The 56,676-nt window shown below is 65.2% G+C and carries 50 protein-coding genes and 1 other RNA gene (2 of these 51 only partly in view); 37 read left to right on the top strand and 14 right to left on the bottom strand.

The features are described from left to right. The 10 genes from CXZ10_RS12595 to CXZ10_RS12640 all read left to right on the top strand — a co-directional run. Nucleotides 1-105: the final stretch of an RT0821/Lpp0805 family surface protein gene (locus CXZ10_RS12595; RefSeq protein WP_101289690.1), read on the top strand. The gene continues 357 nt to the left of window position 1, outside the view; the window shows 105 of its 462 coding nt (coding positions 358-462); the start codon falls outside the window, past its left edge; it ends in the stop codon at nt 103-105. Between the two features lie 155 nt (nt 106-260). Next, entirely contained in the window at nt 261-1,658 is a 1,398-nt protein-coding gene (locus CXZ10_RS12600; protein WP_101289691.1) for a hypothetical protein, read from the top strand. A 128-nt stretch (nt 1,659-1,786) separates the two neighbouring features. Then, a complete protein-coding gene (gene ccmI / locus CXZ10_RS12605; protein ID WP_101289692.1) occupies nt 1,787-2,905 on the top strand; it encodes a c-type cytochrome biogenesis protein CcmI in 1,119 nt (372 codons plus the stop codon). Between the two features lie 8 nt (nt 2,906-2,913). Continuing rightward, nucleotides 2,914-3,384 carry a cytochrome c maturation protein CcmE gene (gene ccmE, locus CXZ10_RS12610; protein WP_101289801.1) on the top strand — a complete coding sequence of 157 codons (471 nt, stop codon included), beginning with the start codon at nt 2,914-2,916 and terminating at the stop codon, nt 3,382-3,384. An 11-nt stretch (nt 3,385-3,395) separates the two neighbouring features. Then, entirely contained in the window at nt 3,396-5,372 is a 1,977-nt protein-coding gene (locus CXZ10_RS12615) for a heme lyase CcmF/NrfE family subunit (protein WP_101289693.1), read from the top strand. A 14-nt stretch (nt 5,373-5,386) separates the two neighbouring features. Beyond that, nucleotides 5,387-5,866: a cytochrome c-type biogenesis protein gene (locus CXZ10_RS12620; RefSeq protein ID WP_101289694.1), complete on the top strand. Its 480-nt coding sequence runs from the start codon at nt 5,387-5,389 to the stop codon at nt 5,864-5,866. Between the two features lie 141 nt (nt 5,867-6,007). Beyond that, complete coding sequence (locus tag CXZ10_RS12625; protein ID WP_101289695.1) at nt 6,008-7,528, top strand: Do family serine endopeptidase; 1,521 nt, start codon at nt 6,008-6,010, stop codon at nt 7,526-7,528. A gap of 122 nt (nt 7,529-7,650) precedes the next feature. Continuing rightward, nucleotides 7,651-8,370: a response regulator transcription factor gene (locus CXZ10_RS12630; protein ID WP_101289696.1), complete on the top strand. Its 720-nt coding sequence runs from the start codon at nt 7,651-7,653 to the stop codon at nt 8,368-8,370. Next, on the top strand, nt 8,349-9,776 hold the full coding sequence (locus CXZ10_RS12635; RefSeq protein ID WP_101289697.1) for a HAMP domain-containing sensor histidine kinase: 1,428 nt from the start codon (nt 8,349-8,351) through the stop codon (nt 9,774-9,776). Before CXZ10_RS12630 ends, CXZ10_RS12635 begins: the two co-directional genes overlap by 22 nt. Before the next feature lie 39 nt (nt 9,777-9,815). After that, nucleotides 9,816-12,767: a bifunctional [glutamine synthetase] adenylyltransferase/[glutamine synthetase]-adenylyl-L-tyrosine phosphorylase gene (locus CXZ10_RS12640; RefSeq protein WP_101289698.1), complete on the top strand. Its 2,952-nt coding sequence runs from the start codon at nt 9,816-9,818 to the stop codon at nt 12,765-12,767. A gap of 105 nt (nt 12,768-12,872) precedes the next feature. Here the strand turns inward: CXZ10_RS12640 and CXZ10_RS12645 are convergent, their stop codons facing one another. Beyond that, nucleotides 12,873-15,314: a sensor histidine kinase gene (locus CXZ10_RS12645; RefSeq protein WP_101289699.1), complete on the bottom strand. Its 2,442-nt coding sequence runs from the start codon at nt 15,312-15,314 to the stop codon at nt 12,873-12,875. A 273-nt stretch (nt 15,315-15,587) separates the two neighbouring features. Beyond that, nucleotides 15,588-18,233, bottom strand: a complete 2,646-nt coding sequence (gene pepN / locus CXZ10_RS12650) for an aminopeptidase N (RefSeq protein ID WP_101289700.1) — start codon at nt 18,231-18,233, stop codon at nt 15,588-15,590. Between the two features lie 436 nt (nt 18,234-18,669). Between pepN and CXZ10_RS12655 the strand changes: the two genes are divergently transcribed. The 4 genes from CXZ10_RS12655 to CXZ10_RS12670 all read left to right on the top strand — a co-directional run bounded on the left by CXZ10_RS12655 (nt 18,670) and on the right by CXZ10_RS12670 (nt 25,088). Continuing rightward, nucleotides 18,670-20,898: an anthranilate synthase component I gene (locus CXZ10_RS12655; RefSeq protein WP_101289701.1), complete on the top strand. Its 2,229-nt coding sequence runs from the start codon at nt 18,670-18,672 to the stop codon at nt 20,896-20,898. An 854-nt stretch (nt 20,899-21,752) separates the two neighbouring features. Further along, nucleotides 21,753-23,087 carry an NAD(P)-dependent oxidoreductase gene (locus tag CXZ10_RS12660; RefSeq protein WP_101289702.1) on the top strand — a complete coding sequence of 445 codons (1,335 nt, stop codon included), beginning with the start codon at nt 21,753-21,755 and terminating at the stop codon, nt 23,085-23,087. A gap of 16 nt (nt 23,088-23,103) precedes the next feature. Next, nucleotides 23,104-24,411, top strand: coding sequence for an NAD-dependent dihydropyrimidine dehydrogenase subunit PreA (preA, locus tag CXZ10_RS12665; protein ID WP_101289703.1), 1,308 nt, complete (start codon nt 23,104-23,106; stop codon nt 24,409-24,411). A 122-nt stretch (nt 24,412-24,533) separates the two neighbouring features. Then, complete coding sequence (locus CXZ10_RS12670) at nt 24,534-25,088, top strand: class I SAM-dependent methyltransferase (RefSeq protein ID WP_101289704.1); 555 nt, start codon at nt 24,534-24,536, stop codon at nt 25,086-25,088. A gap of 15 nt (nt 25,089-25,103) precedes the next feature. Here CXZ10_RS12670 and CXZ10_RS12675 read toward each other — a convergent pair whose 3' ends face one another. From CXZ10_RS12675 to CXZ10_RS12690, 4 genes are all read right to left on the bottom strand, one after another. Continuing rightward, a complete protein-coding gene (locus CXZ10_RS12675; RefSeq protein WP_101289705.1) occupies nt 25,104-25,775 on the bottom strand; it encodes a TetR family transcriptional regulator C-terminal domain-containing protein in 672 nt (223 codons plus the stop codon). Between the two features lie 101 nt (nt 25,776-25,876). Further along, nucleotides 25,877-26,191: a HigA family addiction module antitoxin gene (locus CXZ10_RS12680; RefSeq protein WP_101289706.1), complete on the bottom strand. Its 315-nt coding sequence runs from the start codon at nt 26,189-26,191 to the stop codon at nt 25,877-25,879. Next, on the bottom strand, nt 26,163-26,447 hold the full coding sequence (locus tag CXZ10_RS12685) for a type II toxin-antitoxin system RelE/ParE family toxin (RefSeq protein WP_101289707.1): 285 nt from the start codon (nt 26,445-26,447) through the stop codon (nt 26,163-26,165). The genes CXZ10_RS12680 and CXZ10_RS12685 overlap by 29 nt, the downstream gene beginning before the upstream one ends. Before the next feature lie 48 nt (nt 26,448-26,495). Next, entirely contained in the window at nt 26,496-27,044 is a 549-nt protein-coding gene (locus CXZ10_RS12690; RefSeq protein ID WP_101289708.1) for a cupin domain-containing protein, read from the bottom strand. A gap of 188 nt (nt 27,045-27,232) precedes the next feature. Here CXZ10_RS12690 and aptA point away from each other — a divergent pair, with 188 nt between their 5' ends. The 11 genes from aptA to CXZ10_RS12745 all read left to right on the top strand — a co-directional run bounded on the left by aptA (nt 27,233) and on the right by CXZ10_RS12745 (nt 37,251). Beyond that, nucleotides 27,233-28,552 (top strand): omega-aminotransferase AptA, encoded by a 1,320-nt coding sequence (gene aptA, locus CXZ10_RS12695; RefSeq protein ID WP_101289709.1) that lies wholly within the window; start codon nt 27,233-27,235, stop codon nt 28,550-28,552. A 141-nt stretch (nt 28,553-28,693) separates the two neighbouring features. After that, on the top strand, nt 28,694-29,074 hold the full coding sequence (locus CXZ10_RS12700; protein WP_101289710.1) for a VOC family protein: 381 nt from the start codon (nt 28,694-28,696) through the stop codon (nt 29,072-29,074). Nucleotides 29,075-29,241: 167 nt separating this feature from the next. Beyond that, nucleotides 29,242-29,472, top strand: a complete 231-nt coding sequence (locus CXZ10_RS12705; protein WP_101289711.1) for a hypothetical protein — start codon at nt 29,242-29,244, stop codon at nt 29,470-29,472. Between the two features lie 256 nt (nt 29,473-29,728). Beyond that, nucleotides 29,729-30,979, top strand: coding sequence for a Zn-dependent hydrolase (locus tag CXZ10_RS12710; protein WP_101289712.1), 1,251 nt, complete (start codon nt 29,729-29,731; stop codon nt 30,977-30,979). Beyond that, on the top strand, nt 30,979-31,467 hold the full coding sequence (locus CXZ10_RS12715) for a GNAT family N-acetyltransferase (protein ID WP_180335975.1): 489 nt from the start codon (nt 30,979-30,981) through the stop codon (nt 31,465-31,467). The genes CXZ10_RS12710 and CXZ10_RS12715 overlap by 1 nt, the downstream gene beginning before the upstream one ends. Nucleotides 31,468-31,470: 3 nt before the next feature. Further along, on the top strand, nt 31,471-32,925 hold the full coding sequence (gene hydA, locus CXZ10_RS12720; protein ID WP_101289714.1) for a dihydropyrimidinase: 1,455 nt from the start codon (nt 31,471-31,473) through the stop codon (nt 32,923-32,925). 282 nt (nt 32,926-33,207) lie between these two features. Further along, on the top strand, nt 33,208-34,008 hold the full coding sequence (locus tag CXZ10_RS12725; RefSeq protein ID WP_210199917.1) for an ABC transporter ATP-binding protein: 801 nt from the start codon (nt 33,208-33,210) through the stop codon (nt 34,006-34,008). Beyond that, complete coding sequence (locus tag CXZ10_RS12730) at nt 33,998-34,456, top strand: GNAT family N-acetyltransferase (protein WP_101289716.1); 459 nt, start codon at nt 33,998-34,000, stop codon at nt 34,454-34,456. Before CXZ10_RS12725 ends, CXZ10_RS12730 begins: the two co-directional genes overlap by 11 nt. After that, entirely contained in the window at nt 34,453-35,352 is a 900-nt protein-coding gene (locus tag CXZ10_RS12735) for an ABC transporter permease (protein WP_101289802.1), read from the top strand. The genes CXZ10_RS12730 and CXZ10_RS12735 overlap by 4 nt, the downstream gene beginning before the upstream one ends. Continuing rightward, on the top strand, nt 35,352-36,221 hold the full coding sequence (locus CXZ10_RS12740; RefSeq protein WP_101289717.1) for an ABC transporter permease: 870 nt from the start codon (nt 35,352-35,354) through the stop codon (nt 36,219-36,221). The genes CXZ10_RS12735 and CXZ10_RS12740 overlap by 1 nt, the downstream gene beginning before the upstream one ends. Nucleotides 36,222-36,267: 46 nt before the next feature. Next, nucleotides 36,268-37,251, top strand: coding sequence for an ABC transporter substrate-binding protein (locus tag CXZ10_RS12745; RefSeq protein WP_101289718.1), 984 nt, complete (start codon nt 36,268-36,270; stop codon nt 37,249-37,251). Nucleotides 37,252-37,369: 118 nt separating this feature from the next. Here CXZ10_RS12745 and CXZ10_RS12750 read toward each other — a convergent pair whose 3' ends face one another. From CXZ10_RS12750 to CXZ10_RS12765, 4 genes are all read right to left on the bottom strand, one after another. Then, a complete protein-coding gene (locus CXZ10_RS12750) occupies nt 37,370-37,693 on the bottom strand; it encodes an ArsR/SmtB family transcription factor (protein WP_101289719.1) in 324 nt (107 codons plus the stop codon). 489 nt (nt 37,694-38,182) lie between these two features. Then, the gene (locus CXZ10_RS12755) at nt 38,183-38,698 is read right to left on the bottom strand and encodes a transglutaminase-like cysteine peptidase (protein ID WP_180335976.1); all 516 of its coding nucleotides are present in this window, start codon (nt 38,696-38,698) and stop codon (nt 38,183-38,185) included. 636 nt (nt 38,699-39,334) lie between these two features. After that, nucleotides 39,335-39,952 carry a PilZ domain-containing protein gene (locus CXZ10_RS12760; protein WP_101289721.1) on the bottom strand — a complete coding sequence of 206 codons (618 nt, stop codon included), beginning with the start codon at nt 39,950-39,952 and terminating at the stop codon, nt 39,335-39,337. A 97-nt stretch (nt 39,953-40,049) separates the two neighbouring features. After that, nucleotides 40,050-40,715, bottom strand: a complete 666-nt coding sequence (locus tag CXZ10_RS12765; RefSeq protein WP_101289722.1) for a PAS domain-containing protein — start codon at nt 40,713-40,715, stop codon at nt 40,050-40,052. A gap of 482 nt (nt 40,716-41,197) precedes the next feature. Between CXZ10_RS12765 and CXZ10_RS12770 the strand changes: the two genes are divergently transcribed. Then, complete coding sequence (locus CXZ10_RS12770; protein ID WP_101289723.1) at nt 41,198-41,929, top strand: rhomboid family intramembrane serine protease; 732 nt, start codon at nt 41,198-41,200, stop codon at nt 41,927-41,929. A 242-nt stretch (nt 41,930-42,171) separates the two neighbouring features. Then, a complete protein-coding gene (locus CXZ10_RS12775; RefSeq protein WP_101289724.1) occupies nt 42,172-42,606 on the top strand; it encodes a CBS domain-containing protein in 435 nt (144 codons plus the stop codon). Nucleotides 42,607-43,103: 497 nt separating this feature from the next. On the opposite strand, the gene CXZ10_RS12780 is transcribed toward CXZ10_RS12775, so the two are convergent. Further along, complete coding sequence (locus tag CXZ10_RS12780; protein ID WP_101289725.1) at nt 43,104-43,370, bottom strand: hypothetical protein; 267 nt, start codon at nt 43,368-43,370, stop codon at nt 43,104-43,106. Between the two features lie 271 nt (nt 43,371-43,641). On the opposite strand from CXZ10_RS12780, the gene radA reads away from it, so the two are divergent. From radA to rnpB, 7 genes are all read left to right on the top strand, one after another. Then, nucleotides 43,642-45,060, top strand: coding sequence for a DNA repair protein RadA (radA, locus tag CXZ10_RS12785; RefSeq protein ID WP_101289726.1), 1,419 nt, complete (start codon nt 43,642-43,644; stop codon nt 45,058-45,060). Between the two features lie 119 nt (nt 45,061-45,179). Further along, the gene (locus CXZ10_RS12790) at nt 45,180-45,884 is read left to right on the top strand and encodes a CvpA family protein (protein WP_101289727.1); all 705 of its coding nucleotides are present in this window, start codon (nt 45,180-45,182) and stop codon (nt 45,882-45,884) included. Nucleotides 45,885-46,159: 275 nt separating this feature from the next. Beyond that, nucleotides 46,160-47,629 (top strand): amidophosphoribosyltransferase, encoded by a 1,470-nt coding sequence (gene purF / locus CXZ10_RS12795; RefSeq protein ID WP_101289728.1) that lies wholly within the window; start codon nt 46,160-46,162, stop codon nt 47,627-47,629. 18 nt (nt 47,630-47,647) lie between these two features. Next, the gene (locus tag CXZ10_RS12800; RefSeq protein ID WP_101289729.1) at nt 47,648-48,379 is read left to right on the top strand and encodes an SDR family NAD(P)-dependent oxidoreductase; all 732 of its coding nucleotides are present in this window, start codon (nt 47,648-47,650) and stop codon (nt 48,377-48,379) included. Next, nucleotides 48,376-49,131, top strand: coding sequence for a peptidoglycan recognition protein family protein (locus CXZ10_RS12805; protein ID WP_101289730.1), 756 nt, complete (start codon nt 48,376-48,378; stop codon nt 49,129-49,131). Before CXZ10_RS12800 ends, CXZ10_RS12805 begins: the two co-directional genes overlap by 4 nt. 149 nt (nt 49,132-49,280) lie before the next feature. Beyond that, nucleotides 49,281-49,877 carry a lytic transglycosylase domain-containing protein gene (locus CXZ10_RS12810; RefSeq protein WP_101289731.1) on the top strand — a complete coding sequence of 199 codons (597 nt, stop codon included), beginning with the start codon at nt 49,281-49,283 and terminating at the stop codon, nt 49,875-49,877. A 250-nt stretch (nt 49,878-50,127) separates the two neighbouring features. Continuing rightward, nucleotides 50,128-50,508: RNase P RNA component class A (rnpB, locus tag CXZ10_RS12815), an RNA gene on the top strand. A gap of 16 nt (nt 50,509-50,524) precedes the next feature. Here rnpB and CXZ10_RS12820 read toward each other — a convergent pair. After that, on the bottom strand, nt 50,525-51,442 hold the full coding sequence (locus tag CXZ10_RS12820; RefSeq protein WP_101289803.1) for a uracil-DNA glycosylase: 918 nt from the start codon (nt 51,440-51,442) through the stop codon (nt 50,525-50,527). Between the two features lie 214 nt (nt 51,443-51,656). On the opposite strand from CXZ10_RS12820, the gene CXZ10_RS12825 reads away from it, so the two are divergent. Genes CXZ10_RS12825 through CXZ10_RS12835 form a run of 3 tightly spaced genes read left to right on the top strand, consistent with a single transcriptional unit; the run spans nt 51,657 to nt 54,597 of the window. After that, entirely contained in the window at nt 51,657-53,330 is a 1,674-nt protein-coding gene (locus tag CXZ10_RS12825; protein WP_101289732.1) for an electron transfer flavoprotein-ubiquinone oxidoreductase, read from the top strand. Between the two features lie 33 nt (nt 53,331-53,363). Continuing rightward, a complete protein-coding gene (locus CXZ10_RS12830; protein ID WP_101289733.1) occupies nt 53,364-54,047 on the top strand; it encodes a LuxR C-terminal-related transcriptional regulator in 684 nt (227 codons plus the stop codon). 1 nt (nt 54,048) lies between these two features. Continuing rightward, nucleotides 54,049-54,597 carry an NUDIX domain-containing protein gene (locus CXZ10_RS12835; protein ID WP_244617284.1) on the top strand — a complete coding sequence of 183 codons (549 nt, stop codon included), beginning with the start codon at nt 54,049-54,051 and terminating at the stop codon, nt 54,595-54,597. Between the two features lie 7 nt (nt 54,598-54,604). Here the strand turns inward: CXZ10_RS12835 and CXZ10_RS12840 are convergent, their stop codons facing one another. Both CXZ10_RS12840 and glyS read right to left on the bottom strand, forming a co-directional pair. Further along, entirely contained in the window at nt 54,605-55,255 is a 651-nt protein-coding gene (locus CXZ10_RS12840; RefSeq protein WP_101289734.1) for an HD domain-containing protein, read from the bottom strand. 202 nt (nt 55,256-55,457) lie between these two features. After that, a protein-coding gene (gene glyS / locus CXZ10_RS12845) for a glycine--tRNA ligase subunit beta (RefSeq protein WP_101289735.1) crosses the window boundary here: on the bottom strand, nt 55,458-56,676 show its 3' portion. The gene runs 821 nt beyond the window's last position; the window shows 1,219 of its 2,040 coding nt (coding positions 822-2,040); its start codon lies beyond the right edge, outside the window; it ends in the stop codon at nt 55,458-55,460.

Consider the following 56,676-nt stretch of genomic DNA (forward strand, 5'->3'; position numbering starts at 1 on the left):
ACCTGCCGCCCCTACACCAACACGGTGTTCATCGACGGACAGCAGCAGGTTGCCCGTGGCACTGCCTGCCGCAATCCGGACGGCAGCTGGCAGGTGGTCGGCTGACCACGGCCCAGGCTTCCGGGTCATAATCTTGGAAAGGCCGGCTCTCACAGGAGCCGGCCTTTTCGCATTTCTCGGTCCCCGCGTCCCTTCGTTACCAGTCGTCAACCATCTTGCGGCAGGATCGTTTGGTAAAGAAGCGGTTTACGGGATTCGATATGGACGGACGGGCGGCGGTGACCGACAAGGCCGAGGTGTTCCTGCGGGGGCTGTCGCCGCGGGCGCGCGGCATGCTGGTCCGTCGGCTGGAAAGCGATCGGTCGGTTCCCGTTGAAATCGAGGCCCGCCGTCGTCTCATTCTGGAGGCGGCCCGTGCCATCGCTGAAAGCCGCGGCGCCGCCCGGCAATCGGCGACCGGTAACGTGCCCGACATGCGCAAACTGGTGTTCGCCGCCTTCGAGCCCTACGTCATCGAGGAGAGGCTGGTGTTCCCGGCCCGCGGCTTCGTCACTGCCGCGACCCTGTCGCACATCTGGTCCTACGCCGCCAACGAGCTTCAGATTCCGGACATCGTCGCCTGGAGCGATCCCGCGACCGCGCCATCCTTGCCGAATGAGGCGGCGTGTCGCGAGGAGGCCGTGAGGCTGGAGGCGAAACTCTTCGAGGCGCTGGCGCGTCATATCGAGGCGATCGCCGACGAGCCGAAACAGCAGCAGCGTCTGATGTCGCGCATCGGCGGCGAGGTGGCCCGCCGCGAGCTGGACGACATGATCGCGGTGCGCGAGCGCCTAGACGATTTGCCGACGCTGAGCGCCGCCATCGTGCATCTCCTTGAAACCGGCCCGGCCGACATGGCGCTTCTCGAACAGATCGCCACCTACCTCACCAAATACCCCGAAACTGCTGGCTGGGTAGCTGGCGGCGTGTTTCGTCGGCAGTCGTCGGTGGTCCCTTTGCTTGTCGTCGCCAAGTTGCTGGCCGGCGGCGAAACGGCCCGGCGCGTCCGGTCCACGCCGGCGGCGGCAGCCTTCGTCGATCTGGGTTTGGCGGCGGCCGACCGCTCGGCCTCGCGGTTCCAGGCCATCCTGCGCGGCAGCCGCAACGCCGCCGATGCGGTGGCCCAGATCGGCCTGTTCCGATCGATCCTCACCGATCTCACCGGCGGCCTCGACATCGATAGCGACGGCGGCTGGCAACCGCGGATGGTCGCCATCAAGCGGCGCTTCTCGGAACTGCTGTTCGTCGAGTTCGACAAGCTGCTGCCGGCCATGCGCCGCGCCTTCCGTGTGCAGGAGGCCCCTTACCCGGGGGCGGCCGACGGAGCCGAGGCGGCATTCCTGTGCGCGCTCTTCGCGGCGGCCGGCAAGTCCCGCGACATCCTGGCAATCAACGGGCTTATCGGGCGCCTGACGCCGCTGGTCGATCAGGCGATCGAACTCTACGCCCTTGATTTGCCGACCAAGTTGCGAAGTCTTCAGGGCGAGGCGCGGACGGCGGCGCTGTCGGCGGTCGACCATCTCATCAAGGCCGCCGGCTTCCTTTACGGCGAGGACTATGCCTCTCACCTCCGCCGCAGCAAGGAACAGCAGCTCAAGGCATCGCGATCCGCCGCCTGAGCGCAGCCGGCTTTTCTGGAATCCTTCTCAAATTCGCCCAGAAGTCCATTGAGAAACAGTCGGCATTGCCCTATTCGGCTTGGGCATCGGAGCGTCGGCCGTGGCGGCGGCTCGGGAAAGAGCAACGGATGGTTTTCTGGGTCCTGCTGGCACTGTTGACGGCGGCGGTCGTGCTGGTCGTCATCGCTCCCATGACGCGCCCGGCTGGCGCGCTCTCGGCGCCCGCCGGCGAGGAGACGCGCGTCTATCGCGATCAGCTCGGCGAACTCGAGCGCGATCGCGATCGCGGTCTGATCGGCGGCGAGGAGGCGGAGGCTGCCCGCGCCGAGATCGCCCGCCGCCTGCTGGCCGCAGCGCGCACGGAGGCGACAGGCGGGGAACCTCGACCGGGCAGCAACCGGCTTGTCGCGCTGACGACCGTCCTTGCCATTCCAGCCATCGCCCTGCCGCTCTATCTCGTCCTCGGCCAGCCGGAGATGTCCGATGCGCCGCTCGCCGAGCGCATGGCGGCGGCGCCCGCCGCCGGCGATATTGGCGATCTGGTGGGGCGCGTCGAAAAGCACCTTGCTGCCAACCCCGGCGACCTCTCCGGCTGGCGGATCATCGCGCCGGTCTACGCCCGTCTCGGTCGGCTGGATGATGCGGTGAAGGCATGGGGCAAGCTGGTGGCTGCCGGCGAAGCGGACGCCGGCACGCTGGAAAACTATGGCGTCGGTCTCGTCGATACCAATAGCGGCATCGTCTCGCCCGAAGCGCAGTCGATCCTGGCGCGCGCCGTCGCCGCCGACCCGGACCGCGCCCGCGCCCGCTTTTACTATGTGGAAGGCCTGCGCCAGGCCGGCGCCTTCGATGAGGCATTGCAGCAGGCGGACGAACTGATCCGCCGCTCACCGGCCGATGCGCCCTGGCTCGGGACGGTGCGTGGCAAGCGCGGCGAAATCCTGGCCGCGCTCAACAAGCCGGCCGACACGCCGGAGCCGCCGACCCTGCCTGCTGCCGGAACGGGGATCGACCAGACGGCGATCGAGGGCATGGTCGATGGCCTTGCCGCCAAGCTCGCCGCCAATCCGGACGATCGCGACGGCTGGATCCGCCTGATGCGGTCGAACATGGTGTTGGGGCGCACTGACAAGGCGAGCGCCGCGCTCGCCGACGCCCGGAAAGCCTTCGCGGGCAATGCCGAGGCGCTGGCAGCCCTCGACGCCGCAGCGGCAGACCTCGGCATCGCCAAGCAGGAAGGACAGTGACGATGGCCATGACGCGCAGGACGCGACGCCTCATCCTGATCGGCACGGTGGGGGCGGTTCTCGCCGTGGCCGTCGGCCTCGTTCTCTTTGCGCTGTCGGGCGAGATCACCCTTTACAAGACGCCCACCGAGATCATCGAGCAGCCTCGTGCGGAGGGCCGACGGCTTCGCATCGGCGGTCTCGTCGAAGTCGGCAGCGTGGTCCGCAAGGATGGTGGGCAAGTGGAGTTCAAGGTGACCGACACCGCGAATGCCGTGCCCGTCACCTATCGAGGGCTGCTGCCGGACCTGTTCCAGGAAGGGCAGGGCGTGGTCGCCGAGGGAAAGCTCGATGAGAGCGGCCTGTTCCAGGCCGACACGGTGCTGGCCAAGCATGACGAGCGCTACATGCCGAAGGAAGTGGTGGACGCGCTGAAGGCTCAGGGCGTCTGGGAGGAAGGCCAGCCGGGCGGGCCGACTCCGCCGGCGGCGAAGAATTAGGCGAGGATGGCATGATCGTCGAATTTGGCCATTTCGCCCTGATCCTGGCGCTGGCGGTTGCCGTAGGCCAGTCGATCCTGCCGATCGCCGGCTTCTTCCGCCGCGATCCGGCTCTGATGGCCGTGGCGCCGCGGGCGTCGATGATGCAGCTCCTGCTGGTCGCGCTCGCCTTTGCCGCGCTCACCTACGCCTATCTCGTCTCCGACTTCTCGCTTCTCAACGTCGTCGAGAACTCCCATTCGGAAAAGCCGCTGATCTTCAAGATTTCCGGCGTCTGGGGCAATCACGAGGGGTCGATGCTGCTCTGGGCATTGATCCTGGCGCTGTTCGGCGCGGCGGTGGCGGCCTTCGGCGGCAATCTGCCGCAAACGCTCAAGGCCAATGTGCTCGCCGTGCAGGGCTGGATCAGCACCGCCTTCCTCGCCTTCATCCTGACGACGTCCAACCCCTTCCTGCGCCTCGCCGAGCCGCCGATGGAGGGCAGGGACCTCAACCCCGTCCTTCAGGATGTCGGCCTCGCCATCCATCCGCCGCTCCTCTATCTCGGTTACGTCGGCTTCTCCATCGCCTTCGCCTTCGCCATCGCCGCGCTGATCGAGGGGCGGATCGACGCCGCCTGGGCACGCTGGGTGCGGCCCTGGGTGCTAGGCGCCTGGATCTTCCTCACCGCCGGCATCGCCATGGGGTCCTACTGGGCCTATTACGAGCTCGGCTGGGGCGGCTTCTGGTTCTGGGACCCGGTCGAGAATGCGTCGCTGATGCCCTGGCTGGTCGGAACGGCACTGCTGCACTCGGCTGTGGTGATGGAAAAGCGGGAAGCGCTGAAGGTCTGGACGGTGCTGCTCGCCATCCTCGCCTTCTCGCTGTCGCTGCTCGGCACCTTCCTCGTTCGGTCCGGCGTGCTGACCTCGGTGCATGCCTTCGCCACCGACCCGGCCCGCGGCGTGTTCATCCTGGCCATCCTCTGCCTGTTCATCGGTGGCGGCCTCGGTCTCTTCGCCTTCCGCGCCGGCACGCTCCGGCAGGGTGGGCTGTTCGCGCCGGTGAGCCGCGAGGGGGCGCTCGTCCTCAACAACGTGTTCCTGACCGTGGCGGCGGGCGTGGTGCTGTTCGGAACGCTTGTGCCGTTGATCGTATCAGCCTTCGGCGGGGCCATCTCGGTCGGCGCGCCCTATTTCAACACGGTGTTCGGCCCGCTGTTCGGCGCGACGCTGCTGGTGGTGCCTCTCGGGCCGCTGCTTGCCTGGAAGCGCGGCGATCTGCTCGGTGCGCTCGAACGCCTGTGGGCGGTGTTCGCCCTCGCCGCGCTGGTCGCCGTCCTCGTTGCCTGGATGAAGGGCGAAACGCACATCACCGCTCTCTTCGGCCTTGGCGTTGCCGTCTGGGTACTGGTCGGGGCCTTCGCCGAGTTGGTGACGCGCGCCCGCTTTCGCGAGGTTGGGCTGTCGGTCGGTCTCAGGCGCCTTGCCGGCCTGCCGCGTTCGGCCTTCGGCACGGCGCTCGCCCATGCCGGCCTCGGCGTGACCTTGCTCGGCATCGTCGCCACCTCGGCTTTCCAAAGCGAGGCCATTCTGGAGATGAAGCCGGGCGACACCGCCACCGTCGGCGCCTATTCGGTGACCTTTGACGGCATCCGCAACAGCTCCGGCCCCAACTATTCCGAAAGCGTTGCCACCATGACGGTCCGGGAGGGTGGAGTGGTGCGCTTCGTCGTCGAGCCGTCGCGGCGCTTCTATGCCGCCCGGCAGATGCCGACCACCGAAGCCGGCATCCGGACCCACGGCCTGTCGCAGTTCTATGTCACGCTGGGCGGCGAAGGCCGCGACAGCGGTTCGGTGGTGGTGCGCATGTGGGACAAGCCGCTGGTGACGCTGATCTGGCTCGGTGCGCTCGTCATGATGGCCGGTGGTACTCTGTCGCTGGCCGACCGCCGCCTGCGCGTCGGCGCGCCGAAGCCGGCCCGCCGGGCGACGGTACCGGCCGAATGACGGAGGGAATCCCGATGCGCCGCCTTCTTTCCGCTCTCGCCGTTCTCCTCGCGCTCGCCGCTCCGGCCGCCGCCGTCGACCCGTCCGAACGTTTGCCCGATCCGGCCCAGGAAGAGCGGGCTCGCGCGATTTCCGAAGAGCTCCGTTGCCTCGTCTGCCAAAACCAGTCGATCGACGCCTCCGATGCCCAGCTCGCCAAGGATCTCCGGATCATCGTTCGCGAGCGCATCGCCGCCGGCGACAGCGACAATGAGGTTCGCGACTTTCTGGTTGCCCGCTACGGCGAGTTCGTGCTGCTGAGGCCGCGCGCCCACGGCATCGGCCTTCTTCTCTGGGCGCTGCCGCCGGCGCTGCTGCTGATCGCCGGGACGGGGCTGTTCATCGCCTTCCGTCGGCGCCCGCCCGCCGCCGCGACCGCGGACAGCCTCTCCGCTGACGAGGAGGCGGCGCTGAAAGCGCTGTCGCGCGAAGAGGATGAGTCGCCAAACCTTTGAAATAAGGCAACTTTTCGGCGGCCTTTCTTACAAAAGTTTAATGCGCCAGCAATCTTCAGGTTAGGCTCGGGATGGCTATATGACGCCATAGAAACCGGATCGACAGCCGGTTCCCGAAATCACTTCCCTGGAGTTTCCCCCATGCTCAGGACCTCGGACAAGCCGACCAAATCCCGCGTCAAGGCATTGCTGCTGGGCTCGGTCTTCGCATTGGCCATCGGCGGCATCGTCGCCGGCGAGACGGCCCTCATCTTCGACAACACGGCTCAGGCGCAGAACCTCTCCCAGCCGCAGACCCAGGCGGTCTTCTCCTTCGCCGACATGGTGCAGCGCGTGCAGCCCGCCGTCGTCTCCATCCGGGTGAAGACGGACGAGACCGTCGGCCAAGGTGATCGGGATAACGACGGCCTGCCGCCCGGCCTGACGCCGGACAGCCCGTTCTACGACTTCTTCAAGCGCTTCGGCATGCCCGACATGCCGGGCAACCGTGGCCGCGGCCCGCAGCACCGCTATGGTCTTGCCCAGGGCTCCGGCTTCTTCATTTCGGCCGATGGCTATGTCGTCACCAACAATCACGTGGTGGAAAACGCCACCGATGTGAAGGTGGTGACCGATGACGGTACCGAACACGCCGCCAAGGTGATCGGCACCGATCCCAAGACCGATCTCGCGCTGGTCAAGGTCACCGATGGCAAGGATTTCCCCCACGTCTCCTTCGCCGCCAATGAATCGCGCGTTGGCGACTGGGTGGTCGCCGTGGGCAACCCCTTCGGCCTCGGCGGCACCGTGACGGCGGGCATCATCTCGGCGCGCGGTCGCGACATCGGCGCCGGCCCCTACGACGACTTCCTGCAGATCGACGCGCCCATCAACAAGGGCAACTCCGGCGGCCCGGCCTTCAACGCCGGCGGCGAGGTGATCGGCGTCAATACGGCCATCTATTCGCCGTCGGGCGGTTCGGTCGGCATCGGTTTCGCCATTCCGGCCCGCACGGCGCAGCAGGTCGTTGCCTCGCTGATGGATCACGGCAAGGTGGTTCGCGGCTGGCTCGGCGTTCAGATCCAGCCGGTGACCGAGGAGATCGCCAGTTCCATCGGCCTCGACAAGGCGAGGGGCGCCATGGTGACCGAGCCGCAGGCCGACTCGCCGGCCACCAAGGCCGGCATCAAGGCGGGCGACACCATCCTCTCCGTCAACGGTCAGGAGATCGAGGACGCCAAGGATCTCGCTCGCAAGATCGCGGCCTTCCCGCCGAAGACGGTGGTCGATGTCACGCTGTGGCGCGACGGCAAGGAAGAGACCGTCAAGGTCGACCTCGGCGAGTTGCCGAACGAGCAGGTGGCCTCGTCGCAGCAGGAGGGCAGCGGCTCGGAAGACCGCACCTCGCTCGATGACTACGGGCTGACGCTCGCGCCGGCCGATGCCGTTGGTGCCGGCGACAGCGGTGCCGTCATCACCGATCTCGATCCGAGCGGCAAGGCGTCGGAGCGCGGCCTGCGCGAGGGTGACGTCATCCTGCAGGCGGGCGGCCAGACCGTCGACGGTCCGCGCGACGTGTCCCAGGCCATTTCCGGCGCTGAGAAGGCCGGCAAGAAGGCCATCCTCTTGCGCGTGAAATCCGGAGACAGCGTTCGCTTCCTTGCTCTCCCCTTGGGAAAGTGAGGCGCTGATCTCCAACCCGTGCCGGCGGGCGGGCTCGGCGCCCGCCGGTATTCTTTTTCCTTGCGTCGGCCGATGCCGGCGCTAAACAACTGTCGACGACCACCTTTGCGGAGCAGGGCGACATGCGCATTCTGGTGATCGAGGACGACGGGGAAGCAGCGGCCTACCTCATCAAGGCTCTCGACGAGGTCGGCCATGTCGCCGAGCACGCCGCCGACGGCGAGGCCGGGGCCTTCATGGCCGAAGAGGGCGGTTTCGATGTGCTGATCGTCGACCGCATGCTGCCCAAGCGCGACGGCCTGTCGATCATCGAGGACATGCGCCGGCGAGGCGACCACACCCCGGTTCTCGTATTGTCCGCTCTGGGGCAGGTCGACGATCGAGTGCGCGGCCTCAAGGCCGGCGGCGACGACTATCTCACCAAGCCCTATGCCTTCACCGAACTGCTCGCCCGCGTCGAGGCGCTGGCCCGCCGCAATCGGCCGGCCGAGGTCGAGACCACCTATCGGGTGGGCGATCTGGTGCTGGACCGCCTGTCGCATAGCGTGACCCGCGCCGACACCGATATCCCCTTGCAGCCGCGCGAATTCCGCCTGCTTGAGTATCTGATGCGCAATGCCGGCCAGGTGGTCACCCGCACCATGCTGCTGGAAAATGTCTGGGATTATCATTTCGATCCGCAGACCAACGTCATCGACGTCCATGTTTCCCGCCTGCGCGGCAAGATCGACAAGGGCTTCGACAGGCCGCTGCTTCATACCGTGCGCGGTGCTGGCTACATGATCCGCGAGGCCGGCCCGGACAGGGGTGGGGAGGTCGCATGGGTGCGCTCGGGCGGCTGATCAGGACAACGGCCTTCAAGCTGTCGCTCGTCTATCTCGTCGTCTTCTCCGGCCTGACGCTGTTCCTGACCGCCTACATCGCCAACAACACGGCCAAGCTGCTCGATTCCCAGATCAGCGATACCATCGACAGCGAGATCAACTCGCTGTCCGATCAATATGAGCGTGGCGGCCTCCAGCGGCTCGTCAGCGCTGTCGATCTGCGCAGCCGCCGTCCGGGCGCCAGCCTCTATCTGGTTGCCGACTCCTCCGGCCGCACCGTGGTCGGCAATGTCGCCGATCCGCCGCTGTCCATCCTGGGTGCATCGGACGGCGAGACCGCCGCCGTCACCTACCAGCGGCTCGATGGCGATACCAGCCGCCGCTATGAGGCGATCGTACGGGTGTTTGCCCTGCCGGGCGGGTTCAAGCTGCTGGTCGGCCGCGACGTCAGCGAGATCAGCCAGCTTCGCTCGCTGATCTTCGAGGCGTCCCGCTACGCCATCATCGTCATGGTGGTGACAGGTTTCGTCTCCTGGTTCTTCTTCGGGCGCTCGGTCTTGAAACGCGTTGAGAACATGGCCGAAACCTCCCGCAGGCTGATGTCCGGCGATCTCACGCACCGCCTCGCCATCAAGGGCTCGAACGACGAGTTCGACAATCTGGCCCTGAGCCTCAACGAGATGCTCGATCGCATCGAGGCGTTGATGACCGGGTTGCAGGAGGTGTCCGACAACATCGCTCATGACCTCAAGACCCCGCTCAACCGCCTGCGCGCCCGCCTTGAGGAGACGCTGCGGCGTGGCGGGGACGTGGCGGACTATCGCGACGCCATCACCTCGGCCATGGAGGAGGCGGACAACCTCATCCGCATCTTTGACGCCCTGCTCAAGATCGCCCGCATGGAGGCGGGCTCCTCCGGCGACAGCTTCGAGCCGCTCGATGCCGCCGGCATTCTCGACGAGATTGTCGAGCTCTACGAACCGGTGGTGGAGGACGCCGGCGGTCGGCTGACGCTCGACACCGTGCGGCCGCTGCCCCTAAAGGGTAACCGCACGCTCCTGAGCCAAGCCTTGTCCAACCTGATCGACAATGCGATCAAGTATGGCCGGTCCGAAAGCAGCGACGGGCCGATGATCGCGCTGACCGGAACCATCGACGGCGACGAGCTTTGCCTGACGGTAACGGACGACGGCCCCGGCATTCCCGAGGCCGACCGGCAGAAGGCACTGTCGCGTTTCGGCCGGCTCGATGCCGCCCGCAGTCGGCAAGGGTCGGGTCTCGGACTGTCGTTGGTCGCGGCAGTGGCTCACCTGCATGGTGGCCGCGTGACGCTGGGCGACGCCGGGCCGGGCCTCAGGGCCAGCCTCCGCCTGCCGAAGAGTTGGACGCCGCGCCGGGAAACCCCGGTTCACGCGGCGATGTGAAGCAAGAGGACGAGTTGGGCCATGGGGAGCGGAGAAGGCATGACCGGGAGGCCCGAAGGAGCCGCACTCAAGGATCGCATAATCCTCGTTCCTCCCCTCGGCCCGGATGTCGCGATCGCCGGTTCGCTGCTTGACGATTGTCTGGGTGGACCCGGCGGCGAAGCGCTGGCTGCGCTTTTTGCGACCGCGCCGATCGCCCGCGATCTTGTGCTGGCCGTCGCCTCCAACAGCGCCCACCTGCGCGAGGCGGCTTTGCGGGATGGCGAAAGGCTGCATCGGGTGCTTTCCAGCGATCCCGCAGCGCTGGTGGACGGACTGATCGCGTCCCTTTCAGACCCGGTTGCCGACGAGCCGGCCCTGCGCCGGCGACTGCGCCGCGTCAAGGCCGAGGCGGCGCTGGCAATCGCTCTCGCCGATATCGCCGGCCTCTGGGACGTTATGGAGGTGACCGGCGCGTTGACCCGGCTCGCCGACGCCAGCCTGTCCGCCGCCATACGCTTCCTGCTGCTCGAAGCCGATGCGGCCGGCAAGGTGAGCCTGCCCGATCGTTCCGATCCGGAGCGCGGTTCGGGCTGGATCGTGCTGGCGATGGGCAAGCAGGGCGCCTTCGAGCTCAACTATTCCTCGGACATCGACCTCATCGTCTTCTTCGATCCCACCGTGGTGCCGGTCGCCGACAAGGACGACCTGACGACGCTGTTCGTCCGCCTGACGCGCCGCCTCGTCGCCATCCTGCAGGAACGCACGGCGGACGGTTATGTGTTCCGCACGGATCTGCGCCTCCGGCCGGATGCCGGTGCGACGCCGGTTGCCATGTCGACCACCGCTGCGTTGATCTATTACGAAAGCGCCGGCCAGAACTGGGAGCGCGCGGCCATGATCAAGGCCCGCCCGGCGGCCGGAGACATTGCCGCCGGCGAGCGCTTCCTGGCCGATCTCAGGCCCTACGTCTGGCGCAAGTACCTCGATTACGCCGCCATTCGCGACATCCATTCGATCAAGCGCCAAATCCACGCCCACAAGGGCCACGGTGAGATTGCCGTTGCCGGCCACAACGTCAAGCTGGGGCGCGGCGGCATTCGCGAGATCGAGTTCTTCGTCCAGACGCAGCAGCTCATCGCCGGTGGCCGCAATCTCGACCTGCGCGGCCGGCAGACGCTCGCCATGCTGGACGCGCTGGTGGCGCAGGGCTGGCTCGACGAACCGGCACGCGACCTTCTGGCGGACGCCTATCGCTTCCTTCGCCGGGTCGAGCACCGCGTGCAGATGCTGAACGACGAGCAGACCCATACCCTGCCCGACGACGCCGAGGGGCTCGCTCGCGTCGCCCACCTGATGGGCTACGCCGATTCCGAGGCCTTCGCGACGATGCTGACGGAGTGGCTGACGGCCGTCAGCGATCAATATTCCGAGTTGTTCGAGGAAGAGGCCGACCTCTCCTCGCAGCATGGCAACATGGTGTTTACCGGCAACGACATCGACCCCGGCACGCTCGACACCTTCACCCGGCTCGGTTTCGCTCGCCCGGAAGACGCCATCCGAATCGTCGCCTCCTGGCATTTCGGCCGCTACCCGGCCATGCGGTCGTCGCGCGCCCGCGAACTCCTCACCGAGATCACGCCGCGCCTCATCGTCGCCTTCTCGGAAACCGAGGCGCCGGATGCCGCGCTGATCGCCTTCGATCATTTCCTTGCCCGGCTGCCGGCCGGCGTCCAGCTTTTCTCGCTCTTGTCCTCGAACCAGTCGCTGGTGACGCTGCTTGCCATGGTGATGGGCAACTCGCCCTATCTGGCCGAGACGGTTGCCCGGCGGCCGCATGTGGTGGATGCGCTGCTCGAACCGCAGTTCTTCGGCAACCTGCCGGGCCGGGCAGAGCTGACGCGCAGGCTCGATGCCTTCTTCGGCGAGGCGCGCGGCTACGAAGACGTGCTCGACCGTGCCCGCATCTTCGCCCAGGAACAGAAGTTCCTGATCGGCGTCCGCGTCATCACCGGCACGGCTGCCGCCCGCCAGCTCGGCCAGAGCTTCTCCCGCCTCGCCGACCTCCTGCTCGAGCGCGTGCTGTCAGCAACGGCAGCCGAACTCGAGCACCAGCACGGCTCGATCCCGGGCGGGCGGGTGGCGCTCGTCGCCATGGGCAAGCTCGGCAGCGAGGAGCTGACCGCCGCCTCCGACCTCGACCTCATTCTGCTCTATGACCACGACCGCGACGCGGTCCAGAGCGATGGCCGTCGGCCGATTTCGCCCAACCAGTATTACGCCCGGCTGACGCAGCGTCTGGTGACGGCGATCACCGCGCCGACCGCCGAGGGCACACTCTACGACGTCGATTTCCGCCTCCGTCCCTCGGGCAACGCCGGCCCGCTCGCCACCCGCATTGATGCCTTCGAGCGCTATCAGCGCGAAGAGGCCTGGACGTGGGAGCACATGGCGCTCACCCGCGCCCGCGTCGTCGCGTCGACCGGCGGCTTTGGTGAGGAGGTGGAGCGCGTCATCGTCGAAACGCTGTCCCGGCAGCGCGATCCTCTGAAGATACTGGGCGATGCCGCCGACATGCGCGCCCGGCTCGAGCAGGAGAAGGGCTCGACCGACATCTGGAACCTCAAGCGCGTGCCCGGTGGTCTCGTCGATCTTGAGTTCATCGCCCAGACGTTGCGCCTCGTCAACGATTGGCGGGAGCCTGCCGTTCGCCTGCGCAATACCGAGGCGATCCTGCTGTCGGCAGCAACCCACGGCCTTTTGTCGCCTGCTCATCGCGACGTGCTGCTGCCGGCCATCCGTCTGTTTGGTGACCTGACGCAGGCCCAGCGGCTGACGCTGCCGGTAAAGGCGTCGGTGTCGGAAGCGCCGCGCGGCGTTCACGACGTGCTCTGCCGCGTGGCGTCGGCGCCGTCGCTGGCCCAGCTCGAAGCGGAGCTGCGCGAGCGGCAGGCGGCGGTGCGTGACGCCTTTGTCGAGATCGTCGGGCCGGTCGTGAGGCGAACTGAGTAGACGGTCGTGCAGTTCCAGCAAAAGTGGGAACCGGTTTTGCGTCCGGAACTGCATCTCAACAGAGAGACAGAGCTTTTTTGGTGACCGTGATTTCACCGAAAAGCTTTAGTGGACGGTTCTCCGCGGCTCGGTGAACACATCGGGCGCGGCAACGACGCGCGGATAGGCGACGGCCGAGCCGGCCTGCGAGGTCGCCACCGCGGCGGTGCCGTCGCTTGCCGTCGGCGCGGCGATGCGCGGCATCGAGATGGTGACCGTCGTTCCCGACCCTTCTACCGACTCGATCGTCATGCGGCCGCCGTGCAGCGCCACCAGCGACTGGGCGATGGCAAGCCCGAGCCCCGAGCCGGGGTGCTTGCGCGTCAGCTGGTTCTCCACCTGCACGAAGGGTTTGGCGATCTGATCGAGCGAGGCGGCGGGAATGCCGATGCCGGTGTCGCTCACCGAGAACAGAACGTTGTCGCCCACCTGCCGCGTTCTGACCGTCACGGTGCCGGCGGCCGGCGTGAACTTCAGCGCGTTGGAGAGAAGGTTGAGCGCCACCTGTTTGACGGCGCGACGATCGGCCACCATCGGCTCGACCGCCTCGAAATCGGTGGCAAGGACGATCTGCCGCGTCTCGGCCTGCGACGACATGATGCGCACGCACTCGCCGAGTACCTCGTCGACCACCACGGACTCCAGCGTGAGGTTGACCCGGCCGGCTTCGATCTTCGACATGTCCAGAATGTCGGAAATGACGTTGAGCAGGTAGATGCCGCTGTCGTGGATGTCGCGGCAGTAATCGGTGTACTTCTCTGACCCGAGATCGCCGAACATGCCGGACATCATGATGTCGGAGAAGCCGATGATGGCGTTGAGCGGCGTCCGGAGCTCATGGCTCATCGAGGCAAGGAACTCGGACTTGGCCCGGTTGGCCGCCTCGGCGCGGGCCTTTTCCTCTGCGTATTTCTCGGCGAGTTCGACCAACTGGGTGGTCTGAAGCTGCATCTTGTGACGATGCTGGCGAAGGTCGGCGACGGTCGCCATAAGCTGCCGTTCGCTTTCGAGGAGGTTCTCCTCGTGGCGCTTCAGCTGGGTGATGTCGGTACCGACCGACACGAAGCCGCCGTCCTTGGTGCGGCGCTCGTTGATCTGCAGCCAGCGCCCGTCGTCGAGCCGCGCCTCGTAGGAGCGCTCGCCGCCGGACATTGAATAGCGCAAGCCCTCGCTCGACACCTTCGGCTGTCGGGCCGCCGCCATTACCTCGGCATAGGGCGTGCCCGGTCGGGCGACGCTGTCCGGCAACTGATGCAGGCTCTGGTATTTCGAGTTGCACATCACCAGCCGGTTTTCCGAGTCCCAGATGACGAAGGCTTCGGAAATGGTGTCGATGCCGTCACGCAGGCGGATGGCCGCCGTGGCGTTCTCCTGGGCAAGGGTCTTCTGCTCGGTGACGTCGACGGTGATGCCGATGAGGTGCGGCGAGCCGTCCCGATCGCGAACCACCTCGGCGCGCATCCGGAGCCACACCCATTCGCCGCCGGCGTGGCGAATGCGGAACTCCAGGTCGACGGACGGCTGGCCGGTTTCAAGGACTTCCTTGGCCAGTTCGTAGAGGTCGACATCGTCGGGGTGGATCAGCGCCTGCAGGTCGTTGAAGCCCATCAGGTCGGAGTTGGGTTCCATGCCCAGGATCACATACATCGACGGCGACCAGAACAGCCGGCCGCGGGCGAGGTCCCAGTCCCAGAGGCCGCATCGGCCGCGCCGGAGCGCCGTGTCGACGCGGGCCTGGGTGGCGTTGTAGATGCGGTCGGCTTCGCGCGCCCGGCTCATCTGGGCGAAGAAGGCGTAGACCACGGCGATCAGGATCAGCGACGTACCGACGAACAGCACCGCCGTCATGGTCACATCATGCCGCCAGCCGACATAGACCTGGGCGAGCGGCTGGTAGACGGCGACAGTGCCGCGCTCGCCGGCAAGGTTGCGCACCGTGGCGAGCGCTTCGGTGCCGTTGGAAAGCGTGACATCCAGAACGCCCGCCCGCTTGCCGAACACCAGCATCGGCTGGTCGGCGCCGAACAGGTCGGCCACGGAGCCGCCGCCGATAAACGCCCCTTCCGGCGCCGTTGCCCGGATGGTTCCGCTCGCATCGGCGAACAGGATGACGCGGCCGTCGCTGGTCGCCGAAGGGGGCAGGCTGTCGCGCAATGCGGCCCGCATGATGCCGGAGAAGCCGCCGTCGGTCTTCTCAAGCGACGGATGGGCTGAAAGGTCGGCGTCAAGCGCCTCGGCCAGGAGCGCCACCATGTCGGAGGCGGCGCGATAGGTGTCGGTTCGCTGCTGGAGAAGGTTGGAGACGTGGAAGATGCCGCCGACCAACAGGAAGGCCGAAATCAGAACGGGGATCGAACGACGGAACAGCGGTTCGGCCTGGAGGAGACGGAGATAGGAGGGGCGGACCAGCAGGCCGGCGTGCCCCTTCAGGATGCTTTCCGTTTCGGCGTCGCCAAAAAAGCGCGCTCTCCACGTTCCCGACCCTCGACTGAGGTCGTTGCCCGCCATGTCGTTGCCCCGCCGCCGCATGTTGTTGGGGAACGCGAAACACCCCCGAATCAGGGCCAGTTTGAATCATCGGGAATCGCTCTGTCCATAGGTTAAAGAGCGTTGAATCTTCTTTTTGAATCGCCGCCGGCGAATGGCGGAATCTGTGACATTCCTGCCGATTCCGACGGACGGGATTCGGCAGGAACCACAGGGACTTCCTGGGATCGCCACCTCTTCCCGGCCCTTATCCACAGAAAAGCGCAAGGAGGAAATGGTGGCGCATCCGGCCGGTCAGGCCAGCGTCCGCTCCAGGATGTCGGCGACGTCGCGCGACAGCTGCGGCTTGCCCTGGATCGATCGCAGCGCCGTCTCCGCCTGGGCCCGCCGCTTCGGTTCGTAGGACCGCCATGAGCGGAAGGTAACGAGCAGCCGGGCCGCCAGTTGCGGGTTGGCCGCATCGAGCCGAGAGATGATGTCGGCCACGAAGCCGAAGCCCTTGCCGTCGGCCCGACCGAACTGGGTGGGGTTCGATGTGGCGAAGGCACCGACCAGCGCCCTGACGCGGTTCGGGTTACCGAAGGAGAAAGCGGGATGCTGCGTCAGCGTCATGACCTTGTCGAGCGTGCCGGGAAGCGGTGCCGACGCCTGTGCCGACAGCCACTTGTCGACCACCAGCGGCACGTTGCCGAAGCGCTCGAAGAAGGCGGCCAGCGCAGCCTCGGCGCCCGCATCGCCGCGATGGACCAGGATGGTCAGCGCGGCCATGCGGTCGGTCATGTTGATGGCCGTCTCGAAGCGGCGACGCACCAGCGCCATTGCCTCGGCCGAACCGGTGATCGACAGGAGATCGAGGGCGGTGTTGGCAAGCGATCGCCTGCCGGAGCCAGCAGCATCCGGCACGTAGGGTTGGTCAGCGGCGGCATTGTCGGCCTCGACGATGGCCCGGAGCCGCGCCTCCAGCCGGCCGGCGATGGTGCGCCGATAGGCCAGGTGGGCGGTGGCCACCGCGTCGGGATCGACATTTTCGGCCACTTCGCGGGCGACGTCGTTCTCGCTGGGCACGGCAATGAGCAGCGCCTTGAAGGCAGCGTCGAGGGCAGGATCGTCTAGCAGCTTGCCGAGCGCATCGATCGGCGCCGTCTCGAAGCTGGGCGCCTGACCGGCCCGCACCTGCTGCGTCGCCTTGACCAGTGCGGTCATCGCCAGCGTCGTTCCGGCCTGCCAGCGGTTGAAGCTGTCGGCGTCGTTGGCGAGCAGGAAGATGAGATCGGCCGACGACAGCGACTGCCGCACCTTCACCGGCGCCGAGAAGCGACGGAACAGCGAGGGGACCGGCCGCGAGGGCAGGCCCTCGAAGGTGACGGTGTGCGATGGCGCGGTCAGGATCAGCGTGTCGCCATTCACCTCGGCGCCGGCGATGCCGGACGGCCGCATGTCCTTGCCATCCGGGCCGACGAGGCCGAAGCGCACGGGGATGACGCGCGGCTTCTTGGTCTGCTGGCCGGGCGTTGCCGGGGTTTCCTGCGTGAGCGTCAATGTGTAGCGCCGCGCCGCCTCGTCCCAGCTTTCGTCGATGGTGACGGTGGGCGTGCCGGCTTCGCGGTACCAGACCATGAAGGGTTCAAGGTCGCGGCCGGAGGCTTCGGCAAAGCAGGCGATGAACTGCTCGATGGTGGCGGCCTCGCCGTCATGGCGGGTGAAATAGAGGTCCATGCCGCGCGCAAACGCATCGTCGCCGATCAGCGTCTTCAGCATGCGGATCACCTCGGCGCCCTTCTCGTAAACGGTCGCCGTGTAGAAGTTATTGATTTCCTTGTACTGTTCCGGCCGTACAGGATGGGCGAGCGGGCCGCCGTCCTCGGGGAACTGCTGGCTCCTCAGGAGGCGCGCGTCGGAAATGCGCTTCACCGCCCGCGAGCGCATGTCGGAGGAGAACTCCTGATCGCGGAAGACGGTGAGACCTTCCTTGAGGCAAAGCTGGAACCAGTCGCGGCAGGTGATGCGGTCGCCGGTCCAGTTGTGGAAATACTCGTGGGCGATCACCGCCTCGATGCCGGCATAGTCGGCATCGGTGGCGATCTCCGGATCGGCCAGCACGTACTTGTCGTTGAAGACGTTGAGGCCCTTGTTCTCCATGGCCCCCATGTTGAAGTCGGAGACGGCCACCACGTTGAACACGTCGAGGTCATACTCGCGGCCGAACACCTCTTCGTCCCACTTCATCGACCGCTTGAGCGAGTCCATGGCATAGACGGCCTTCGGCGCGTTGCCCTTTTCGACGTAGATGGCGAGCTTCACCTTGCGGCCGCCCATCGTCGTGAACTCGTCTTCGAGGGCGTCGAGGTCGCCGGCCACCAGCGCGAAGAGATAGCTCGGCTTCGGCCAGGGATCGTGCCAGACGGCGAAATGGCGGCCGTCGCCGAGGTCGCCCGACGACACGGGATTGCCGTTGGACAGAAGGATCGGCGCCTCGATCTTCGGCGCGACGATCTTCACGGTGAACACCGAGAGCACGTCCGGCCGGTCATAATAATAGGTGATGCGGCGGAAGCCCTCCGCCTCGCACTGGGTGCACCACGTGCCGGACGAGCGATAGAGGCCCATCAGCTTGGTGTTGGCCGCCGGATCGAGGCGGGTGGTCATTTCTAGGCGGAAGCTGCCGGCGGGCGGCGCCTTGACGGTCAGCCGGTCGGCGCTCGCCTCATACTCGTCTTCGCGCAGCTCGCGACCGTCGACCGCGATGCGGACGAGCGTCAACTCGTCGCCGTTGAGAACGAGAGGTTCCCCGGCGGTGCCAGCGCGCGGCGAAAGGACAAGCGTTGCCGCGACCAGCGTCCTCTCCGGCGTCAGATCGAACTCGAGGTCGACCTTGTCGATGGCATAGGGTGTGGGCCGGTAGTCGGCGAGACGGATGACGGGGGCGGAATCCTGGGACACGGGCGCAACCTATTGTCAAAGCATGCGGCGCGAAGCGCCAAAATCGGGTGGTCCGGCGCGGCCGGCGATGCAAGGGTTGTAAGGTCGAACGGGGGAAATGCAAACTCCTCTTTGCGAATGTGTCGCGATGTAGGGCCGTTCTTGAAGCCGCGAGGCGGTTCGAGCGGAGATCGAAGCCTGGGGTCGGAAGCCCACCGGCATTTCAGGCCAAGAAAGCGGCGGCTTTACAACCGGGCGTGCTTCGCCTATGGGTGGGGCATGAACGGTTTTGTCGCACTGAACGCTTCGTGGTGGTGGCGCTTCTCTTGAAGAGAGCGGCCGACGCGGTGTGTCCAGACGGGACGAAATGAGCGAGGGCTGCTCCGGGAGACCGGGACGGCCCTTTTTGTTTAGGTGTCCGAGACGGTCTCTCCGAGTGGCGACAGGGGAGATTGCGATGGTCAAGAACAAAGCCGAGGCCGGTTCGTCCGGCAACAGAGAATCCTTCATCACCGCCGGCGGGGTGGAAGTGGCGCGTAGCGCCAGACCCGACCACTACAAGACGGCGATCTCAGGCTATTTCGACAAGCTCGATACGCGGCGCGGCGCCGTGCTGTCGTCCAACTACGAGTTTCCCGGCCGCTACTCGCGCTGGGACATCGCCTTTGTCGACCCGCCGGTGGCGATCACCGCCCGCGGCCGCAAGATGACCATCGAGGCCCTCAACGCGCGCGGCCGGATTCTTCTCCCCGCCTTCGCCGCCGCCGTGCGCGGCCCCGACCTCGTCTCTCTCACCGCCGACGACGCGCTGATTTCCCTCGAAGTGACCACTCCCAAGGATGGTTTTGCCGAAGAGGATCGCTCGCGCCAGCCCTCGGTATTCTCGGTTCTCCGCCGCATCATCGCAAAGTTTGCCACGCCCGAGGACGACAAGCTCGGCCTCTGGGGCTCCTTCGGCTATGACCTCGCCTTCCAGTTCGACAGCGTCGACTTCAAGCTGCCGCGCCCGAACGACCAGCGCGACCTCGTCCTCTACTTCCCCGACGAGATTGCCGTCGTCGACCATCACCGCGCCGCCGCGACGATCTATTCCTATGACTTCGTCGTCGAGGGACGGCTGACGGTCGGCCTGCCGCGCGACGGCGAGCACCAACCCTTCCGAGAAAGCGACCGCAATCCCGGCCGTGGCGACCACCAGCCGGGCGAATATGCCGCTTCGGTGGGCAAGGCGGTGGAGTACTTCCGGCGCGGCGACCTGTTCGAGGTGGTGCCGGGCCAGGTGTTCTACGAGAAGCCGTCGTCGCCGCCGTCGGCCATCGCCCGCCGCCTGCAGCAGATCAATCCGGCGCCCTTCGGCTTCATGTTCAACCTTGGCGCCAACGAGTATCTGATCGGCGCCAGCCCCGAGATGTTTGTGCGCGTCACCAATGGCAAGCGCGTCGAAACCTGCCCGATCTCCGGCACCATCCGGCGCGGTCGCAACGCCATCGAGGACGAGGAGCAGATCCGCATCCTGCTCAACTCCAAGAAGGACGAGGCCGAGCTCACCATGTGCTCGGACGTCGACCGCAACGACAAGAGCCGCATCTGCGAGCCGGGTTCGGTGCGCGTCATCGGCCGCCGCCAGATCGAGATGTACTCGCGCCTCATCCACACCGTCGATCACATCGAGGGGCGGCTGCGCGACGGCATGGACGGTCTCGATGCCTTCCTGAGCCATGCCTGGGCGGTGACCGTGACCGGTGCGCCGAAACTTTGGGCCATGCAGTTCATCGAGGACAACGAGAAGAGCTGCCGGGCCTGGTACGGCGGCGCCGTCGGCGCCTTCCTGATGAATGGCGACGTCAACACCGGCCTGACGCTCAGGACGATCCGCCTCAAGGACGGCATCGCCGAGGTGCGCGCCGGCGCGACGCTGCTCTATGATTCGGTGCCCGAAGATGAGGAGAAGGAGACCGAGCTCAAGGCCTCGGCGCTGATCACCGCCATTCGCGAGGCTGGCACCGCTCCGGTCGCCGCCGCTTCTGTGGCTCGTGAGGCGGTGGGTGCCGGCACGCGGATCGTGCTGGTCGACCACGAGGACAGCTTCGTCCATACGCTCGCCAACTACTTCCGCCAGACCGGCGCCGAGGTGAAGACGTTGCGCGCCTCCAAGGGGAAGGGCATCGACCCGGCCCTGATCGCCGCCGAACAGCCCGATCTTCTCGTCATGTCGCCGGGACCGGGAAGCCCGTCCGATTTCCAATGCGCGCGGACCATCGCGGCGGTGCGACAGCTTGGCCTGCCGGTTTTCGGCGTCTGCCTCGGCTTGCAGGCGATGGTCGAAGCGTTCGGCGGCAAGCTGGCGCAGCTCGACGTGCCCTATCACGGCAAGCCGTCGAAGATCGCGGTGTCCTCGAACTCGCTGCTGTTCTCGGGCCTGCCGTCCGAGATCGTGATCGGCCGCTATCACTCTCTTCATGCCGATCGCGATCATCTGCCTGAGGCGTTCCGGGTGACGGCGGAAACCGGTGATGGCGTGATCATGGCCATCGAACACCGGAGCGAACCCTTTGCCGCCGTGCAGTTTCATCCGGAATCGATCATGTCGCTGTCGGCGGATGCCGGCCATGTCATTGTCGAGAATGCTATCCAGGGTTTAGTTCGGTTTGGCGGGGCCGGCCGGCGGGAAGCGAAGCGGGGATAATCGCCGAGCGGCGGGTGGCCGGTTGAACATCCGATCGGACGTCCGCGATGCAACCAATGGTCCCGGCGGGAAAACGGCCCGCCGGGTATTTGCATCATTGCGCGTCTCACCACGGAAATAATACATCCAGAACGCGTCTATTTTTGAAATATTATATAATATCAATGGGCTGCAGAGGGGGTGCTCTAAGTGGGCCTGTTGGTTGAGCATTGTTGCAAGGATGTCGCACTTGAAGGAGGATTTGAATGTTTCTGTCCTGTTATCGGTGAAAACGGGGGCGCGACAGCTTTTGGCGCTGGAAGATTGCGAGCGACGCGCTATCATAAAAATTGCGACAACGTTGCTGGCTCAACTCGTCGCGGGGTTAGCAGCCCCTTTCCGCGGTTTCGCGGACTAGCGGTCCAAACAACTAGAGGGCGCAAGCCCTCTTTTTTTGTCTTGGTCCCGGATGCGCGCCAGTCGGTGGCTGCATTACACTATCCTTGGTCACCTGCAGGTTTGATCGTCCAACGGCTTCTGGCGTCGATTGACGGTGCCTTGATGCGCCGGGCCGGCCCATTTCAAGAACTGGTTTCCGCTTGGCGCTTAGCGAAAGGGCTCGATCCCGGCGTTTCTGCTCAAATTTGCGCCTTGACCCTTCGATTTTTTTACCGAAAGATCAAGGAAACAGAAGGGCGGAGAAAAACCGCCGGGGAATAGCGGACAAAACAATCTGAAAATCTGGTTCGAGCCGGCTTTCAGGGCTCGAAATCACGATTGGATCAAGGACATCGGATCTGCCAGGCCGGCTGAACCGATGAACGGGAGTGTTTTGTCTTCGTCGTTACTGTGCACCAGCCACGGGACCAACATCCATGCCGGATATTTCTGCGGGACGCCTCGCTGCGGCCGATTACGGTAAGAATTTCTCGGACGTTCATCCGCCGCTCACGGCGCATGAGGCGGTCGTTGAAAGCGACCGTTGCTATTTCTGCTTCGATGCGCCATGCACCATTGCTTGCCCGACCTCGATCGACATACCGCTGTTCATCCGGAAGATCGGCACCGGCAATGTCGAGGGCGCCGCCGAGACCATCTTCTCTGCCAACATTCTCGGTGGCATGTGCGCCCGCGTCTGTCCCACCGAGACGCTGTGCGAGGAGGCCTGCGTTCGCAACGCCGCCGAGGAGAAACCGGTCCGCATCGGTCTCCTCCAGCGCCATGCCACCGATCACTACCTCGAACGCCACTCCGCCTTCGGTCTCCGCGCGCCGGCCACAGGCCGCAAGGTGGCTGTCGTCGGCGCCGGCCCGGCGGGCCTCGCCTGTGCCCACGAACTGGCGCTGAAGGGCCATGACGTCACCATCTTCGAGGCACGCGGCAAGGCCGGCGGCCTCAATGAGTTCGGCATCGCCGCCTACAAGGCGACTGATGACTTTGCCCAGCGCGAGGTGGACTTCGTGCTTGGCATCGGCGGTATCACGGTCGAAGCCGGCAAGGCGCTCGGCCGCGACTTCACGCTGGCCGATCTCAAGGCAAGCCACGACGCCGTCTTCCTCGGCCTCGGCCTTCAGGCCGTCAATGCCCTTGGGGTCGAAGGCGAGGAAACGGCTGGTGTCGTCGACGCCGTGCGCTGGATCGAAGATCTTCGGCAGTCGCCCGACAAGTCGGGGATCGAGGTCGGCGCGCGTATCGTCGTCATCGGCGGCGGCATGACCGCAGTGGATGCCGCAATACAGGCAAAGAAGCTCGGCGCCGACGAGGTGACCATCGCCTACCGGCGCGGTCCGGCCGAAATGGGTGCCAGCCGCTACGAGCAGGAGCTCGCCCAGGTGAACGGCGTGCGCATCCTGCACTGGGTGGCGCCCAAGCGGATCGTGTCGGAAGGCAACGCGGTCGCCGCCGTTGATTTCGAGCGCACGGCTCTCGACGTGTCGGGTCGGCTGACCGGAACCGGTCGAAGCGTTCGCCTTCCGGCCGATCAGGTCATGAAGGCGATCGGCCAGACCTTCGTTTCCGGCCCGGTGGAGAGTGGCGAGACGGTCGCGCTCGACGGTGGCCGCATCGCGGTCGACGCGGAGCTGCGGACCTCGCTCGCCGGCGTCTGGGCCGGTGGTGACTGCATCCGTGGCGGTGAGGACCTCACCGTCCAGGCCGTCGACCACGGCAAGCGCGCCGCCCTTTCCATCCACGCCGCCCTTTCCGCCTGATCGAGGGAGATCCGACATGGCCGACCTCCGCACCAACTTCCTCGGCATCAAGTCGCCGAACCCCTTCTGGCTGGCGTCCGCCCCGCCCACCGACAAGAAGTACAATGTCGAGCGCGCCTATCGCGCCGGCTGGGGCGGCGTCGTCTGGAAGACGCTCGGCGAGGACCCCGCCGTCGTCAACGTCAACGGCCCGCGCTACGGCGCCATTCACGCCGGCGACCGGCGCCTTGCCGGTCTCAACAACATCGAGCTGATCACCGATCGCCCGCTGGAGCTGAACCTTCGCGAGATCGCCGAGGTGAAGAAGGCCTGGCCCGACCGGGCGCTGGTTGTCTCGCTGATGGTGCCCTGCGAGGAGCTGAACTGGAAGTCGATCATCGCCCGGGTCGAGGAAACCGGCGCCGACGGCCTCGAACTCAACTTCGGCTGCCCGCACGGCATGAGCGAGCGCGGCATGGGCTCGGCGGTGGGGCAGGTGCCCGAGTATATCGAAATGGTCGCCCGCTGGTGCAAGCAGGCGACGCGCATGCCGGTGATCGTCAAGCTGACGCCCAACATCACCGACATCCGCTATCCGGCCCGCGCCGCCAGAAAGGGTGGGGCAGATGCGGTGTCGCTCATCAATACCATCAACTCCATCGTCGCCGTGGATCTCGACAGCTTCGCCCCGGTGCCGACCATTGACGGCAAGGGCAGCCACGGCGGCTATTGCGGGCCGGCGGTGAAGCCGATCGCCCTCAACATGGTGGCCGAGATCGCCCGCGATCCCGAGACCATGGGCATGCCCATTTCGGGCATCGGCGGCATCGAGACCTGGCGCGACGCCGCCGAATATATCGCGCTCGGTTGCGGCACCGTGCAGGTCTGCACGGCGGTGATGACCTATGGTTTCAAGATCGTCGAGGAAATGATCGACGGCATGAAGAAGTACATGGACGGCCATGGCTTCGCCACCATCGAGGATTTCCGCGGCCTGGCGGTCAAGAACCTGTCCGACTGGAAATATCTCAACCTCAACTACATCGCCAAGGCCAAGATCAACCAGGACCTTTGCATCAAGTGCGGCCGCTGCCACATCGCCTGCGAGGACACCTCGCATCAGGCGATCACCCACATGGTCGACGGCATCAGGCATTTCGAGGTGAAGGACGAGGAGTGCGTCGGCTGCAATCTCTGCGTCAACGTCTGTCCGGTCGAGGATTGCATCACCATGGAAGCCATGGCGCCCGGGTCGGTCGACCCGCGCACCGGCAAGGTGGTGCCGGCTCAATATGCCAACTGGACGACCCACCCCAACAACCCCTCGGCCGTCGCGGCGGAGTAAGTTCGGATCGAACCTACGCAGTGTTCCGGAGCGCCAGCGGCATGGTCGAGCGCTGGCGCCGCCCCCATCTGATCAGCACCGGCAGGCGACCATCGCTTCGCCGCCGGTAGGGGGAGACAATAATGCCGCATCGCTGTCCTTGGTATCTTGGCTATGTCCTGATCAACCCGCTGCGCAAGCTGCTCCAGCATCCGGCGAAACTGCTGACGCCGCACGTCAGGCCGGGGTTCCGCGTTCTGGAGCCCGGGCCGGGCATGGGCTATTTCACGCTGGAACTGGCGCGCCTCGTCGGGCCGACCGGCAAGGTCCACGTGGTCGACATCGAGCCGCGCATGCTCTCGGCGCTGGGCCGCCGTGCCGAATCGAAGGGTCTGGAGAAGCGGATCGACATGCGCCTCGGGCGGGAGACCAGCCTTGGCGTCGGCGATCTTCCCGGCGAGATCGATTTCGTTCTCGCCTTCGCCGTGGTTCACGAGCTTGGCGATGCGGCAAACTTCTTCCGGGAGGCCGCCGCCGCCATGAAGTCCGGCGCGACACTGCTGCTTGCCGAGCCGGCCGGTCATGTCTCCGAAGCCCTGTTCGCGGAGGAATGCGCCGCCGCCAAGATCGCCGGCCTCGTTGCCGTCGATCGCCCGGACATCTGGCGCAGCCACGCCGCCGTCTTTGCAAAGCCGTAAAGAGGTCAAGACGGCTCAGTCGCGCGTCGGCAGGATGCCGCGCATCAGCACGCCGATCACCGTGTCGGAGGCGGCGCGGAAGGTAGTGGGGTCCTCGACCCCGCGACCCAGCACCGAACGGACCTGGGCGTCGAAGTCGGCATAATGCTGCGTCGTCGCCCAGATCATGAAGATCAGATGGACGGGATCGACATCGATGAGCTTGCCTTCCTCGATCCAGCGGCGAATGACCCCCGCCTTTTCTTCAACGATGGATTTGAGGTCGGTCTTGAGGACGCTGTCGAGATGCGGCGCGCCGAGCAACACTTCGCCGATGAACAGTCGGCTTTCATGTGGGAAGTCGCGCGACTGCTCGAGTTTCTGACGAATGTAACCGGTGAGCTCGCTCTCCGGGTCGCCGTCCTCGGTCATGTCTCCGAGGGGCGCAAGCCACATGTCGAGCGTGCGCGTCAGTACCGCCGTGTAGAGATCATGCTTGCGGCGAAAGTAATAGAGAAGGTTCGGCTTGGACATGCCGGCCCGCTCGGCGATCTGGTCGACGGTGGCACCGCGAAAGCCGTAGCGGGAAAACACCTCCAGCGCCGCATCGAGGATGCGCTCTTCGTTTTCCGCCTGAATGCGCGTCCGCTTCTTGGAGCCGCGCGCGCGGGCCAGATCCGGGCCGTCGGTCGCAGTTTCGTAACTCATGAAGCGAATGTCCACGCTATCTGAGCGTTCGGCAAGCCCGGATCAGCGGCAAAACGCCGGTTGCAGTGGAAGAATTTGTCCGGATGGTCAGAAGCTCGGCATCAGGCGGCCCGTGGTGTGATCCGGTGGAGATCGTCGCCAATCTCCCGACGTTTCTCCATCAGGTCGTAGTCTGCCTGAAGCCCAAGAAAAAAACCTTCCGACAAGCCAAAATAGCGGGCGAGGCGCAGGTCGGTGTCGGCGGTAATGGCCCGCTTGCCGAGAACAATCTCGTTGATGCGGCGGGGCGGCACAAGGATGGCGCGGGCAAGAGCGTTTTGGCTGATACCCATTGGAATCAGGAACTCTTCCAGGAGAATTTCGCCCGGCGTCGGGTTGTCGAGAAGATCAGCCATGATAGTCGACGATTGAGACATCGGATGGTCCTCCTTCAGTCCAGACGAAGCATATTCGCCACTGGTCGTTGATTCTGATCGAGTGCTGTCCGTAGCGGTCGCCTTTGAGAGCCTCAAGGCGATTACCCGGTGGAACACGAAGGTCGTCGAGCACTCTTGCCTGATTGAGCATGCGCAACTTGCGAAGCGCAACGGACTGTATATCCGGTGGCAGCCTGCGACTGCGGCGTCCTTCCCAGACAAGTTCTGTTTCCGCATCCGCGAAGTTCAGGATCATGATCAGTTTCTACGCATAACGCATAACGTTATGAGGGTCAATAGCCGCTCAGAAGCTCGGCGGCGTGCAGACCGAGATGACCTCGCAGACGTCGTCGCCGACGTTGCGGAAGCGGTGCGGTTCGTGGCTTTTGAAATAATAGGCCTCGCCGGGGCCGAGCACCTGACGCTTGTCGCCGACGATCACCTCAAGCTGTCCCTTCAGCACAATGCCGCCTTCCTCGCCCTCGTGGCGCAGGTGAATGCGGCCGGAGCTACCGCCCACCTCGTAGCGCTCGGAGAGGATTTGCAACGCCTTACCCGAGAGGTCGCGCCCCACCTGCCGATAGGACACGCCGCCACGGCCGATTTCCATCAGGTCTTCGGCCTTGAAGAAGATCTGCTCGGCGGCCGGCTCCTCCTCGGCGAAGAAGTCGGCCATCGGCACCGGCAGGGCGTCGAGGATGCGCTTCAAGGCGCCGACCGACGGGCTGATGGTATTGGATTCGATCTGGCTGACGGTGGCGTTCGAGATGCCGGCCCGCCGCGCCAGCTCGCGTTGCGACAGGCCGCGCGCCTCACGAAACCGCCTGAGCTTGCCGCCGAGATCGAGGGACATGGCATCCTCCGCTGTTAAGTTGTTTGCTTTACCGAACAGGTCGCCACAAACAGCCCGCTTTTGCAAGGAGATCGATCTGCCCAAGATAACTGCTTGTTCAGGAAACGCGCATGTCGTTATCTACGTGTCGATCCGGACCTGCTCGACCGCTATCCAAGCCTCGCCGTCCGCCTCGCTCGGAGATCTCCATGAACGTTCCCGTTCCCAACAACCTCGAAGCCTTCTGGATGCCGTTCACCGCCAACCGGCAGTTCAAGAAGGCGCCGCGCCTGCTCGCCTCGGCCTCCGGCATGTATTACACCACTGTCGACGGCCGAAAGCTGCTCGATGCAGCGGCCGGGCTCTGGTGCGTCAATGCCGGCCACGGCCGTCGGGAGATCGTCGAGGCGGTGGCCAATCAGGTTGGCGAACTCGACTACGCGCCGGCGTTCCAGATGGGCCATCCCAAGGCCTTCGAGCTGGCGGCACGGCTGACCTCGATGCTGCCGAAGCCGCTCGACCATGTGTTCTTCACCAACTCCGGGTCCGAGTCGGTGGAAACGGCGCTGAAGATTGCGCTCGCCTACCAGCGGGCGCGCGGCAAGGGCACCAAGACGCGGCTCATCGGCCGCGAGCGCGGCTATCACGGCGTCAACTTCGGCGGCATCTCGGTCGGCGGCATTCCCACCAACCGCAAGTTCTTCGGCTCGCTGCTCACCGGCGTCGATCACATGCGCCATACGCACGACCTTGAGCGCAACGCCTTCACGCGCGGCCAGCCGGAGTATGGCGCCGAGTTCGCCGACGAACTCGAGCGCATCATCTACCTGCACGATGCCTCCAACATCGCCGCCGTCATCGTCGAACCGATGTCCGGCTCAACCGGCGTGCTGGTGCCGCCCAAGGGTTATCTCGAACGCCTCCGGGAGATCTGCACCAAACACGACATTCTCCTGATCTTCGATGAAGTGATCACCGGCTTCGGCCGCCTCGGCGCCCCCTTCGCGGTTGATTACTTCGGCATCGTTCCGGACATGGTCGTCACGGCCAAGGGCATCACCAACGGCGTCATCCCCATGGGTGCCGTGCTCTGTTCCTCGGAAATCTACGATGCCTTCATGACCGGGCCGGAGCACGCCATCGAGCTGTTCCACGGCTATACCTATTCGGCCCATCCGGTCGCCTGTGCCGCCTCGATGGCGACGCTCGACATCTACGCCAAGGAAGGCTTGCTGACGCGCGGCCCCGAGCTTGCGCAGTATTTCGAGGACGCGTTGCATTCCCTGAAGGGCCTGCCGCACGTCATCGACATCCGCAACATCGGTCTCGTCGGTGCCATCGAGCTCAGGCCGATCGACGGCGAGCCGACCAAGCGCGCCTTCTCCGCCTTCCTGAGCGCCTATGAGAAGGGCGTGATGATGCGCACCACCGGCGATATCATCGCCCTGTCGCCGCCGTTGATCGTCACGAAGGAGCAGATCGACTTCTTGGTGTCGGTGATCGCCGACGTGCTGAAGGCGCTGCCCTAAGGGCAGGCCGAGTATTTCTCCAGCGACGCCGGTCGGGTCTCCCGACCGGCGTTTTTGTCATTCTGATCGATTAGTCTCATTGCGCACAACGAAGATCTGGTTCACGTTATGTTCTGTTTGGCGCAAGGAGAGGAGATTGCCATGACCAAGCACGGTAGTTTTTGCTGGAATGAGTTGATGACCCCCGACGTCGCCGCCGCCAAGGCCTTCTACGGCGCCGCCCTCGGCTGGACGTTCACCGAGGAGGACATGGGCGAGAACGGCCTTTACACGCTGGCCTATGTGAAGGGGCAGGAAGGCCCGGTAGCCGGCATTTTCGAGTGGCCCGAAAGCCAGCCCGGCTCGCGCGACTGGTTCGCCTATGTCGCCGTAGACGATATCGACGCGGCGGTCGGCAAGGTGGAGCCGGCCGGCGGCAAGGTGATGCGCGGCCCGTGGGCCATCCCCGGCGTCGGCAAGATCGCCATCGTGCTCGATGCGGCCGGTAGCGCCATCGGCTACCTGGAAGCCGAACCCATGTGATTTGACCAATCTCGGCCGGGTTCGACAGCCGAACTCGCGCTTATTGAGAAAGCCGGCGGTCGCGACAACGTGATGCCGACCGCCGACTTTCCCCTGGAGTTGCCACCTTTTTGCCGGACGCTGGGACGACCTTGCGACAACCGAGACGAAACGCGACGAGGTGAGCCATGACGCCGGCCGTTGCCGTGACCATGCTGGTAGCCGCCTTCTGCGGGCTGGCGCGGCGCTTTGTCGCTTCCCTTGTAGGAGTGTTCTTGCTGGCAATGGTCGGCATTGCCCACGTGCTGGCACGGCAACCTGCATCGGCTCACCATATTCTTCTGCACGGCTTCCATCTCCTTCTGATCTTCAACGTCACCTACGCCGCCTTTGCGCTCCTGTCGGCGTTGGTGCTTTGAGCTTGGGCGGAAATGGTCTTGCTTGCGTCAATGGCCGCGCTGCCAAACGCGGCATCTTCGGGCGTTTCGCCGAAAACTGAGGCTTTTGCCTAGTTTGTTGCCCAAAAATCGCCCTTGACCAATTCCGGGGCAAATCCGACACTGCCTTTATCAATTGGTAAAAGTTTCGCCGATCCGCTGCCTTGAGGGGCGGTTGGATGGCCGGGGATGCCGGGGGCGGCTCAATCGGCTTCGCTCCCGCGATCAGGGGAACAAGATGACGACGCCGACCGACAACATGCGGGTCAACGGGGCGCGGCTGTGGGACAGCCTGGAGGACATGGCCAAGATCGGTCCGGGCGTCAGGGGAGGCTGCAACAGGCAGACGCTGACCGACGCCGATGCCGAGGGCAGGGCGCTGTTCAAGGCCTGGGGCGAAGCCGCCGGCATGACGCTGGGCATCGACAAGATCGGCACCATGTTCCTGACTCGACCGGGCACCGATCCAGACGCCTTGCCGGTCTACGTCGGCAGCCATCTCGACACCCAGCCGACCGGCGGCCGGTATGACGGCGTGCTCGGCGTGCTCGGCGCGCTCGAAGTGGTCCGCTCGCTCAACGACCTCGGCGTCAAGACCAAGCATCCCATCGTCGTCGTCAACTGGACCAACGAGGAGGGCGGCCGGTTCGCGCCGGCCATGCTGGCCTCGGGCGTTTTCGCCGGCGTTCACAGCCTCGACTACGCCTATTCTCGCAAGGATCTCGACGGCAAGGTGTTCGGTGACGAGCTGAAGCGCATCGGCTGGCTCGGCGAGGAAGAGGTGGGCGCGCGCAAGATGCACGCCTATTTCGAGTATCACATCGAGCAAGGGCCCATTCTGGAGGCCGAGAACAAGCAGATCGGCGTCGTCACCCACTGCCAGGGGCTCTGGTGGCTGGAGTTCACGCTGACCGGCAAGGAGGCGCATACCGGCTCGACGCCGATGAACATGCGCGTCAACGCCGGCCTCGCCATGGCCCGCATCTTCGAGCTGGTGCAGAAGGTGGCGATGGACAGCCAGCCCAACGCGGTCGGTGGCGTCGGCCAGGTGAAGTTCTCGCCCAACTCGCGCAACGTGCTGCCGGGCACGGTGGTCTTCACCGTCGACATCCGGTCGCCCGAGCAGGAGAAGCTCGACCGCATGCGGGCGCTGATCGAAGCCGAGGCGCCGAAACTCTGCGATCCCCTGGGCGTCAAATGCTCGGTGGAGGTGGTCGGCCATTTCGACCCCGTCACCTTCGATCCTACCCTGGTCTCCCGTGTCCGTTCGGTCACCGAAAAGCTCGGCTACAGCCACATGAACATCATATCCGGCGCCGGCCATGACGCCTGCTGGGCGGCCAAGGTGGCTCCGGCGACCATGATCATGTGCCCCTGCGTCGACGGCCTGTCCCATAACGAGGACGAGAAGATCACCCCGGAATGGGCGGCGGCCGGTGCCGACGTGCTGCTGCATGCCGTGTTGGAAACCGCGGAGATCGTCGCCTGATGACGGAAGCGCTCCATGTCATAGCCGAGGAGGCGCCAGATCGGGCCGACGTCATCGCGCTGATCGAGGCCTCCGATGCCTATTCGCTGGAGCGCTACCCGCCGGAAGGACATTTCGGCACCGACATCGCAGGGCTGAAGTCGCCTGACGTCACCTTTCTCGTGGCCCGGCGCGGCGGGGCGGCCGAAGGTTGCGGCGCGGTGAAATGGTTTGCTGACGGCACGGCCGAGCTGAAACGCATTTTCGTGTCCGATGCGGCCCGTGGCCTGGGGCTCGGCCGCCGCATCATGGCCCGCCTCGAGACGCTCGCCGCCGAGCGCGGCGTGACGACGCTGTATCTGGAGACCGGCCCGCTCAACACCGAGGCTGTGACGATGTATCGTCGGCTCGGTTACGCCGAATGCGGCCCCTTCGCCGATTACGCGGCGAACCCCTATAGTCTGTTCATGACAAGAAAGCTGACGGACGAACCGTCCAACGAGGGTTGAACCATGTCGAAGGTCATCAAGGGTGGAACCATCGTCACCGCCGATCTGACGTATGAAGCCGACGTCCTGATCGAAGGCGAGCGCATCGTCGCCATCGGGCCCGATCTCAAGGGCGACGAGGTGCTGGACGCCACGGGCTGCTACATCATGCCGGGCGGCATCGACCCCCACACCCACCTCGAAATGCCCTTCATGGGCACCTACTCGGCCGACGATTTCGACAGCGGCACCCGCGCGGGCCTCGCCGGCGGCACGACCATGGTGGTGGACTTTATCACCCCGCGCCCGGACGAGTCGATGCTGAGCGCGTTGCAGAGCTGGCACAACCGGGCGAGCCGCGCCAACAGCGACTATTCCTTCCACATGTGCGTGACGGCCTGGAACAAGCAGGTCTTCGACGAGATGAAGGTGGTGGTCGAGGAGAAGGGTATCAACTCCTTCAAGCACTTCATGGCCTACAAGGGCTCGCTGATGGTGGATGACGACGAGATGTTCTCGTCCTTCCAGCGGCTCGCCGAACTCGGCGCCCTGCCGATGGTGCATGCCGAGAACGGCGATGTCGTCGCCCAGATGCAGGCCAAGCTCTACGCCGAGGGCAACACCGGCCCCGAGGCGCACGCCTATTCGCGTCCTCCGGAAGTCGAGGGCGAGGCGACCAACCGCGCCATCATGCTGGCCGATATGGCCGGCGCGCCGCTCTATGTCGTTCATACCTCCTGCGAGCAGGCGCATGAGGCGATCCGCCGCGCCCGCCAGAAGGGCATGCGCGTCTACGGCGAGCCGCTGATCCAGCACCTGCTGCTCGACGAGAGCGAGTATGCCAATCCCGACTGGGATCATTCGGCCGCCCGTGTGATGAGCCCGCCGTTCCGCAACAAGCTGCATCAGGACAGCCTGTGGGCCGGTCTCGCCGCCGGATCGTTGAGCTGCGTCGCCACCGATCACTGCACCTTCACCATTGCCCAGAAACGCAACGGTCTCGGCGACTTCCGCAAGATCCCCAACGGCACCGGCGGCCTCGAGGACCGCATGCCGCTGCTTTGGACCTACGGCGTGCGCACCGGCCGCCTGACCATGAACGAGTTCGTGGCGGTGACCTCCACGAACAGCGCCAAGATCCTCAACATGTACCCGAAGAAGGGTGCCGTGCTTGTCGGCGCCGACGCCGACCTCGTGGTCTGGGATCCCAAGCGCACCAAGGTCATCTCGCCGAAGACCCAGCAGTCGGTGATCGAATACAACGTCTTCGACGGCTACGAGGTGACCGGCCTGCCGCGCTTCACCCTGTCGCGCGGCAAGGTGGTGGTCGAAGAGGCCACGATGAAGACCGAGGAAGGCCACGGCAAGTTCGTGCCGCGCAAGCCGTTCACGGCGGTGGCCAAGGCGCTCAGCCAGTGGAAGGACATCGTGGCGCCACGACGTGTCGAGCGCGCCGGTATTCCGGTGACTGGGATTTAAAAAAGCGGCCCGGTCGGCCCGCTTCTTGCTTTGTTTTCGGCCGGGTTTCGGCCGATCCGGTGAGAGGGGCGGCGTTTCGGTCGGGTGAGGTTAGCGTAACTGGCCGTGCCGTTCCCTCAAGCGGGGCGGCGGACAAGGTGGTCGCCTCAGGGCGGCCGGCCATGCGAGCGGCTGTGTCTTCATTCTGCGTTGGGGCGAAGTCGATCGAGCTGCAGGGACTTCGCTTCGGTTTTCTTTCTTACGCATCCGCTTTTCCCGAAAAGTCTGCAACTTTTCGGCCGGATGCTCGGGGTGCCGGCAAGTATGGATGTCATCGACATAGAGGCGCTATCCCTGACCTTCGAGACCGGCGACGGGCCGGTGCAGGCGCTCTCGGGCATCGACCTCAAGATCGCCAAGGGCGACTTCGTTTCCTTCATCGGGCCCTCGGGCTGCGGCAAGACGACGCTGCTCCGCGTCATCGCCGACCTTGAGCAACCGACCGGCGGCTCGATCTCCGTCAATGGCACCACGCCGGAACTCGCCCGCCTCGATCGCGCCTATGGCTATGTCTTCCAGGCGCCGGCCCTCTATCCCTGGCGCACCATCGCCCGAAACGTGGCGCTGCCGCTGGAGATCATGGGCCTGACCCGAGCCCAGCAGGAGGAGCGCATCGCGCGTAACCTCGCGCTGGTCAACCTCACCGGCTTCGAGAAGAAATATCCCTGGCAACTATCGGGCGGCATGCAGCAGCGCGCCTCCATTGCCCGCGCCCTCGCGGTCGAACCCGACCTTCTCCTGATGGACGAACCCTTCGGCGCCCTCGACGAAATCGTCCGCGACCATCTCAACGAGCAGCTTCTTCAGCTCTGGGCCAAGACGAAAAAGACGGTGGTCTTCGTCACCCATTCCATCCCCGAGGCGGTTTATCTCTCCACCAAGATCGTGGTGATGAGCCCGCGCCCCGGCCGCATTCACGACATCGTCGAAAGCGATCTGCCGCGCGGTCCCCGTCCGCTCGATATCCGCGAGACGCCGGAGTTCCTGAAGCTCGCCCAACGCGTACGCGACGGTCTCAGAGCAGGGCACAGCTATGACGACTGAAGTCATCCTGCGCCCGGCGCTTCCGTCCGAGATGGCGGAGTGCGCGGGCATCCACAGCGCCTGGATCGACGATACGCCCTGGATCCCGCGCGTTCATCCCCTGTCGGACATGGAGCGCTATTACCGGGAGAGCGTGTTCGGCACGGCGGAGGTGATCGTCGCCGAGGCCGGCGGAAAGGCTGACAGATTCCTGGCCCTTTTACCCGATGGCTTCGTCAGCGCGCTCTATCTCCGCAGCACCGCGCGCGGGCAGGGCATCGGCAGTCTCCTGATCGACGCGGCGAAGGAGCGCTTTCCGACCGGCCTGTCGCTCTGGACCTTCGAGGCCAACACGGATGCGCGGCGGTTCTACGGGCGCCATGGCTTCGTCGAGGATCGCCGCACCGACGGCGACAACGAGGAAGGGTTGCCTGACGTGCTGCTGCAGTGGCCGGGGAGGGCGGCATGACCAAGCCCACCTTCTTCCGCCATAGCGTCGTGCCGGTGCTGACGGTCATCGCCGCCATCATCGCCCTGTGGTATGTCGCGGCCCTCTTCATGAACCATTCCATGGTGGTGGCCGACGCGCAACTGAAGGGCCTCGCCTTCACCCCGTCGGCAACCTGGTATCGGTCCTGGGCGCTCGACAAGCCGCTGTTGCCGGCACCGCATCAGGTGGTTGCCGAGTTGTGGCGGAGCACCGCCGGCCTGTCGGTCACCTCCAAGCGCAGCCTCGTCTACCACGGCTGGGTGACGCTGTCGGCGACCCTCCTGGGCTTCCTGCTCGGCACGCTGCTCGGCATTTTCCTGGCCATCGGCATCGTCCACCAAAAGGTGATGGACAAGTCGCTGATGCCCTGGATCATCGCCAGCCAGACGGTGCCCATCCTCGCGGTGGCGCCGATGCTGATCGTCGTGCTCAACGCCATCGGCATCTCCGGCCTGCTGCCCAAGGCCTTGATCTCCACCTATCTCTCCTTCTTCCCGGTGGTGGTCGGCATGGTGAAGGGGCTGCGTTCGCCGGAAGCCATCCACCTCGACCTGATGCGCACCTACAATGCCGACGACTTCCAGGTGTTCACCAAGCTGCGCTGGCCGGCCTCGGTGCCCTTCCTGTTCGCCTCGCTGAAGGTCGGCATCGCCATTTCCCTGATCGGCGCCATCGTCGGCGAGTTGCCGACCGGCGCGGTGGCCGGCCTCGGGGCACGCCTCCTGTCCGGCTCCTATTACGGCCAGACCATCCAGATCTGGGCGGCGCTGTTCGCTGCGGCCTTTCTGGCCGGCATGCTCGTGCTGGTCGTCGGCTGGTCGGAGCGTATCGTCATGCGCCTGATGGGCGCCCGCCCCGAGAGGAGGGCCGCCTGATGCTCGCTCTCCTCTTGACCGCCATCATCGGCGTCGCGCTCGGCATTTCCTGGCTCTGTGTCTACCTTGTCCACCTCGGAGAAACGGTGCCGGCGTCGCGCCGCGCCGTCGATCTCGCCGTGCCGCTTCTGTTCGGCGTCATGCTCATTGCCGAGTGGGAGCTGGTGACCCGCGGCTTCGGGGTTCCGGAAATCCTGTTGCCGGCGCCTACGGTCATTCTCGCTGCGGCCGTGAACGCGCTACCGACCCTCTGGGAGGACGTGGTCCAGACCTTCGTCAAGTCGGTGCTGTCGGGCTATGTCATCGGATGCGGCCTGGGCTTTCTGGCCGCACTCCTCATCAACCGCTCCGACTTTCTGAAACGCGGCCTGTTGCCGCTCGGCAACTTCGTATCGGCGCTGCCCATCGTCGGCGTCGCGCCGATCGCCGTCATGTGGTTCGGCTTCGACTGGCAGTCCAAGGCGGCGGTCATCGTGCTGATGACCTTCTTCCCCATGCTGGTGAACACCGAAGCTGGCCTCGCCGCCGCCGGCCACATGGAGCGGGACCTGATGCGCACCTACGCCGCCACCTGGGGCGACGAGATGCGCCGCCTGCGCCTGCCGGCCGCCTGGCCCTTCGTGTTCAACGCGTTGAAGATCAACTCCACGCTGGCGCTGATCGGCGCCATCGTCGCCGAGTTCTTCGGCGCGCCGACCTATGGCGTCGGCTTCCGCATCTCCACCGAAATGGGCCGCATGAACACCGCCATGGTCTGGGCGGAGATCGGCGTCGCGGCCATTCTCGGCTCGGTCTTCTACGGCGTCATCGCGCTGATCGAGCGGCGCGTGACCTTCTGGCATCCATCCGTCCGCAAAGGGCGGAGGTGAACCCGGCGACGGTCTTCGCCGCCGGCAATCAAAAAAGGGGAACGACATGACCAACACCGTGACCAAGCTGGCGCTGGCCGGCGCCGTGGCCCTGACGGCCTTCGGGGCCGAAGCCGCCGACAAGCTGACGCTGCAACTGAAATGGGTGACGCAGGCCCAGTTCGCCGGCTATTTCGTCGCCAAGGACAAGGGCTATTACGAGGCCGAGGGGCTTGAGGTCGAGATCAAGCCCGGCGGCCCCAATATCGCTCCCGAGCAGATCATCGCCGGCGGCGGCGCCGACGTGATCGTCGACTGGATGGGCGCCGCGCTCGCCGCTCGCGAAAAGGGCGTGCCGCTCGTCAACATCGCCCAGCCCTACAAGAACGCCGGCCTGGAGATCATCTGCCCCGCCGACAGCCCGATCAAGAAGGTGGAGGACTTCAAGGGTCACACCATCGGCGTCTGGTTCTACGGCAACGAGGTGCCCTTCTTCGCGCTGATGAACAAATACGGCCTGAAGACCGAAGGCGGCGCCGACGGCGTCAAGGTGCTGCAGCAGAGCTTCGACGTGCAGCCGCTCATCCAGAAGCAGGCCGACTGCATTCACGTCATGACCTACAACGAACTCGGTCAGGCCTATGACGCCGGCTACACGCCTGAGAAGCTGACCGTTTTCTCCTATACCGAGATGGGCGACAACCTGCTTGAGGACGGTCTCTACGTGCTGGAGCCGAGCCTCAAGGATACCGCCTTCAAAGACAAGCTGATCCGCTTCGTCCGCGCCTCGATGAAGGGCTGGTCCTATGCCAAGGACAATCCCGAGGAAGCCGCCGACATCGTTCTCGACAACGACACCACCGGTGCTCAGACCAAGGAACACCAGCTCTACATGATCAAGGAGGTCGCCAAGCTCCTGGGGGACTCGACCGGCGTCCTCGACGAAGCGGCCTATGCCCGCACCGAGAAGGCCGTGCTCGACCAGAAGATCATCACCAAGAAGCCGGAGGGCGCCTGGACGCACGAGATCACCGACGCCGCCCTGAAGTGACGGTGACGGGCCTCCATCAGGACGCATGAAGAGAGCCGCGTGGGAAACATCTCGCGCGGCTCATTCTATGGAGGTCATGGAAAGGCGGGGGCCTGGCGGCACATGCCGTCGGCCGGGATCACACGAGAAGGCGGTTGAGGCCGGCCAGAAAATCGCCGATGCGCTGGCGATGGGCGCAGTAATAGATGGTCCGTCCCTCGCGACGGGTCACGACGAGGCCGTCTGATCTCAAGCGGGCCAGCTGTTGTGATACCGCAGGTTGCGGAAGGTCCAGCTTCCGTTCAAGCTCGCCGACCGAGCATTCCTTGCGCGAGAGATGCACCAGAATGGCAAGGCGCTGTTCGTGCGACAACGCCCGAACGGTGCGGCAGAGATCGTGGATCACCAACGGAACAGCCGCCCTTCCGTCGTCAACTGAATCGTTCTGACTTGTATTGTGCATGGCTCAGTTCACCTCGACGCGAGAGGTGCCTTCCCTGACAATAAATCGTCAACCGTAAGGAAACACAAGGCGAGTCAGATCCGTTCAGCCGGCTACGGGCGGGTAGTCCGATTGCGCTTGGTAATTTTAGCGAGCAAAAATAACGAAGTGAAATAAAACCTAGGATATGGTGAACAAAATATCAATTGAAGAACTTTCAGGGCGCATTTCAGAAACGGTGATTTTGCGGGAAATTTCAGACGCCTAGCTAACCGGCTCAAGCGGCAGCAACCGGCCGATGCGGAAAACATCCTGTCGGTGGCAAGGATGCCCTTAAACTGGAAGTTGTTAAGGATCTCGTAAATTTTCTTGAGGAAATCGTGGCGCTCGACTGATGTGGGCGCGTCAGGCATCCCTTCGGCCATCTTGGATCAGGCCGGTCGGCGGGAATCGAAAAGCCGCCTTGCCCCGGTCGGGCATGACGGCCTTTTGAACAACGTTGGGAACCGATTACTTCAGCGAGCCGACCAGCGAGGCGCGTGCGTCTTCGATGAGATCCCAGGTGTTGGGGTCGCGCGTCGATTGGCGCTTGAGATAGGTGTAGGACGTGTCCGCCCAAACCAGAATCCTGTCGGTCTTGTTATCGAGCACGACGTCGCCCCGGTTCGTGCGGGCGGTCAGGACAGCGTGTCCCGAACCTGTTTCGTCGCGCACCACCGTGATCAGCAGGGCGCTTTCCGGCCAGCCCGAGCGCATCAGCTCCCGACGCTTCTCGAGGACATAATCCTCGCAGTCGCCGGCGAGCTTGGGATAGTCCCAGCGTTCCAGAACGCCGTAGATCTCCATGTCGGTGGCCGGCAAGACGGCCGTGTTGACGGCCGTGTTGATCTGGTTGAGCTGGTTCCACACCGCCTGGGTGAGGGTGACGACCTGATCGACATCCTTTTCGGCGCGGCAGTCGGCGGGATAGGCCGCGCAGAACTGCACATAGCCGATCGGCGGAGCCGCGACGCCGTGGATGCTCATCAGCTTCTCCGCAGCCATGGCAGTATTGGCCGCAAGCAGAGCCAAAGCTAATGGAGCTATTGTCTTTAGCGTCGCGATCTTTTTCATCGTCGTGACGTCTCCCTGTTGTTGTCAGGAGAATGGCACATTTGTTTTTCGGTCGCGTGAAATGAGGGAATCAAAACGAAGGTATTCAGGAAATGATCTGTTTACGAAAATTATCGGAGTGTTTTAGGTTTTATTTATACTAATCGGATGGGCCATATTTACTTCCTGTCCACCATGGAACGGGCCTGTCGGCCCAGCATTAACGCCTCATGAGGCGAAGGGTTGCCCCGACCGGCCCGGACTCCTGGACTTGTCCGACTTCGGCACGCCTCATTGCGGACGCTGCATTAACCCTGCCAGGCGGGGTGTCCGCCGTTGGCACAGGTTCCGTGGTTTCAGGGCTGGGAAGGGAGTGCCATGGTCGGCGGCGATCGGCGCGCGCATGGGCCAGCATCGGCCCGGGTCGGAAAGCGGCCGGACGGTGCAAACATCAAGGCGTGGTTATCGAAGTGAAAACGCCGGAAAGCGGCAATGTCGCGGCTTTCCTCGGATGGCCCGAGGGTCCCGGGCAGCCGCAATCACGCTGGGTCGGCCTGAACGGCACGAACGCTAGAGATTGTTTTTCAGCATGTCCTCGGACTGCAGCATCGCAAATTCCACGGCGATGCCGTCGCCGAAATGACGGACCACGCGGGCCCGCATGCGCCCGAGGGTGATCGACGTGCCGAGCGGCGGCTTGACGCTGGTGGCGACCGCTGCACCGGAGAGGGACACGTCGATGATCTTGCAGCGGCTTTCCTGGCCGTCTGGCAGGACGAGGTTCGAGAACGGACGCTGCGGCGTGATGCGCTCGTGACGCCGATCCTCGGGCAGGTTGAGAGTGTCGCGGTTGGCGAGCCAGGTGAGCTGGGCGGCGAGCTTCTCGCGCTTGCCGGCGGTGGCGTTCACCGTCATGGCAAAGCCACCCTCGAACAGCCGGGTGATCTGCCCCTCGATGCGGCCGACATGGTCGATATAGGCAACGACCCGCTCGCCGACGACGCCGGACACCGGCGTGATCAGCGCCGCGCCCCCCGGCGACATGTCCTGAACTTGGCAGGGATACTCATTGCGGTTGGGCAGCATGAAACGGCCCAGCACGTCGATTTTCACGCGCTGAAACCGCCGACGTTCCGGCTTGGGAAATTTGCTCGCACGAGGAGGCGTCGGAGCCGCGAGGGTTGCCATGCCGCATTCCACTGGTCGGCCAAACGCGGCCGCTCAGCGTGCAACGCTACGCACCCAACCTTAAAATTGAGTTTAGTGAGGCTCCGTACAACCGTTTTCAGTCGGCCCGGCCGCCTTCGATCACCCGAAAATGGCGGAAGGTCCGCCCCGGCAGCATGTGGGGCGCGGGCCGGCGGCGGTCCATGCTGAGCGGCGGTGGCTCGTGGCGCACCGGCGCACGGGCATGCGTGCCGTCGACCTTTTCGCTGTTGAGCAGGAAGGCCGGCTTTTCATCCGGCCAGATCAGCCTGAGGCTCTGCAGCGGCTGGCGAACCACCGGATAGAGCCCGAGCCAGTAAGGCTGATCCATCGGCGCGAAACAGCCGAGAATGCGGGTGTGATTCGTCCCCTGATGCCGGAGCGGCAGGAACATGACCTCGACCGGCATGATCTGGCCGCGGTCATTGGTGGCGTTGAGGCCGAACACGGCGGCGGCCCCGTCTTCCACCACAGCCGCTAGCAGGCAGGCAATCGATTCCCGGTCTTTGCCAGACCAGAAGTCGAGCACGTTCCGGCCCTTCAGCTCGCGGCCATAGGCGGCGCAGATGCGGGTGCCGGCGAGGCGAAAGGAATAGGTCTGGCGGTCGAGGGCTTCGAGAATGAAGGTGTCGCCCAGGATGCCACGGATGGCTGCCGGGTCCACTTCGTTGCGCTCCGGCGCCGCCCGCTGGCCGCGCAGGTTCGTCCAATAATCATAAAGAGAACGCGCGACGACGCTTTTCATCGAAATCCCCGCAAGACCAGACCGACACCGGCTCAAACTGCCGGTGTTGGACGAAGCGCCATGCCATTTCGGCACACGGGCACCCCGTCCTAAACCAACCTGATGCTTCCTGAGCAGGCCTCGTGCCAGGAGAGGCCCGTTGTCCCCAATGTTCTGACGGGAACGGGGATCGGCAGTTGAAAAATGACCGGCGAGTAGGGTGTCCACTCCTCGACTTCTGCGTGAAAACCGGCAGCGACCCGGACAGAACCTCGCGGAAGGTCGATTGGTTACCGGGCGTCCGATCTTTCGCCGCAGTCTTGGTTTGCAACAGGTTATCGCGACGGCTGTGTTTTTATGATCGCCCGATCGACTGATGCCTGCGTCATCGCGGCACTCGTCCGCGCCGCCTGTCTCTTTTTGACGACGCTCTGGCACGGTTCCCGCCTTTGCGATAAAGCCCTGTCCTGGCTCGCGGCACGGCGGGCGTTGAGGAAGCCGCGATGCAGAGTGACAACGACAATCACCAGCCGATGTTCAACCTGCCCAAGGTGATCCTCGCCTTCATCCTCCTGTCGGCCGGCATTTTCATCGGCCGTACCTGGTATCTCGGCGGCGACGGGGCGGCGACCTTCCTTCTCACCTTCTGCTTCACGCCGATGCGCTACGACTATCTGGCATCCGGCATTGGCTTTCCCGGTGGTTGGCTGGCTGGCCTGTGGAGCCCGTTCACCTATGTCTTCCTCAGCCCGACGCTGCAGAGCCTGATCTTCGATCTCCTTTGGCTGGCGGCCTTTGGCACCGCCGTGGCCCGCCGGTTCGGGCCCTGGCGCTTCGTTGGCTTCACCGCCGTGTCGGCCGCCGCCGGAGCCGGTCTGTTTTGGCTGCTGTCCGGAGGTGGCGAGCAGATACTTCTGGGCCCGAATTTCGTGGTGGCGGCCCTGCTCGGTGCGGCGATCCGCTTCATCTACGCCGCGGGGCTCAGCGGCATCATGACCATGGGCGGCGACACTTGGCGCCAGCCGGCGCTCGGCATCGTCGAGATGTGGTCGAACGTCCGGGTGCTGCAACTGCTCGGCTTCATCTTCGCCGCTAACGCCCTCTTTGCCATCCTCTATGCCTCGTCGGGCCTCGACGGCCGGGCGCTGTTGCAGAACGCGCTCGGCTATATTGTCGGCATCCTCCTGTTTTCCCTGTTCGATCCGCGGCCGACGGCGGCTAACCGACCCGGCTAGAGCACCCGCCGATCAGGTTGATTGAACCTGATCGAAAAGCGGCTGCTCCAGCAAATGACCTGGAGCCTTCGCTGGACGACCAAGTCTTTCAATTTGGTCGGCGAAGGCTCTAAGGGAAAATCCCTAGGTCGAGCTTGCCAGACCCTTCGTTTCATTCCATCCTATGACGAAGGGGGCGACGAGGAAGAGACCGCCGGCCACTGGCGGCCTTCCTGTCTCGGGACAAGCTGGAGGGATGGAAAATGACGACCGTCAAACAGATTCTGTCCGTCAAGGGCGAAGACGTGATCACCGGCGATGCGTCGATGACGCTGGGACAGGCGGTGGCAAGGCTGGCCGGTCACAAGATCGGCGCCCTGATCTTCGTCGACGGCGATCGCCGCGTCATCGGCATCCTGTCGGAGCGCGACATCGTCGCCTCGCTGGCGCTTCATGGCGCGCGCGTGCTTGAAGAGCTCGCCACCGCCCACATGACGCGCAAAGTCAGCACCTGCACGCGCGAAGACACGGTCGAGGACCTCATGGACATGATGACCGCCGGCCGTTTCCGCCACCTGCCGGTGGTCGAGGACGGAAAGCTGGTGGGCATGGTGTCGATCGGCGACGTCGTCAAGCATCGCGTGGCCGACATCGAGCATCAGGCGTCCGAGATCCGGAACTATCTTTTCACCACCTGAATCCGTCGATCCTTGGCCGGCTCAGGTATGGTTTTCCACCGGCCAGGGCGCAAAACCTCGACGTGTGGAAAGAAATTCCGCTTCTCTGGCAGGAGGTTGGAACGCTATCGCCTTATTGCCCATGGCGCTGAGGCTGAAAATGGTTGCGCTCGGGCGGGAGGCGGTTAAGATTTCGTTCAAGCCCGATCACCTGGGTGGCGGCCTTTGCGCACTGCAACGGCCGCGCGAACGACGGTTCCGCCGCTGGCGGAGCTCATGAACAGGTTGAAACGTTCTGTTTCCGCGACCGCCCGGACGACGATGCTTCGGCAGGCGGGTGGTCGTGAAGGCACGAAGGAGACCCGCGATGAGCCTAACCCGTAGCCTCAACACCCTCGTTGTCTGCGCAGCATTTCTGTTCGTCGTCGCCATCGTGGCCGGCGTCATCTGAAAACGCGCAGTCCAAGCCATTGAGAAGCCGATCGGCGAAGGCCCGCCGGTCGGCTTTTCTTTTGGGCTCAGGCGGCGATGATGATCCGCTCGACTTCGGCGCGGCGGGAATCGAAGCGGCCGAAGATGCGCGCGGACAGGGCGCGCTCCCCCTTCAAGACGATGGTGGCGTTGCCGTCGAACAGGCAGTCGACGGTGCTGATCGAGTTGGAATGCGGCTCGATGTGATCGAGTTCAGGCTTGTCGCCGCCGGCCGCGAGGCTGGTCCAGGCCGGCGTGGCCTCGATCTGGAAGCGACGGAGGGCATCGGCAATCATCGTCTTGGTCGGGTTCATGGTGCGGTCCTTGGCTCCCGGCTACGGGAGAACACATACAATAGAAGCGTTGTTTGTTGGCTAATGGCGACAAAACTAAGGCGCCTGACCGGCTTGCGACCTTTGTCACCCCTCCAGCGTGCTAGGCTGCCAACCCTTTGCCAAGAGGGAGCTTTTCCCTGGACGCATGGGAGGGTTCGACGTTTTGCTGTGGACAAAACAGGAACACTCGGTCATGGTTCGTCAACCCTGTCCGCAGCTTTCGCGGATGGGAGCTCGTAGCGGAGACGTCATGGCCAAGCGCACCACCCAGTTTGTCTGCCAATCCTGCGGCGCCGTCAGCTCGCGCTGGGTGGGCAAGTGCGAGGCCTGCGGCGCCTGGAACTCCTTCGTCGAGGAAGTGGGTGGCGGCACCACGATAGGCTCGGCCGTCTTCGGTCAGAAGGGGCGGCCGATGCGCAAGGGACGCGTCGTGCCGCTCGTCGAACTGTCGGGCGAGATCGCCCAGACACCCCGCCTCGAATCCGGCATCGCCGAGCTCGATCGCGTCACCGGCGGCGGCTTTGTGCGCGGGTCGGCGCTTCTGGTCGGTGGCGATCCCGGCATCGGCAAGTCGACCCTGCTGATCCAGGCGGCGGCGACCCTCGCCCGCAAGGGTGCACGTGTCGTCTACGTCTCCGGTGAAGAGGCGGTGGCGCAGGTGCGCCTCAGGGCCGAGCGGCTCGGCCTGTCCGATGCGCCGGTGGCGCTCGCCGCCGAAACTTCGGTGGAAGACATCCTGACGACGCTGGCCGACGGCCCGGTGCCGGATCTGGTCGTCATCGATTCCATCCAGACGCTGTGGACCGAAGTGGTCGAGTCCGGCCCTGGTACGGTGACGCAGGTGCGCACCGCCGCCCAGGCCATGGTCCGCTATGCCAAGGAGAGCGGCGCCACCGTCGTTCTGGTCGGCCACGTCACCAAGGACGGCTCCATTGCCGGGCCGCGCGTCGTCGAGCACATGGTCGATGCCGTCCTCTATTTCGAGGGCGACGGCGCCCGGCATTTCCGCGTGCTGCGGTCGGTGAAGAACCGCTTCGGCCCCACTGACGAGATCGGCGTGTTCGAGATGACGGGGGGCGGCCTGCGGGAGGTGCCGAACCCGTCGGAACTGTTCATGGGCGAGCGCGACGGTTCGTCGGCCGGCGCCGCCGTCTTCGCCGGCATGGAGGGTACGCGGCCGATGCTGGTGGAAATTCAGGCCCTGGTGGCGCCCACCTCGCTCGGCACGCCGCGCCGCGCCGTCGTCGGCTGGGACAACAGCCGCCTCGCCATGATTCTCGCCGTGCTGGAGGCTCATTGCGGCGTGCGCTTCGGCCAGCACGACGTCTATCTCGCCGTAGCCGGCGGGCTTCGCATCCAGGAGCCCGCCGCCGACCTCGCCGTCGCCGCGGCGCTGGTGTCGTCGCTGGCCGGCGCGCCGCTTGGGCATGACTGCGTCTATTTCGGCGAGGTCAGCCTGTCGGGCGCCGTCCGTCCGGTGGCACATGCCGCCGCCCGCCTCAAGGAAGCCGAAAAGTTGGGCTTCGTTCGGGCCGTCGGACCCAAGCTGGCGAACGGTGAGGCGCCCAACGGACTGAAGCGGGCGGCCGTCGCCCAACTCGTCGATCTCGTCACGCGGATCGCCGCCGACGGTGCCGGCGGGGCGCCTCGCCGCGAGCAGCGCGGGTAAGCGAACGGCGATGCACGTCATTGCAGTCATTGATTGAATTTGCGACTTCGGGCCGTTACCGTTAATTCGGTATCGGCGTGAAGGAATCAGGGCCGGGCTTCGGCGCCAAAGGGGCAGAGATGTCGATTACGCTACTCGACGGGATCCTCATCGTGGTCATGCTGATCTCGGCGTTGCTCGCCATGATCCGTGGCTTCGTGCGCGAAGTGCTGTCGATCGCCGCCTGGGTCGCCGCCGCCATCGCCGCCTTCCTGCTCTACGACGACGTCCTGCCTTTCGTTCAGCCGCATATCTCGCAGAAGCAGCTGGCGCTGGTGGCCTCGGCCGGCGGCGTCTTCGTGCTGACGCTGATCATCGTCAGCTTCATCACCATGCGCATCTCCGACTATGTGCTCGACAGCCGCATCGGTCCGCTCGACCGCACGCTGGGCTTCGTGTTCGGTGCGGCGCGCGGCCTCCTGCTGGTCGTCGTCGGCATGCTGTTCTTCAACTGGTTCATCCACGATGAAGCGTCCCAGCCGGCCTGGGTGGCGCAGGCCAAGTCGCGGCCGATGCTCAACGCGCTCGGTGCCCAGCTGATGGCGGCGCTGCCGGAGGATCCCGAGAAGCAGATCCTCGACCAGTTCCAGAACCCCAGCCTCGACGATGGAACCACCGTGCCGGATGGCGACGATACGCAGCCGCCGGCCGACGACGCGGCGCCTGGCGATCCGGCTCCCGGCGCGGCTCCGGGTGGCGCCGCGCCCAATGACGGCGCCTACCGGCCGGGCGAGCAGAACGGCCTCGACCAGCTCATCCAGTCGACCGCCTCGCCCAAGCCGTGAGCGGCCGGAGGAGGGCGATATGCGAATGCGTCGGATCCGTCCGGCGCATTTGACGTTTTGAAGACGGCGCCGAATGCATTATATGCCTGCCTGCGCGATGGCTTTCGGGCGTCCTCGGGCATCGCGCACCGCCGATGCGGAATCCGGCTGATCGGGTCGGCTTTTGCTTTTGCCTTTCGGAAAGTCCGGCTGCACGCCGCGATCTTCCGGCATCCCCGGCCTTGCGAGGCAATCGGTCGGGATCAGATGAAATCTCGAAAGTGGGTAGGCCGACCATGGACGATTTCACCCTCGACCCGTTCGCCGCCGACGATGACGACCGCTTCCACGAGGAATGCGGCGTTTTCGGCGTGTTTGGCGTGGAAAACGCCTCGGCGCTCGCCGCCCTCGGCCTGCATGCTCTGCAGCATCGCGGCCAGGAGGCGGCCGGCATCACCACCTTCGACGGCAAGGAGTTCTACACCGAGCGGCACATCGGCCTCGTCGGCGACAACTTCACCAAGACCAAGGTGCTGGCCCGCCTGCCTGGCAACCGGGCGATCGGCCACACGCGCTATTCCACCACCGGCGGCTCCGGCCTCAGGAATGTTCAGCCGCTCTATGCCGAACTGTCGGCCGGCGGCTTCGCGCTCGCCCACAACGGCAACCTGACCAACGCCATGACCATCCAGCGCGATCTGCAGCGCCGGGGGGCCATCTTCCAGTCAACCTCCGACACCGAGACCATCCTGCATCTCGTCGCCACCAGCCAGAAGGCGGCGCTGGTCGACAAGGTGGTCGACGCGTTGAGGGCCATCGAAGGCGCCTATTCCATCGTCTGCATGAGCCAGGAGAAGATGATCGGCTGCCGCGATCCCCATGGCATCCGGCCGCTGATCCTCGGCGACCTCGACGGCGCGGTCATCCTCGCCTCCGAGACCTGCGCCCTCGACATCATCGGCGCCCATTTCGTGCGCGAGATCGAGCCTGGCGAGATGGTGGTGGTCACCGAGCGCGGCATCGAAAGCCTGCGCCCCTTCGACCGGCGGCCGTCGCGCTTCTGCATCTTCGAGTATGTCTATTTCGCCCGGCCAGACTCGGTCTACGCCGGCACGTCGGTCTATCAGGTTCGAAAGCGCATCGGCGCCGAGCTTGCCCGCGAGACGCCGGCCGACGCCGATGTGGTGATCCCGGTGCCCGACAGCGGCACGCCCGCCGCCATCGGCTTTGCCGAGGCCTCCGGCATTCCCTTCGACTTCGGCATCATCCGCAATCACTATGTCGGCCGCACCTTCATCTCGCCGACCGACACCATCCGCCACATGGGCGTCAAGCTGAAGCACAACGCCAACCGCACGGTGATCGAAGGCAAGCGCATCGTTCTCGTCGACGATTCGATCGTGCGCGGCACCACGTCGCTGAAGATCGTGCAGATGATGCGCGAGGCCGGCGCCGCCGAGGTGCACATGCGCATCGCCTCGCCGCCGACCACCGACTCCTGCTTCTACGGCGTCGACACCCCGGAAAAGGGCAAGCTCCTGGCGTCGCGCATGTCGATCGAGGAGATGACGCGCTACATCCAGGTGGACAGCCTCGGCTTCCTGTCGATCGACGGTCTTTACCGTGCTGTTGGCTCGGCGGCGCGCAACAACGAGCTGCCGCAATACTGCGACGCCTGCTTTACCGGCGAATACCCGACCACATTGACCGATGCCGCCGGCTCTGGTCCGGTGCGTCAGCTATCGCTGCTGGCCGACGCCGGCTGATCACCTCGGGGGGATAGGGTGACTGAAAAACGCATCGTGGTAGTGACCGGCGCCTCGCGCGGCATCGGTTACGAGGCGGCGCTGGCGCTCGGCCGCGCCGGCTGGCACGTCGTCGCCGTTGCGCGCACGCAGGGTGGGCTCGAGGAACTGGACGACGCCATTCGCGACGCCGGCGGCTCCGCCTCGCTGGTGCCGCTCGATCTCGCCGACCCCGCCCGCATCGACGAAGTTGGCGCCGCGCTCAATCAGCGCTTCGGCCGCATCGATGCGCTCCTCGGCAACGCCGGTCTTCTGGGCGGTCTGGCGCCGGTCGGTCACATCGACCCGAAGAAGTGGGATCAGGCCTTTGCCGTCAATGTCACCGCCAACTACCGGCTGATCCGCTCGCTCGACCCGCTCCTGCGCCAGTCGCCGGCCGGTCGCTGCCTGTTCCTCTCCTCGGCCGCGGCCTGGAAGGGCGCTCCCTTCTGGGGGCTCTACGCCGCCTCGAAGGCGGCGCTCAACGCGCTCGTCATGGCCTATGCCGAGGAAGTCAGGAACTTCGGCATCGCCGTCAACCTCCTCAACCCCGGACCGCTTCGGACGCGCATGCGCGCCCAGGCCATGCCCGGCGAGGACCCGGACACGCTCGCAACCCCTGCCGACCTTGCCCCCCACATCGTCTCCATCCTCGAGGCGAGTGACGGGCGGACCGGCGCGCTTTACGACTATCCGACGCTCTCGTGGATGAAGCTGCAGCCGCCGCAATGAGCCCCTACGACATCGATCGCGCCTGGTCTTCGCCCAACTCAGGGCATCGGTCACCCGGTAGTGCCATCGATCACCTCGTCCTGCATTACACCGGCATGCGCTCGGAGGAGGGCGCCCGCGACTGGCTGTGCGATCCGCGCTCGCAGGTGTCGAGCCACTATGTGGTGTTCGAGAACGGCCGCGTCTTCCAACTGGTCGATGAAAGCCGCCGCGCCTGGCATGCCGGCCGCTCCTTCTGGCAGGGCCTCACCGACCTCAACTCGCGCTCCATCGGCATCGAGATCGCCAATCCCGGCCACGAGTTCGGCTATCGTCCCTTTCCCGACCGGCAGATCGAGGCGGTGATCGGCCTCTGCCGGTCCATCCTTGCACGGCACTTCATTCCGCCGCATCAGGTTGTCGCCCATTCCGACGTTGCCCCTGATCGCAAGGAGGATCCGGGCGAGCTGTTTCCCTGGGAATGGTGCGCCGCCTTCGGCATCGGCCTCTGGGTGCCGCCCGCGCCACTCGACCACGGGCAAGCGCTGGCCTTCGGTGACGAGGGGGAGAAAGTCCTGGAACTTCAGCGCCTTCTTGTCACCATCGGCTTCGATGCGCCGATCGCCGGCCAGTTCGACGAGCGCACCGAGACGGTCGTCCGCGCCTTCCAGCGCCATTGGCGGCCGGCTCTCATCGACGGCCGCGCCGACCCGTCGACGCTTGATACACTCACGCGTGTCGCGGCGGCTTTCGAGGCTTCGCGCGCCTCCTGATCTTTCGTCGGCTGCATAATCAATGCGGCGAAGATGGGGATGATTTCGCGACTGCATGGCTGGCATGCGCCACATTGACGGCCTCCCATGGCCCGATTTGTCCGTCAGTTCCTTGCCCACCGCTGGGAGGGCAATGGAACAGAGACCGCATGACCCTGATCAAGACGTTTGCCGCTACGCTTCTTTTCACCGGCACCATCGTGGCTCCCGCCATGGCCGACACCGTCCAATCCGGCAAGGCCGAAGTGCCCGCCGCCGTTGCCGATGCCGAGAAGCCCGACAGCCTTTTCGAGCTGTGGTTCGGCGCGAAGACCAAGACCGCGACCGTCGCGACCGAGACACTCGATACCTCCGCCGCCAAGGGGGCTCCGAACGCCACCCTTCGCAGCCGCATCGCCGCCCATGCCAAGGCCGCCGGCCTGCCGGCCGAGCTGGCTGAGGCGGTGGTTCGCCACGAGAGCCGCTTCAATCCCAAGGCGCGTGGCCGCCATGGCGAGATCGGCCTGATGCAGATCAAGCCGCAGACCGCCCGCGGTCTCGGTTATTCCGGCAGCGCCGCCGGCCTCTATGACGTCGAGACCAATCTCAAGTGGGGCATGGCTTATCTCGCCGGCGCCTACAAGCTGGCCGGCGGCGACACCTGCGGCACCATCCTTCGCTACAACGCCGGCCATGGCGCCACGCGCATGAACCGCATCTCCCGCGCCTATTGCTCGGAAGTGAGCACCTACGTCGCCTCGCTCTGAAGCCGCGTCTTGCGGCTTCCGGCGCCAAGCGGCGCCCGCGCGCAGCGCGAAAGCCAAGGCGCGGAGCGCTGCCGGCGACTGAGGCTAGAAAACCGAAGCCGCTTCTTGCGGCTTCCGGCGCCAAGCGAGTCTTTCGGGTGCGCAGCCTTCCGAAAGACGGAGGCGGAGCGAAAGCCAAGCGCCGGAGGCGCGCCGGCGACTGAGGCTGAGATCTTGACCTTATGGCGGGGGCGTGCCACACGGCTCCCCGCCAGTCGGTCGGACGACCGCGCGGACATCAGGCGAAAGCCCGTCCGGGAGGAAAGTCCGGGCTCCACGGAAACACGGTGCCGGGTAACGCCCGGCGAGGGCGACCTCAGGGAAAGTGCCACAGAGATCGAACCGCCCCGGTGCGCCGGGGTAAGGGTGAAAAGGTGGTGTAAGAGACCACCGCGGGCCCGGCAACGGGACCGGCATGGCAAACCCCACCGGGAGCAAGACCGAATAGGGATGACGCGGGCCTCGGCCCAGCCTGTTTCCGGGCCAGTCGTCCGGGTTGGTTGCACGAGGCGTCCGGCAACGGCCGTCCCAGATGAATGGTCGTCAGGCGGGAAACCGCTCACAGAACCCGGCTTACAGACCGACTGGCTTTTCCGTCTTTCGCCGCGTTACGTTGGCGGCAGCATGCCGCCGTTTTCGAGGAAGACCTTGGCCGTCAGGAAATCGCGCCACGCCTCGCGTTTCTTGATCGGCGTCCTGAGCAGATAGGCCGGGTGGAAGGTCGGCAGCGCCTTGAAGCGCTTGCCGCCGATCTCCAGCTCGCACCAGCGGCCGCGCAGCTTGTTGATGCCCTGCTTGACCGCATCGCCGCCCAGAAGCGCCTTGGCCGGCTGCGCGCCTAGGAAGACGATCAGCTCCGGGTTGATCAGCTCGATCTGCCTGAGGATGAACGGCCGGCAGATGGCGACCTCCACGTCGGAGGGGTCGCGGTTGCCCGGCGGCCGCCAGTAGATGACGTTGGCGATATAGGCGTTGTGGCTGCGGCTGTAGCCGATGGCATTGAGCATGCGATCGAGCAACTGGCCGGAGCGGCCGACAAAGGGCCGGCCCTCGATATCCTCGTCGCGGCCGGGCGCTTCGCCCACCAGCATCAGCTTCGACGCTGGATTGCCGTCGGCAAACACCGTGTTCTTGGCTGTGAGCTTGAGATTGCAGCCGTCGAAGGCTTCGATCAGCGCCTTCAGCTCGTCGAGCGTCTGAGCCGACTGGGCGGCCGCGCGCGCTTGCATCACCGTGGCTTCCGTCGGCACCTGCGCCGTCTGGCTGGGCGTCAGGGAGGGCGCCGGGGCGGGGCGTGCGGCGGCTGCATGCGGCGGGAGGTTGATCGCCGGCATCGGGCCGCGCGGAGCGGGCGGCGGCGCCTGCCGCCGGGCTGCCTCCGCCGCCGCCTTGGCCTTGGCGCTTTCCTCGAAACGGTCGAGCGGCGCATCGGCCAGCGTCACGTCGACGCCCATCGCCGCATACCATTCGAGAAGGGCAGCGGCGGCGTCGAAGCCAGGGGGAAGGGACGTCGGATCGGACGGCATGGCCCTTCTATAGAGCAGGATGGTCGCCGAGGAAACGTCGCCGCCCCCGTCGGCGGATCTCGCTGCGCCGGAAAGCGTTTGATCGCGCCTCAGGATCGTGATTGAAGGGCAGCGACGCGCATGATCCGTGTTTTCACCCAAGCGCCTCCGGGCGACCTTGGCGCGGATGATGCACGCGACGATGGCGATCTGCTGCCCGAAAAGAGGGACACTCATGACCACCGAGCTGCCCGAACGCGAGTCCATGGAATTCGACGTGGTGATCGTCGGCGCCGGCCCGGCCGGCCTTGCCGCCGCCATCCGCATCAAACAGCAGGCGTCCGTGAGCGGGCAGGACATTTCGGTGCTGGTGCTCGAAAAGGGCTCGGAGGTTGGCGCCCACATTCTCTCCGGCGCAGTGGTCGACGTCGGCGGTATTTCGGCGCTGTTGCCCGACTGGCGCGACGACCCGGACAATCCGTTCAAGACGCCCGTCACCGACGACCGGTTCCTCTTCCTGTTCAAATCCTTCGGCATCCGCCTGCCGAACTTCCTGATGCCGCCCTTGATGAGCAATCACGGCGCCTATGCCGTGTCGCTGGGCAACGTCTGCCGCTGGCTGGCGCAGAAGGCCGAGGCGCTCGGCGTCGAGATCTATCCGGGCTTCGCGGCGGCCGAGGTGCTTTACGATGAGAGCGGCCGGGTGATCGGCGTCGCCACCGGCGACATGGGGATCAAGAAGGACGGCACGCCCGGCCCCAACTACCAGCGCGGCATGGCGCTTCTCGCCAAATACACGCTGTTCGCCGAGGGCGCGCGCGGCTCGCTCACCAAGAAGGTGATCGAGCGCTATCGGCTCGACGAGGGGCGTGAGCCGCAGAAGTTCGGCCTCGGCATCAAGGAGCTATGGGAGGTTGCGCCGGACAAGGCGAAGCCCGGCCTCGTGCAGCATTCCTTCGGCTGGCCGCTCGGGAGCAACACCGGCGGCGGCTCCTTCCTCTATCATCTCGACAACAATCAGGTGGCCGTCGGCTTCGTCGTCCACCTCAACTACGAGAATCCCTATCTGTCGCCCTTCGAGGAGTTCCAGCGCTTCAAGACGCATCCGCTCATCCGCGATACCCTAGAGGGTGGCAAGCGCATCGCCTATGGCGCGCGGGCGCTCACCGAGGGCGGCTGGCAGTCGGTGCCCAAGCTCGTCTTCCCCGGCGGCGCCCTGATCGGCTGCTCGGCCGGCTTCATGAACGTGCCGCGCATCAAGGGCAGCCACAACGCGGTGCACTCGGGCATCCTTGCCGCCGACGCGGTTGTCGAAGCCGTGGCGGCCGGCCGTTCCGGTGACGAGCTGGCCTCCTATGAGGCCGGCTGGCGCACCTCGGCCATCGGCAAGGACTTGAGGCGGGTGCGCAACGTCAAGCCGCTGTGGTCGCGGTTCGGCACGCTTCTCGGCATCGGTCTCGGCGGTCTCGATATGTGGCTGGAGACGCTATTCGGCGTGTCGCTCTTCGGCACGCTCCGTCATGGAAAGACGGACGCCGACTGCCTGAAGCCCGCTGAGCGCTTCAAGCCGATCGCCTATCCCAAGCCGGACGGCAAGCTCACCTTCGACCGGCTGTCATCGGTTTTCCTGTCGGGCACCGCCCATGAGGAGAACCAGCCGGTGCATCTGAAGCTCCTGGATCCCGACCTGCAAAAGGTCTCCGAGCTCGATGTTTTCGCTGGCCCGTCCGCCCGCTATTGTCCGGCCGGCGTCTACGAGTGGATAAACGAGCCAAATATCGGACCGCGTTATGTAATCAATGCCACAAACTGTGTTCACTGCAAAACTTGTGATATCAAGGACCCCAACCAGAACATCGATTGGGCGGTCCCGGAGGGAGCGGGGGGACCCAATTATCCGAACATGTAATGGTCATTTCGTTCTAGCGGGTAGGGTGGATTGATGAACGAGCGGGTAGAAGACGCGCAGCCGGCCGACGTCGGCCAGAATTGGACGGCCATCGTTGCCGAAGACCATCCGATCATCCAGTCGGCGGTGGTTCGCATCCTGAAGAAGCGTTTCGGTTTCAAGCAGCCGATTCTCGCCACCAGCTACGACGAACTTGCCGACGCCGTTCTCGATACCGGCGACAACACGCTGGTCATCACCGACCTTGTCATGCCCGGCATGCGGGGCCTCGATACCATCAAGCATGTGCGCTCGCTGGCGCCCAAGGCCTTCGTGGCTGTCTATTCCTCCAACTCCGGCGAGGAACTGGCGCAGGGCTGCCTCGACCTCGGTTGCCGTGCCTTCATCGGCAAGCGGTCGTCCGAGGACATGCTGGCCGCCGCCATCGAAACCGTGCTCGACGGCGGAACGATCATCGAGGTTGGCGCCGACAATTCGGCGGTGTCGCAGGCGGTGCTGGAGCGTTCGGCGCTGGTGGCCGAACTGTCGCCCCAGCAGCTCAAGGTGTTCCAGCTCCTCGGCGACGGTCTCCTCAACAAGCAGATCGCCTACCAGCTTGGAATCTCCGAGGCCACCGTCAAGGCGCATGTCGGCAAGATCCTCGAAACGCTGAAGATCACCTCGCGCAGCCAGGCCGCGATCACCTCCGCCTGGATGGCCGAGCACGGCCTGATCTGACATGGCGGCGGATATCCGCACCATTGGAAGTCAGGTCGTCTACGAGAACCGCTGGATGCGCGTCCGCGAGGACGCCATCGAGCGGCCCGATGGTTCGCGCGGCATCTACGGCGTCGTCGAGAAGCCGGACTTCGTGGCCATCGCCGCCGTCGATCGGGCGCGCGGCCTGATCCATCTCGTCGAGCAGTACCGCTACCCGGTCGCCGGTCGCTACTGGGAGGTGCCGCAAGGCTCCTGGGAGACGCGGCCGGACGTGCCGCCCGAAGAGGTGGCGCGCGCCGAGTTATCTGAAGAGACCGGCATCGTTGCCAAGACGATGACGCGCGTCGGCGAGCTGTTCCTCGCCTATGGCTATTCATCGCAGCGCTATCACGTCTTCCTGGCCGAGGATCTGGAGCAGGGCGCCACCTCTCTCGAAGCCGAGGAGGCCGATCTGGTCTCGCGTGCCTTCCCGCTCGCCGAGGTCGATGCGATGATCGCCGGCGGCATCATCCGCGACGCCACCACGGTTGCCGCGCTGGGCTTGATCCGGATGAAGGGTCTTCTATAGGCCGTTCTCAGATCTCTTCGAGCAGGTCGTCGTAGAAGCGCTGCAGCCGGGCGTGGCGCTCGGAGGCCAGCCGGCGGCCGGTTGCCGTCTTGAAGCCATCACAGAGCTTGAACAGCTTGGTCATGAAATGATCGAGGGCGAAGCGGCTGTCGTTGAGCGGCCGCTCTTCGGCCGAGGGATCGCCGGCGTCGTAGAGGTGATTGTTGAGCCGCCCGGCGACGTAGAAGCAGCGCGCCGCGCCGATCATGCCGATGGCGTCGAGACGATCGGCATCCTGCAGGATACGGGCTTCCAGCGTCGTCGGCTCGATGCCGGCCGAGAAGCTGTGCGCCTCTATGGCATGCGCCACCTTTTCCCGCCGCTCGGCGTCCCAGCCGATGTCGTCGAGAATGCCGCGCGCCTTTCGCGCCGACAGTTGCGACGCGCGGGGACGGTCGGGTGAGTTCTTCTCGACATCGACGCAGTCATGCAGAAGAACGGACGCGAGAAGAATCTCGGTATCCCCGCCTTCGTTATCGGAGATGACGGTCGCGTTCTTCCACACCCGAAGGAGGTGGGAGAAATCATGGCTGCCGTCGGTGCTGCAAACGCAGGCACCCGAATGGGGAAGGAGAAGGGAGGCAAGGCGGTCATGCGGAGAGAACAGCGAAAAGGTCAACAGCGCTCATCCGTTAGCGATAGACATTGGGAGTAGCATACGCCGAAAGTCGTATATGCCAAGCCTTTTTGCACAATACACGCGCAAAAAAGACAATTCTCGAATCGTAACGATTTCAGGTTGAGTTTGGTTCCGTAGCCGAACAAAAAAAGCCGCCCGCCAGCATCGGCGAACGGCTTTTTACTGTCAGAAATACCGAGGCTCAGCCTTCGATCTTCGAGAAATCGGCCACCTGATGGCAGGCGTCGCGCAGCACTGTCAGGAGAGCGAGGCGGTTGGCGCGGACCTTCTCGTCGGCGTCGTTGACCAGAACCTTGTCGAAGAAGGCATCGACCGGCGCGCGTAGCGTGGCGAGCGCCTTCATGGCGCCCTCGAAGTTCTCGCCGGCCACCGCGTCATGGGCGGTCCTGGCGGCCGTCTCGACGGCGGCGGCCAGCGCCTTCTCCTCGGCGTCCTTGAACAGACCGGCGTCGACGGCGTCGGCGACGGCCGTGCCCTTCTTCTCCTCGGCCTTCAGGATGTTGGCGGCGCGCTTGTAGCCGGCCAAGAGGTTCTTGCCATCGTCGGTGGCGAGCAGGGCGCCCAGCGCCTCGACGCGCTTGACGATCAGCAAGAGGTCATCCTGACCGCCCAGGGCGAACACGGCATCGACGAGGTCGAAGCGGGTGCCCTGTTCGCGGAGCTGCACCTTGAGGCGGTCCGCGAAGAAGTTGAGAAGATCGGGCGTCTTGCTTGCATAGGCGTTGAGCGGCAGGCGGACGCCATTGTCGAGAATGATGCGGATGACGCCGAGCGCGGCACGGCGCAGCGCGAACGGGTCCTTGCTGCCCGTCGGCTTCTCGTCGATCGCCCAGAAGCCGACGAGGGTATCGAGCTTGTCGGCCAGCGCCACGGCGATGGACACCGGAGCCGTCGGCACGCGGTCGGACGGGCCCTGTGGCTTCCAATGCTCCTCGATGGCGGCAGCCACCGCCGCATCCTCGCCGCCATGGGCGGCGTAGTAGCGGCCCATCAGGCCCTGCACTTCGGGGAACTCGCCGACCACGCCGGAGAGGAGGTCCGCCTTGGCGAGCAACGCGGCCCGAGCAGCTTTCTCGGCATCGGCGCCTACCAGCGGCGCGATCTTGCGGGCGAGTTCCACGATGCGGCGCACGCGGTCGCCCTGGCTGCCGAGCTTCTCGTGGAAGGTGATGCCCTCGAGCTTGGGCACCAGCGTCTCCAGGGGAATGGCGAGGTCGCCGTCCCAGAAGAACTTGGCGTCCGACAGGCGGGCACGGATGACGCGCTCGTTGCCGGCGATGATGGTGGCGCCGCCGTCGGTGGCGGCCATGTTGGAGGTGAGGATGAAGCGGTTGGCGAGGCGGCCGGTCTTCGGGTCGCGCAGCACGAAGCACTTCTGGTTGGCGCGGATGGTGGCGCGG

Origin of the sequence: Pleomorphomonas diazotrophica, from assembly GCF_002844595.1 — a bacterium.
Lineage (GTDB): Bacteria > Pseudomonadota > Alphaproteobacteria > Rhizobiales > Pleomorphomonadaceae > Pleomorphomonas > Pleomorphomonas diazotrophica.

Excerpts from the sequence above, each read along its gene's own strand:
- radA (WP_101289726.1), top strand. The coding sequence starts at position 43,642 with ATGGCCAAGCGCACCACCCAGTTTGTCTGCCAATCCTGCGGCGCCGTC.
- CXZ10_RS12645 (WP_101289699.1), bottom strand. The coding sequence starts at position 15,314 with ATGGCGGGCAACGACCTCAGTCGAGGGTCGGGAACGTGGAGAGCGCGC.
- CXZ10_RS12825 (WP_101289732.1), top strand. The coding sequence starts at position 51,657 with ATGACCACCGAGCTGCCCGAACGCGAGTCCATGGAATTCGACGTGGTG.
- CXZ10_RS12680 (WP_101289706.1), bottom strand. The coding sequence starts at position 26,191 with ATGTCTCAATCGTCGACTATCATGGCTGATCTTCTCGACAACCCGACG.
- CXZ10_RS12780 (WP_101289725.1), bottom strand. The coding sequence starts at position 43,370 with ATGAACCCGACCAAGACGATGATTGCCGATGCCCTCCGTCGCTTCCAG.
- CXZ10_RS12755 (WP_180335976.1), bottom strand. The coding sequence starts at position 38,698 with ATGAGCATCCACGGCGTCGCGGCTCCGCCGATCGGCTATGTGCAGTTC.
- CXZ10_RS12730 (WP_101289716.1), top strand. The coding sequence starts at position 33,998 with ATGACGACTGAAGTCATCCTGCGCCCGGCGCTTCCGTCCGAGATGGCG.
- CXZ10_RS12790 (WP_101289727.1), top strand. The coding sequence starts at position 45,180 with ATGTCGATTACGCTACTCGACGGGATCCTCATCGTGGTCATGCTGATC.
- CXZ10_RS12770 (WP_101289723.1), top strand. The coding sequence starts at position 41,198 with ATGCAGAGTGACAACGACAATCACCAGCCGATGTTCAACCTGCCCAAG.
- aptA (WP_101289709.1), top strand. The coding sequence starts at position 27,233 with ATGAACGTTCCCGTTCCCAACAACCTCGAAGCCTTCTGGATGCCGTTC.
- CXZ10_RS12735 (WP_101289802.1), top strand. The coding sequence starts at position 34,453 with ATGACCAAGCCCACCTTCTTCCGCCATAGCGTCGTGCCGGTGCTGACG.
- CXZ10_RS12775 (WP_101289724.1), top strand. The coding sequence starts at position 42,172 with ATGACGACCGTCAAACAGATTCTGTCCGTCAAGGGCGAAGACGTGATC.
- CXZ10_RS12690 (WP_101289708.1), bottom strand. The coding sequence starts at position 27,044 with ATGTCCCTCGATCTCGGCGGCAAGCTCAGGCGGTTTCGTGAGGCGCGC.
- CXZ10_RS12805 (WP_101289730.1), top strand. The coding sequence starts at position 48,376 with ATGAGCCCCTACGACATCGATCGCGCCTGGTCTTCGCCCAACTCAGGG.
- CXZ10_RS12615 (WP_101289693.1), top strand. The coding sequence starts at position 3,396 with ATGATCGTCGAATTTGGCCATTTCGCCCTGATCCTGGCGCTGGCGGTT.
- CXZ10_RS12630 (WP_101289696.1), top strand. The coding sequence starts at position 7,651 with ATGCGCATTCTGGTGATCGAGGACGACGGGGAAGCAGCGGCCTACCTC.
- CXZ10_RS12725 (WP_210199917.1), top strand. The coding sequence starts at position 33,208 with ATGCTCGGGGTGCCGGCAAGTATGGATGTCATCGACATAGAGGCGCTA.
- CXZ10_RS12810 (WP_101289731.1), top strand. The coding sequence starts at position 49,281 with ATGACCCTGATCAAGACGTTTGCCGCTACGCTTCTTTTCACCGGCACC.
- CXZ10_RS12835 (WP_244617284.1), top strand. The coding sequence starts at position 54,049 with ATGGCGGCGGATATCCGCACCATTGGAAGTCAGGTCGTCTACGAGAAC.
- CXZ10_RS12685 (WP_101289707.1), bottom strand. The coding sequence starts at position 26,447 with ATGATCCTGAACTTCGCGGATGCGGAAACAGAACTTGTCTGGGAAGGA.
- CXZ10_RS12670 (WP_101289704.1), top strand. The coding sequence starts at position 24,534 with ATGCCGCATCGCTGTCCTTGGTATCTTGGCTATGTCCTGATCAACCCG.
- CXZ10_RS12620 (WP_101289694.1), top strand. The coding sequence starts at position 5,387 with ATGCGCCGCCTTCTTTCCGCTCTCGCCGTTCTCCTCGCGCTCGCCGCT.
- CXZ10_RS12740 (WP_101289717.1), top strand. The coding sequence starts at position 35,352 with ATGCTCGCTCTCCTCTTGACCGCCATCATCGGCGTCGCGCTCGGCATT.
- CXZ10_RS12655 (WP_101289701.1), top strand. The coding sequence starts at position 18,670 with ATGGTCAAGAACAAAGCCGAGGCCGGTTCGTCCGGCAACAGAGAATCC.
- CXZ10_RS12635 (WP_101289697.1), top strand. The coding sequence starts at position 8,349 with ATGGGTGCGCTCGGGCGGCTGATCAGGACAACGGCCTTCAAGCTGTCG.
- CXZ10_RS12700 (WP_101289710.1), top strand. The coding sequence starts at position 28,694 with ATGACCAAGCACGGTAGTTTTTGCTGGAATGAGTTGATGACCCCCGAC.
- CXZ10_RS12745 (WP_101289718.1), top strand. The coding sequence starts at position 36,268 with ATGACCAACACCGTGACCAAGCTGGCGCTGGCCGGCGCCGTGGCCCTG.
- ccmI (WP_101289692.1), top strand. The coding sequence starts at position 1,787 with ATGGTTTTCTGGGTCCTGCTGGCACTGTTGACGGCGGCGGTCGTGCTG.
- purF (WP_101289728.1), top strand. The coding sequence starts at position 46,160 with ATGGACGATTTCACCCTCGACCCGTTCGCCGCCGACGATGACGACCGC.
- hydA (WP_101289714.1), top strand. The coding sequence starts at position 31,471 with ATGTCGAAGGTCATCAAGGGTGGAACCATCGTCACCGCCGATCTGACG.
- preA (WP_101289703.1), top strand. The coding sequence starts at position 23,104 with ATGGCCGACCTCCGCACCAACTTCCTCGGCATCAAGTCGCCGAACCCC.
- CXZ10_RS12830 (WP_101289733.1), top strand. The coding sequence starts at position 53,364 with ATGAACGAGCGGGTAGAAGACGCGCAGCCGGCCGACGTCGGCCAGAAT.
- CXZ10_RS12710 (WP_101289712.1), top strand. The coding sequence starts at position 29,729 with ATGACGACGCCGACCGACAACATGCGGGTCAACGGGGCGCGGCTGTGG.
- CXZ10_RS12715 (WP_180335975.1), top strand. The coding sequence starts at position 30,979 with ATGACGGAAGCGCTCCATGTCATAGCCGAGGAGGCGCCAGATCGGGCC.
- CXZ10_RS12660 (WP_101289702.1), top strand. The coding sequence starts at position 21,753 with ATGCCGGATATTTCTGCGGGACGCCTCGCTGCGGCCGATTACGGTAAG.
- CXZ10_RS12820 (WP_101289803.1), bottom strand. The coding sequence starts at position 51,442 with ATGCCGTCCGATCCGACGTCCCTTCCCCCTGGCTTCGACGCCGCCGCT.
- CXZ10_RS12625 (WP_101289695.1), top strand. The coding sequence starts at position 6,008 with ATGCTCAGGACCTCGGACAAGCCGACCAAATCCCGCGTCAAGGCATTG.
- CXZ10_RS12765 (WP_101289722.1), bottom strand. The coding sequence starts at position 40,715 with ATGAAAAGCGTCGTCGCGCGTTCTCTTTATGATTATTGGACGAACCTG.
- CXZ10_RS12600 (WP_101289691.1), top strand. The coding sequence starts at position 261 with ATGGACGGACGGGCGGCGGTGACCGACAAGGCCGAGGTGTTCCTGCGG.
- ccmE (WP_101289801.1), top strand. The coding sequence starts at position 2,914 with ATGACGCGCAGGACGCGACGCCTCATCCTGATCGGCACGGTGGGGGCG.
- CXZ10_RS12675 (WP_101289705.1), bottom strand. The coding sequence starts at position 25,775 with ATGAGTTACGAAACTGCGACCGACGGCCCGGATCTGGCCCGCGCGCGC.
- CXZ10_RS12760 (WP_101289721.1), bottom strand. The coding sequence starts at position 39,952 with ATGGCAACCCTCGCGGCTCCGACGCCTCCTCGTGCGAGCAAATTTCCC.
- CXZ10_RS12705 (WP_101289711.1), top strand. The coding sequence starts at position 29,242 with ATGACGCCGGCCGTTGCCGTGACCATGCTGGTAGCCGCCTTCTGCGGG.
- CXZ10_RS12750 (WP_101289719.1), bottom strand. The coding sequence starts at position 37,693 with ATGCACAATACAAGTCAGAACGATTCAGTTGACGACGGAAGGGCGGCT.
- CXZ10_RS12640 (WP_101289698.1), top strand. The coding sequence starts at position 9,816 with ATGACCGGGAGGCCCGAAGGAGCCGCACTCAAGGATCGCATAATCCTC.